At 69.5% G+C, this 43,707-nt stretch carries 47 protein-coding genes, 2 tRNA genes and 2 pseudogenes (1 of these 51 running past the window's edge); 34 read left to right on the top strand and 17 right to left on the bottom strand.

The annotated features are described in order from the left end of the window. The first annotated feature begins 56 nt into the window (after window positions 1-56). Window positions 57-590, top strand: a complete 534-nt coding sequence (locus tag AWQ68_RS24730) for a flavin reductase family protein (protein ID WP_066944166.1) — start codon at window positions 57-59, stop codon at window positions 588-590. Continuing rightward, window positions 587-1,279: an MOSC domain-containing protein gene (locus AWQ68_RS24725; RefSeq protein ID WP_066944164.1), complete on the top strand. Its 693-nt coding sequence runs from the start codon at window positions 587-589 to the stop codon at window positions 1,277-1,279. Before AWQ68_RS24730 ends, AWQ68_RS24725 begins: the two co-directional genes overlap by 4 nt. 157 nt (window positions 1,280-1,436) lie before the next feature. On the opposite strand, the gene AWQ68_RS24720 is transcribed toward AWQ68_RS24725, so the two are convergent. Beyond that, entirely contained in the window at window positions 1,437-2,105 is a 669-nt protein-coding gene (locus tag AWQ68_RS24720; RefSeq protein WP_066944162.1) for a TetR/AcrR family transcriptional regulator, read from the bottom strand. Between the two features lie 111 nt (window positions 2,106-2,216). Between AWQ68_RS24720 and AWQ68_RS24715 the strand changes: the two genes are divergently transcribed. Then, complete coding sequence (locus tag AWQ68_RS24715; protein WP_066944306.1) at window positions 2,217-2,783, top strand: NADPH-dependent FMN reductase; 567 nt, start codon at window positions 2,217-2,219, stop codon at window positions 2,781-2,783. Window positions 2,784-2,785: 2 nt separating this feature from the next. Then, the gene (locus tag AWQ68_RS24710; protein ID WP_218007011.1) at window positions 2,786-3,946 is read left to right on the top strand and encodes a serine hydrolase domain-containing protein; all 1,161 of its coding nucleotides are present in this window, start codon (window positions 2,786-2,788) and stop codon (window positions 3,944-3,946) included. 285 nt (window positions 3,947-4,231) lie between these two features. Here AWQ68_RS24710 and AWQ68_RS24705 read toward each other — a convergent pair whose 3' ends face one another. From AWQ68_RS24705 to AWQ68_RS24695, 3 genes are read right to left on the bottom strand one after another with little or no spacing between them, the layout of a single operon-like run. Then, window positions 4,232-4,528, bottom strand: coding sequence for a FeoC-like transcriptional regulator (locus tag AWQ68_RS24705; RefSeq protein ID WP_066944158.1), 297 nt, complete (start codon window positions 4,526-4,528; stop codon window positions 4,232-4,234). Next, on the bottom strand, window positions 4,525-6,660 hold the full coding sequence (gene feoB / locus AWQ68_RS24700) for a ferrous iron transport protein B (protein ID WP_066944156.1): 2,136 nt from the start codon (window positions 6,658-6,660) through the stop codon (window positions 4,525-4,527). The genes AWQ68_RS24705 and feoB overlap by 4 nt, the downstream gene beginning before the upstream one ends. Further along, a complete protein-coding gene (locus tag AWQ68_RS24695) occupies window positions 6,653-6,880 on the bottom strand; it encodes a FeoA family protein (protein WP_066944154.1) in 228 nt (75 codons plus the stop codon). The genes feoB and AWQ68_RS24695 overlap by 8 nt, the downstream gene beginning before the upstream one ends. A gap of 271 nt (window positions 6,881-7,151) precedes the next feature. Here AWQ68_RS24695 and AWQ68_RS24690 point away from each other — a divergent pair, with 271 nt between their 5' ends. Next, on the top strand, window positions 7,152-7,757 hold the full coding sequence (locus AWQ68_RS24690) for a DUF1707 SHOCT-like domain-containing protein (protein ID WP_066944304.1): 606 nt from the start codon (window positions 7,152-7,154) through the stop codon (window positions 7,755-7,757). A gap of 100 nt (window positions 7,758-7,857) precedes the next feature. Here the strand turns inward: AWQ68_RS24690 and AWQ68_RS24685 are convergent, their stop codons facing one another. Beyond that, on the bottom strand, window positions 7,858-8,532 hold the full coding sequence (locus AWQ68_RS24685; RefSeq protein WP_066944152.1) for an HAD family hydrolase: 675 nt from the start codon (window positions 8,530-8,532) through the stop codon (window positions 7,858-7,860). Between the two features lie 205 nt (window positions 8,533-8,737). Here AWQ68_RS24685 and AWQ68_RS24680 point away from each other — a divergent pair, with 205 nt between their 5' ends. Together AWQ68_RS24680 and AWQ68_RS24675 are read left to right on the top strand one after the other, a co-directional pair. Then, a complete protein-coding gene (locus AWQ68_RS24680) occupies window positions 8,738-9,682 on the top strand; it encodes an ATP-binding cassette domain-containing protein (protein WP_066944150.1) in 945 nt (314 codons plus the stop codon). Then, window positions 9,679-10,428, top strand: a complete 750-nt coding sequence (locus AWQ68_RS24675; RefSeq protein ID WP_066944148.1) for an ABC transporter permease — start codon at window positions 9,679-9,681, stop codon at window positions 10,426-10,428. The genes AWQ68_RS24680 and AWQ68_RS24675 overlap by 4 nt, the downstream gene beginning before the upstream one ends. Here the strand turns inward: AWQ68_RS24675 and AWQ68_RS24670 are convergent. Continuing rightward, window positions 10,412-13,504, bottom strand: coding sequence for an AfsR/SARP family transcriptional regulator (locus AWQ68_RS24670; protein WP_245656072.1), 3,093 nt, complete (start codon window positions 13,502-13,504; stop codon window positions 10,412-10,414). The genes AWQ68_RS24675 and AWQ68_RS24670 overlap by 17 nt on opposite strands. Further along, window positions 13,498-13,893, bottom strand: a complete 396-nt coding sequence (locus AWQ68_RS24665) for a hypothetical protein (protein WP_157545663.1) — start codon at window positions 13,891-13,893, stop codon at window positions 13,498-13,500. The genes AWQ68_RS24670 and AWQ68_RS24665 overlap by 7 nt, the downstream gene beginning before the upstream one ends. Before the next feature lie 55 nt (window positions 13,894-13,948). On the opposite strand from AWQ68_RS24665, the gene AWQ68_RS24660 reads away from it, so the two are divergent. From AWQ68_RS24660 to AWQ68_RS24650, 3 genes are read left to right on the top strand one after another with little or no spacing between them, the layout of a single operon-like run. Continuing rightward, entirely contained in the window at window positions 13,949-14,410 is a 462-nt protein-coding gene (locus tag AWQ68_RS24660; RefSeq protein WP_245656071.1) for a hypothetical protein, read from the top strand. Continuing rightward, window positions 14,404-14,637, top strand: a complete 234-nt coding sequence (locus tag AWQ68_RS24655; protein WP_066944142.1) for a helix-turn-helix transcriptional regulator — start codon at window positions 14,404-14,406, stop codon at window positions 14,635-14,637. The genes AWQ68_RS24660 and AWQ68_RS24655 overlap by 7 nt, the downstream gene beginning before the upstream one ends. Continuing rightward, window positions 14,634-15,611 (top strand): NAD(P)-dependent alcohol dehydrogenase, encoded by a 978-nt coding sequence (locus tag AWQ68_RS24650; protein ID WP_066944140.1) that lies wholly within the window; start codon window positions 14,634-14,636, stop codon window positions 15,609-15,611. The genes AWQ68_RS24655 and AWQ68_RS24650 overlap by 4 nt, the downstream gene beginning before the upstream one ends. Window positions 15,612-15,790: 179 nt before the next feature. Here AWQ68_RS24650 and AWQ68_RS24645 read toward each other — a convergent pair whose 3' ends face one another. Together AWQ68_RS24645 and AWQ68_RS24640 are read right to left on the bottom strand one after the other, a co-directional pair. After that, window positions 15,791-17,005, bottom strand: a complete 1,215-nt coding sequence (locus tag AWQ68_RS24645) for an RNA polymerase sigma factor (protein ID WP_174554140.1) — start codon at window positions 17,003-17,005, stop codon at window positions 15,791-15,793. Next, window positions 17,005-17,420 (bottom strand): annotated as a pseudogene (locus AWQ68_RS24640) (YciI family protein). Before AWQ68_RS24640 ends, AWQ68_RS24645 begins: the two are co-directional and overlap by 1 nt. 732 nt (window positions 17,421-18,152) lie before the next feature. On the opposite strand from AWQ68_RS24640, the gene AWQ68_RS24635 reads away from it, so the two are divergent. The 6 genes from AWQ68_RS24635 to AWQ68_RS24610 all read left to right on the top strand — a co-directional run bounded on the left by AWQ68_RS24635 (window position 18,153) and on the right by AWQ68_RS24610 (window position 24,568). Continuing rightward, entirely contained in the window at window positions 18,153-19,856 is a 1,704-nt protein-coding gene (locus AWQ68_RS24635) for an ABC transporter substrate-binding protein (protein ID WP_066944133.1), read from the top strand. Further along, a complete protein-coding gene (locus AWQ68_RS24630; RefSeq protein ID WP_084464362.1) occupies window positions 19,843-20,802 on the top strand; it encodes an ABC transporter permease in 960 nt (319 codons plus the stop codon). The genes AWQ68_RS24635 and AWQ68_RS24630 overlap by 14 nt, the downstream gene beginning before the upstream one ends. Beyond that, window positions 20,799-21,785: an ABC transporter permease gene (locus tag AWQ68_RS24625; protein ID WP_066944131.1), complete on the top strand. Its 987-nt coding sequence runs from the start codon at window positions 20,799-20,801 to the stop codon at window positions 21,783-21,785. Before AWQ68_RS24630 ends, AWQ68_RS24625 begins: the two co-directional genes overlap by 4 nt. Then, entirely contained in the window at window positions 21,778-22,812 is a 1,035-nt protein-coding gene (locus tag AWQ68_RS24620; RefSeq protein WP_066944129.1) for an ABC transporter ATP-binding protein, read from the top strand. The genes AWQ68_RS24625 and AWQ68_RS24620 overlap by 8 nt, the downstream gene beginning before the upstream one ends. Beyond that, window positions 22,809-23,597, top strand: a complete 789-nt coding sequence (locus AWQ68_RS24615; protein ID WP_066944127.1) for an ATP-binding cassette domain-containing protein — start codon at window positions 22,809-22,811, stop codon at window positions 23,595-23,597. The genes AWQ68_RS24620 and AWQ68_RS24615 overlap by 4 nt, the downstream gene beginning before the upstream one ends. A gap of 122 nt (window positions 23,598-23,719) precedes the next feature. Further along, the gene (locus AWQ68_RS24610; RefSeq protein WP_066944125.1) at window positions 23,720-24,568 is read left to right on the top strand and encodes an alpha/beta fold hydrolase; all 849 of its coding nucleotides are present in this window, start codon (window positions 23,720-23,722) and stop codon (window positions 24,566-24,568) included. On the opposite strand, the gene AWQ68_RS24605 is transcribed toward AWQ68_RS24610, so the two are convergent. After that, window positions 24,555-25,517, bottom strand: coding sequence for a LysR family transcriptional regulator (locus tag AWQ68_RS24605; protein WP_169808980.1), 963 nt, complete (start codon window positions 25,515-25,517; stop codon window positions 24,555-24,557). The genes AWQ68_RS24610 and AWQ68_RS24605 overlap by 14 nt on opposite strands. A 146-nt stretch (window positions 25,518-25,663) precedes the next feature. Between AWQ68_RS24605 and AWQ68_RS24600 the strand changes: the two genes are divergently transcribed. After that, window positions 25,664-25,954, top strand: coding sequence for a hypothetical protein (locus AWQ68_RS24600; protein ID WP_066944123.1), 291 nt, complete (start codon window positions 25,664-25,666; stop codon window positions 25,952-25,954). A gap of 68 nt (window positions 25,955-26,022) precedes the next feature. On the opposite strand, the gene AWQ68_RS24595 is transcribed toward AWQ68_RS24600, so the two are convergent. Further along, window positions 26,023-26,095: transfer RNA gene (locus AWQ68_RS24595), tRNA-Arg, on the bottom strand. A 195-nt stretch (window positions 26,096-26,290) separates the two neighbouring features. Here AWQ68_RS24595 and AWQ68_RS42700 point away from each other — a divergent pair. From AWQ68_RS42700 to AWQ68_RS24575, 4 genes are all read left to right on the top strand, one after another. Further along, entirely contained in the window at window positions 26,291-26,713 is a 423-nt protein-coding gene (locus AWQ68_RS42700) for a hypothetical protein (RefSeq protein WP_157545661.1), read from the top strand. Window positions 26,714-26,846: 133 nt separating this feature from the next. Then, a complete protein-coding gene (locus tag AWQ68_RS24590; protein ID WP_066944121.1) occupies window positions 26,847-27,914 on the top strand; it encodes a D-alanyl-D-alanine carboxypeptidase family protein in 1,068 nt (355 codons plus the stop codon). A gap of 1,025 nt (window positions 27,915-28,939) precedes the next feature. Beyond that, complete coding sequence (locus AWQ68_RS42695) at window positions 28,940-29,449, top strand: DUF2243 domain-containing protein (RefSeq protein WP_245656070.1); 510 nt, start codon at window positions 28,940-28,942, stop codon at window positions 29,447-29,449. Then, the gene (locus tag AWQ68_RS24575) at window positions 29,446-30,249 is read left to right on the top strand and encodes a cytochrome c oxidase assembly protein (protein ID WP_066944116.1); all 804 of its coding nucleotides are present in this window, start codon (window positions 29,446-29,448) and stop codon (window positions 30,247-30,249) included. Before AWQ68_RS42695 ends, AWQ68_RS24575 begins: the two co-directional genes overlap by 4 nt. Window positions 30,250-30,450: 201 nt before the next feature. On the opposite strand, the gene AWQ68_RS24570 is transcribed toward AWQ68_RS24575, so the two are convergent. Both AWQ68_RS24570 and AWQ68_RS24565 read right to left on the bottom strand, forming a co-directional pair. Continuing rightward, on the bottom strand, window positions 30,451-31,041 hold the full coding sequence (locus AWQ68_RS24570; RefSeq protein WP_066944114.1) for an SAF domain-containing protein: 591 nt from the start codon (window positions 31,039-31,041) through the stop codon (window positions 30,451-30,453). A 4-nt stretch (window positions 31,042-31,045) separates the two neighbouring features. Beyond that, window positions 31,046-31,852 carry an S-methyl-5'-thioadenosine phosphorylase gene (locus tag AWQ68_RS24565; RefSeq protein ID WP_066944112.1) on the bottom strand — a complete coding sequence of 269 codons (807 nt, stop codon included), beginning with the start codon at window positions 31,850-31,852 and terminating at the stop codon, window positions 31,046-31,048. 455 nt (window positions 31,853-32,307) lie between these two features. Here AWQ68_RS24565 and AWQ68_RS46000 point away from each other — a divergent pair, with 455 nt between their 5' ends. After that, window positions 32,308-32,529, top strand: a complete 222-nt coding sequence (locus AWQ68_RS46000; protein WP_306306825.1) for a hypothetical protein — start codon at window positions 32,308-32,310, stop codon at window positions 32,527-32,529. Between the two features lie 14 nt (window positions 32,530-32,543). On the opposite strand, the pseudogene AWQ68_RS45995 reads toward AWQ68_RS46000, so the two are convergent. The 3 genes and pseudogenes from AWQ68_RS45995 to AWQ68_RS24555 form a co-directional block, all read right to left on the bottom strand. Next, window positions 32,544-32,684: pseudogene (locus AWQ68_RS45995) on the bottom strand (FmdB family zinc ribbon protein); the annotation flags it as partial. A gap of 260 nt (window positions 32,685-32,944) precedes the next feature. Further along, window positions 32,945-34,453 carry a potassium/proton antiporter gene (locus AWQ68_RS24560; RefSeq protein ID WP_066944110.1) on the bottom strand — a complete coding sequence of 503 codons (1,509 nt, stop codon included), beginning with the start codon at window positions 34,451-34,453 and terminating at the stop codon, window positions 32,945-32,947. 33 nt (window positions 34,454-34,486) lie between these two features. After that, window positions 34,487-35,062 carry a 5-formyltetrahydrofolate cyclo-ligase gene (locus AWQ68_RS24555; protein WP_084464376.1) on the bottom strand — a complete coding sequence of 192 codons (576 nt, stop codon included), beginning with the start codon at window positions 35,060-35,062 and terminating at the stop codon, window positions 34,487-34,489. A 24-nt stretch (window positions 35,063-35,086) separates the two neighbouring features. On the opposite strand from AWQ68_RS24555, the gene galU reads away from it, so the two are divergent. From galU to AWQ68_RS24490, 12 genes are all read left to right on the top strand, one after another. Continuing rightward, window positions 35,087-35,992, top strand: a complete 906-nt coding sequence (galU, locus tag AWQ68_RS24550) for a UTP--glucose-1-phosphate uridylyltransferase GalU (protein WP_066944106.1) — start codon at window positions 35,087-35,089, stop codon at window positions 35,990-35,992. A gap of 4 nt (window positions 35,993-35,996) precedes the next feature. Next, entirely contained in the window at window positions 35,997-37,193 is a 1,197-nt protein-coding gene (gene glp, locus AWQ68_RS24545) for a molybdotransferase-like divisome protein Glp (RefSeq protein WP_066944104.1), read from the top strand. Between the two features lie 55 nt (window positions 37,194-37,248). Beyond that, window positions 37,249-37,731 (top strand): cyclic pyranopterin monophosphate synthase MoaC, encoded by a 483-nt coding sequence (gene moaC / locus AWQ68_RS24540; protein ID WP_066944102.1) that lies wholly within the window; start codon window positions 37,249-37,251, stop codon window positions 37,729-37,731. Further along, on the top strand, window positions 37,728-38,204 hold the full coding sequence (locus AWQ68_RS24535; protein ID WP_084464358.1) for a MogA/MoaB family molybdenum cofactor biosynthesis protein: 477 nt from the start codon (window positions 37,728-37,730) through the stop codon (window positions 38,202-38,204). The genes moaC and AWQ68_RS24535 overlap by 4 nt, the downstream gene beginning before the upstream one ends. Window positions 38,205-38,258: 54 nt before the next feature. Next, window positions 38,259-38,906 carry a GNAT family N-acetyltransferase gene (locus tag AWQ68_RS24530; protein WP_066944098.1) on the top strand — a complete coding sequence of 216 codons (648 nt, stop codon included), beginning with the start codon at window positions 38,259-38,261 and terminating at the stop codon, window positions 38,904-38,906. Between the two features lie 175 nt (window positions 38,907-39,081). Then, complete coding sequence (sepX, locus tag AWQ68_RS24525; protein WP_066944096.1) at window positions 39,082-39,876, top strand: divisome protein SepX/GlpR; 795 nt, start codon at window positions 39,082-39,084, stop codon at window positions 39,874-39,876. Between the two features lie 60 nt (window positions 39,877-39,936). Beyond that, window positions 39,937-40,013: transfer RNA gene (locus AWQ68_RS24520), tRNA-Ala, on the top strand. A 180-nt stretch (window positions 40,014-40,193) separates the two neighbouring features. Then, the gene (locus AWQ68_RS43665; RefSeq protein WP_066944094.1) at window positions 40,194-40,475 is read left to right on the top strand and encodes a hypothetical protein; all 282 of its coding nucleotides are present in this window, start codon (window positions 40,194-40,196) and stop codon (window positions 40,473-40,475) included. A gap of 201 nt (window positions 40,476-40,676) precedes the next feature. Then, window positions 40,677-40,883: a UTRA domain-containing protein gene (locus AWQ68_RS45915; protein ID WP_084464357.1), complete on the top strand. Its 207-nt coding sequence runs from the start codon at window positions 40,677-40,679 to the stop codon at window positions 40,881-40,883. Between the two features lie 25 nt (window positions 40,884-40,908). Next, window positions 40,909-41,562 carry a YdcF family protein gene (locus AWQ68_RS24505; RefSeq protein WP_066944089.1) on the top strand — a complete coding sequence of 218 codons (654 nt, stop codon included), beginning with the start codon at window positions 40,909-40,911 and terminating at the stop codon, window positions 41,560-41,562. Window positions 41,563-42,232: 670 nt separating this feature from the next. After that, window positions 42,233-42,487 (top strand): hypothetical protein, encoded by a 255-nt coding sequence (locus tag AWQ68_RS24500; RefSeq protein ID WP_157545657.1) that lies wholly within the window; start codon window positions 42,233-42,235, stop codon window positions 42,485-42,487. Window positions 42,488-43,064: 577 nt separating this feature from the next. Beyond that, window positions 43,065-43,358, top strand: a complete 294-nt coding sequence (locus AWQ68_RS24490) for a DUF7336 domain-containing protein (RefSeq protein ID WP_066944083.1) — start codon at window positions 43,065-43,067, stop codon at window positions 43,356-43,358. A 159-nt stretch (window positions 43,359-43,517) separates the two neighbouring features. Here AWQ68_RS24490 and AWQ68_RS24485 read toward each other — a convergent pair whose 3' ends face one another. Then, window positions 43,518-43,707 carry the end of a hypothetical protein gene (locus tag AWQ68_RS24485; RefSeq protein ID WP_066944081.1) on the bottom strand. The gene runs 284 nt beyond the window's last position, so the window shows 190 of its 474 coding nt (coding positions 285-474); its start codon lies beyond the right edge, outside the window; it ends in the stop codon at window positions 43,518-43,520.

Here is a 43,707-nt window from a genome sequence, read left to right as displayed (position 1 = left end):
GTCCCGGCTCGCGGGTCGGGCGGTCAGACCGCCCGACCCGCCTCGGAGGAGGAAGCATGACCCTGTCCACCACCACGTCCCCAGAGGAGCTGTTGCGCCGGGTCCTACGGCGGCACGCGTCCGGCGTCACCGTCGTCACCGTGCCGGGGCCGGCCGGCTTCACCGCGACCTCCTTCACGTCCGTCTCGCTGCGCCCCGCCCTGGTGTCCTTCTATCTGGGCCGTACCGCGTCCACCGCCGGAGCCGTACAGCGGGCCGGCCGGTTCGCGGTCCACCTCCTGGGAACGGCCGACGCCGCCCTGGCCGCCCGGTTCGCGGCGAGCGGCGCCGACCGGTTCGAGGGAGCCGCCTACGAGACGCGGGCGGACGGCCTTCCCGTCCTCAGCGCGGCCCCGGCCTGGCTCATCGCCCGGGTCGTCAGCCGCCGGCCCGTCGGCGACCACATCCTCGTCGTCGGCGAGGTGGAGGCGGGCGCGGTCCGCGAGGAGGCCGTGCCGCTGGTGCATCATGACGGAGCGTTCGCGCTGGCGTCGCGGCTGACTCCGGACGGAGCGCGGGGGACCGGCGGGCCGTACGGGAGCGAGCCGTGACGCGCGAGAGGTCCGGCGCCCGCGTCCTGGCTGTCAGCGTCGGCGCCGTCGGCGACCTGCCCTGGTACGACCGCGCGATCCGCAGCGCGATCGCCAAGAAACCGGTCGCCGGGCCGGTGCCGGTCACCGCCCTGGGGCTCGCGGGCGACGAGCAGGGGGACCGGTCCCGGCACGGAGGACCCGACAAGGCGCTCTGCGTCTTCCCCGTCGAGCACTACCGGCACTACGAGCGGCTGCTCGAGCGGCGCCTCGACCGGCCCGCGTTCGGCGAGAACCTCACCACCACCGGCCTGGACGAGGGCGGAACCCGCATCGGGGACGTGCTGCGCGTCGGCGAGGCCGTCCTGCAGGTCAGCCTGCCCCGCAACCCGTGCTACCGGCTCGGCGCGCGGTACGGCGTCAGGGAGCTACCGGTCTGGTTCGAGCGCAGCGGCCGGACCGGGTTCTACCTCCGGGTCCTGAGCGAGGGCGAGGTACAAGCGGGCGACGCGATCGAGCTCCTCGACCGGCCCCGTCCCCACGCGACGATCGCCGAGGCCAACCGTGTCATGCACCACGACAGGCACGACCACGCCGCCGTCGAGGCTCTCCTCGTCCCCGAACTGGGCGCGAGTTGGCGGCGCACGTTCGAGCGCCGGCTGGCCGGGCAGATCGACGACCTTGCCTCCCGCCGCTACGGCCCCGAGTAGTGCCAGTTCTACCGCCGCCCTCCACCTGGGGCCCGTGGTCGACTCGTCGTGGAAGCGCACGCCGAGGTCAGGAAGGTGTCGGGGAGCCCCCCGGTGGCTTTGAACGGGATCAGATGCCCGGCGGTGACGCCGCCCCAGTGGCCGCCGGCCGCACCGGTTACTCGGGGCTCCTTCGGGGTTCGCCGCCCGAACCGGTGTGCGGTCCTTTCCGGTAATACGTCAGGAACATGTCGACACCCTTGGTGATGAGGTCGTCGGTGAGGCGTGGATCGAGCCTGTCGCCGTAGGCGCTGTGCACGATATGCGGATACAGCACCAGCGCATAGAACTGGGTGATCGCCAGGTCCATGTCGGGGATGTCCAGGTCATCGCGGGCGTCGAGCGCCGCTGCCAGCGGCCCGGCGAAACGGTCGGGCCCCTGCTCGCGCCAGGCGCGGCCGAGCTCGGGGAAGCGCCGCGCCTCGGCGGTGATCAACGCGCGCAGGGCGAGCACCTCGGGCTGGACCAGCCCCTCGACCCAGTCGCGGGCGGTGGCGGTCAGGACCTCACGCAAGTCGTCGCCGGAGCGCAGGCGCTCCTGCATGGCGCGCATGGTCCGGCCGAGCGCCTGTTCGAGCGCGTCGTTCACCACCTCGGTGAACAGCTCTTCCTTGCCGGCGAAGTGGTTGTAGACGGTCACCTTCGACACTCCCGCTTCGGCGGCGATGTGGTCCATCCCAGTGCCGAAGCCCTGCTCCAGAAAGAGCTTGTGCGCCGCGCGCACGATAGCGGTCCGTTTGCGTGTCGCGCGTTCTCCCGATGGGGCGCGTCTGGTCGTCGAGGTCACCCCGCCATCCTATCTGAACTGTACAGTTGAGTTCACCTGTACTGTTCTGTACAGTTCAATTCAGTTGGCTCGGGGTCGGCCGGGCCGTACCGATTCCAAGAGAGAGTGCTGATGAACGAGCTCAAGATCCTGGGGATCTCCGGGAGCCTGCGGGCCGGTTCCTACAACACCGCCCTGCTCCGTGCCGCCCAGAAGTTCACGCTCCCCGGGGTCAGCGTGGAGATCTACGACCGGCTGCGCGACATCCCGCCGTATGACATGGACCTGGACACCCCACACGGTAGGCCGGTCGCCGCGCAGGACCTTCGCGACAAGGTCAATGCCGCCGACGGCCTGCTGATCGTGACACCGGAGTTCAACTACTCCGTCCCCGGCGTGCTCAAGAACGCCATCGACTGGGCCAGCACCGACTGGACGGGCGCCGAGGGAGCTCCCCTGCTGCGCAAGCCCGTCGCCATCGCCGGCGCCTCCCCGACCAACTTCGGTTCCGTGCGTGCCCAGCTCGCGCTGCGCCAGGTGTTCGTGTGGACCGACTCCGACGTCGTCGTCAAACCCGAGCTCATCGTCTTCCGCGCGCACGAACGCTTCGACGAGGCCGGCAATCTCACAGACGAGACGACCATCGGCCGGCTGCAGGACCTGCTGAGCGCCCTGGCCGCCAAGGCGAAGGGAGAGTGACCGTGACTGTTCACGGCACGGTCGCCGCTGGGTTCGAGGAGGTCCGGCAGGTCTTCGCGACCCTCGCCGGAGAGGAGGACGGTCTCGGCGCGCAGCTCGCCGTCCGCCACCACGGCCGTCAGGTCGTGGACCTGTGGACCGGCCCGGACATGACCGGCGACTCGCTGCTGGCCCTGTACTCCTCCGGCAAGGGTGCGGCGCACCTGGTCGTGGCGCTGCTGGTCCAGGACGGGACGCTGGATCTCGACCGGCGCGTCGCCGACTACTGGCCGGAGTTCGCCGCCGAAGGCAAGGGCGAGATCACCCTGCGGGACCTGCTCGCGCACCGAGCGGGGGTGATCGGCGTCGAAGGCGGCTTCAGTGCGGCAGAGTTGGCCGACGACAGGGTGCTCGCCCAACGGCTGGCCGGACAGCGACCCTACTGGCGGCCGGGCAGCGCCTACGGCTACCACGCCTTCGTCATCGGGGCGCTGACCGGCGAGGTGGTGCGTCGCGTCACCGGCTGGTCCACTCAAGAGCTGTACGAAGAGCGCGTGCGCGCCCCTTACGGGCTGGATTTCTATCTCGGCCTGCCCGAAGAGCAGGAACCGCGCTACCTGCCGGCGCAGCCGCTGTCGGCGGACAAGCAGGCCCTGGCCGGCCCGATCGCTCCGGACAGCCTGATGGGCATCGCCTTCAACCAGAACGCGACCTCACCCACGGACCTGGTCGAGTTCGCCAACACTCGGGCCGTCCGAGCGCTCGGCCCCACCTCGTCCGGGAGCGTGGGGAACGCGCGCGGGCTGGCCAAGCTGTACGCCGCGGCCATCGGCGAGATCGACGGGCGGCCCCCACTGCTCAACGCCGCGACCCTGGCCGAGTTCACCAAGCCGCACACGCCCGGCGTGGACGCGGTGACCGGCGAACGTGACCACTTCCTGCTCGGCTTCGAGTCCATGGGAGTCCGTTACCCGGAGCTGGGCGCCGATTCCTTCGGCCACAGCGGCGCGGTGGGCGCCCAGTCCTTCGCCGACCCGGGCAGCGGCATCGCCTACAGCTACACCCGTCGCCGCTTCACGATCGGCGGCGGTGGCGGCGCACCGGAAAACCGCCGCCTGATCGGGGTCGTCATGCGCGTGATCGGCGCCCGGAAAGTATCTGAGGATCTCGACGGTAGGCGCTGATGGGTGACCAGGATCCTGGCGAATACCCCATGATCGAGGGCCCTACGGCTCCTCTGCCCGATCGGATGGGGCTGTAGACCCTGGGGAGCGGAAAGTCCCCGCCCATCGGCGCGTTCCAGGAGCCGTCCGGCGGGGGCCTCTTCGTGTTTCGTGAGAGTCAGCCATCAAGCACCGTTGTGATCCCGAGGCTGAGGCTGGGCGACGGCCCCGGCGAGCGGAGGCCGCCGCCCAGCCTCGGAGCCAGGACGCGCCTCAGAGAGTCATTCCGTCAGCGGCCGCTGACGGTCATTTCCCGTTCTCCGGGGGCTCTGGGCTGCGGACGGTGATGGCGAGCAGCACCGGGCCGTCCCGCCGCGTGCCGCACCCCGGCTTGCCGTCGTCGCCGAGGGCGCAGCCGCCGCAGCCGCCGCTCGGACAGGCGGCCGCGATGTCGTCGGCTGAGAGGCGGCCCTTGCGGATCCAGTAGCGGACCATGGCGTCGACCTCGTCGCGGCCGATCTCCAACCGTCGGGCGATCTCGTCCAGACTCGTCCCGCCGCGGGCCGCGGTGATCTCTTCGAGGACCCTGCGCAGCGCGCTCACAGGAAGAGACTTCCCACCTGGAACACCGCCACCGCCAGCAGCCAGGCCAGCGTGAGCTGCATGCCGATGCCGAAGAGGGTCAGCCGTCCGCCGATCTCGGTGCGCTGGGCGGCGACGGTCGTCATACACGGCGTATAGGCGAGCAGGAACACCAGGAACGCCAGCACGGCGGGGATCGGATGGCCGCGCGAGGTCTGCTCGATGGTGCCCCGCAGGGCGGCCCCGAGCCCGTTCGGTTCGTGTCCGTCGGCCGGTTCGCTCATGCTGTACGTCTGGGCCATCGTGGAGACCACGGCCTCCTTGGCGACGAACCCGGTGATCAGGGCGGCGGAGGCGTGCCAGTCGCCGAACCCGGCGGGGGCGAAGGCGGGTGCGACGGCGTGCGAGGCGGCGCCGAAAACGCTGTGTTCGATCGGCGTACGGCCGAACGAGCCATGGCCTCCGAACGGGATCGACGACAGCAGCCACACGAGCGTGACCGTGGCGACGATGATCCCGCTGGCCGTCTTGAGGAAGGCCTGCAGCTTGACCCACGTCTGCGCGCCGATCACCCGTACGGCGGGCAGGCGGTACGGCGGCAGGTCGAGGACGAGCGGCTCCTCGGCCATGCCGCGGAAGAGAGTGCCGCGGAGCAGAAGACCCATCCCGATCACCAGGGCGATCGACAACACGTACATCGCGAAGACGACCGTGCCGGCGGCGCTGCCGAAGAAGGCGGTCGCCACGAGAACGTAGACCGTGAGCCGGGCGCTGCAGGTGACGAACGGGATCAGCAGGCCGGTCAGGAGGCGGTGCCGCCGGTCGGACAGGATGCGGGTGCCGGCCAGGGCGGGCACGTTGCAGCCGAAGCCGACGATCAACGGAAGGAACGCGCGACCGGGCAGGCCGATGAGCCGCATGAGCCGGTCGACGACGAACGCCGCCCTGGCCAGATAGCCGGAGTCCTCCAGCACGGACAGCAGCACGAACATGATGGCCATCAGGGGGACGAAGGAGAGCACCTGCCCGACGCCCGAGATGAGGCCGTTCATCACCAGGCCCCGGATCGCGTCGCCGGCTCCCATCGCGTCCAGCAGGCGGCCCGCCCCTGTGGCGACCGGGCCGTCGAAGAACCCCTGGAGGCCGGTCATGAGCGGCTCCGCCACGGTCGTGGTGAGTACGAACACCGCCCACATGACGCCCAGGAAGATCGGCGGCCCGAACCACCGGGAGGTCAGCACCTGGTCCGTCCGGTCCGACCAGGTGGCGCGCCCGGCGCCGTTTCGGGTCACGACGTCCGCGATCACCTCGTGCACCCATGCGTAGCGCTGCTCGGCGATCACGAGCTCCGGGTCGTCCAACTCGTCGTCCGTGCTCAAGGCGGCGCCGAGGGCGCGTGCGGCGGCGGTGGTCTCCTCCGGAACGCCGGGAACGGTCTCTCCCGCGAGCAGCGCGATCGACAGCCAGCGGGCCGGATAGCGGCCGGCGACGTCGTCGGGCACCTCGGCGGTGACCGACGCCAGCGCAGCTTCGAGGTCGGCACCCAGGACAGGTACGGCCGGCCTGCGGGGAGCGGCCAGGGCCTCCCCGATCACGCGGGCGAGTTCGTCCACACCCTCGCCTCGGCGGGGCACGAGGGGCACGACAGGCGCGTCGACAAGCTCGGCCAGCCGTCCGGCGTCGATGCGGATGCCCCGGCTCTTCGCGATGTCGACCATGGTGAGCGCGATGACGAGCGGCACGCCCGTCTCCATCACCTGGGCGAGCAGGTAGAGGTTCCGGGCGAGGTTGGCGGCGTCGACAGTGATCACGACCAGGTCGGGGCGGCCGTCCATGCCCCGGTCGACGAGCAGGTCCCTGGTCAGCGCCTCATCGGGGGAACCGGGCAGCAGGCTGTAGGTACCGGGCAGGTCGATGAGCGTGATGTCGCCGTGGGGCGAGCGCCAGGTGCCCTGCGCCACGCTGACCGTCTTGCCCGGCCAGTTGCCGACCCGCTGCCGTGCCCCGGTGAGCACGTTGAAGAGGGTCGATTTGCCCACGTTGGGATTGCCGACGAGGGCGACCCGCGGGTCGCCCGCACTGACATTGCCGGGGGTGTCGTCCTCACAGCAGGGCTTGGTCAGCAGCGCCTTGGCCAGCGGTCGCTCATTCACCGGCCGGCTCCACGACCAGTGTCGCGGCCGTGAGGGCGTCGACGGCCACCCGGCCGTCACCGAGGGCCAGGACGAGCCCGCCGTGCATGCCCCGGTTCAGCACCGACAGCACCGCACCCGGCACGAATCCGAGCTCGGCCAGTCGGCGGCGATGTCGTCGGTCACCGGTCACCTGGCACAGCCGCATCAATGCACCTTTGGCGAACTCACCCGGTTTCATGACACCTCCCCGCCTGAGGTTATCTAAGGTTAGCTTCGCCTAACAGCCGGGGCCCGGCCGAGGCAGACGAGCCCGCGCTTCCCTCCGCGGCGTGCCCGCCGATCACCCGCTTGAGGAGAGCTGCCGATCTGGTCGCCTGGACTCAAGATCACGAAAAGGGTGAAGCGGAGCCGTACAGGAGCCCAATACCTAGGCAACCGGCACTGGGAACACCTAACTTGGGCCCTTGGCGAGATCCCCGTCAGGATGAATGAGAACTATCGTGACCAGCATGGAAAATCCCCCTCAGCCCAGGGACTCCCAGATGTCGCATCTGCGCGCCTCGGACAGCAACAGGGAGCAGGTCTCCGCCCTGCTTGGTGAAGCCCTGAGCACCGGTCAGCTGAGTCACGAGGAGTACTCCGAGCGGCTGGACAGGCTTTACCAGGCCAAGACCATGGGAGAGCTCGAGATCCTCACCCACGACCTACAGATCGACCGGCACCGTCCGACCGCGAGCCCGGTGTCCTACGTGCAGGGTGCGAGCTCCGAGTCCGAGAACGTCGTCGCCATCTTCAGCGGTGCCCAGCGCAAGGGGCGCTGGCGGGTACGGCGGCGGACCAAAGCGCTGGCCATCTTCGGCGGCCTGCAGTTCGATCTGACCGACGCCGAGTTCGAGGCGAGAGAGGTCGAGATCACGGTCAACGCGATCTTCGGTGGGGCCGAGATCATCCTGCCCGAGGGGGTGCAGGTGCGCTGCAACGGCGTCGGCGTCTTCGGCGGCTTCGATGTGCACGGCAGCCCGGACGTCGACCCGTCGGCGCCAGTGGTGGTGGTGAAGGGCCTGGCGCTGTTCGGCGGCGTGAGCGGCAAGGCTCGGCGCCGACGCGAGCGTTGAGCGACGCGCCTGGAGCGCTTCAAAGACGTCAGGGCACGATCACTGAGCGGCACGTCGCACCAGCACGAAACAAGAATGATCACGCGGCCGCTGTTGTGAGTTACGGGCGACACCCCGGCCTACGCCTGCCGTGTTCGTGGAGCAGCGCGATGGCGTCGATGACGTCGGAGACCACGTGGTCGGCCGGGTGTTCCTTGCCGGACCGACCCTCGTGGTCGATCCACACAGTGCGCAGGCCGGCCGCGCGGCCTCCTTCGATGTCGGCAAGGAGGTTGTCGCCGATCATCCATCCGCCTTCGCCCGAGGCCATCCCGCACCGCTGCGCGGCGATCTCGAACAGCCCGACGTCGGGCTTGCGGACGCCCTCGACGCCCGACACGGCATAGCCGTCGACCGCTTCCGCGAGTCCGGTCCTGTGGAGCTTGCCGAGTTGGTTGTCCGCGGTGCCGTTCGTGATGATCCCCACTCGCCATCCGGCCGCCCGTAGCTCCGCGAGTCCGGTCAGCACCTCGGGGCGGCACTCGACGAGATGCGGCATCCGCCGACGGTAGGCAGCCCACAGGCTCACCGCGGGAGCGGACAGCTTGAACCGCTCTCGGACCTTGGCGAAGAACAGCTCGCGGTGTGGGAGGCCGTTGCGGTTCAGCCTGATCAGGTGCTGGACGCCTTTGCGGCCGAGCCGGTGCTGTTCGGCGAACTCCTCGGCCCACAACGCGAACGCGGCATCCAGGTCGATGAGCGTCTGATCAAGGTCGAAGAGGGCAAGACGCTGCACGACGCCACTCTAGAAGTGATCGTCAGGGCCTCGGTCATGTGTCGCCGGGCGAGGCCGGGCCGTCCGATGACGCGGTGTTGGAGATGCCGCCGATCCGGACCCGGTACGCCAGCTGAGAGTCGGGCGGACGGTTCCTCGCTCGTGTCAGCGGCCGTGTCAGCACGGCGACGGCCCGGTATCAGCGCGGCTGGCGATCGTGGATGCCATGAACGGTTCAGCGATCGCGGTCTCGGGGCTGCGAAAGGCATACAAGGACAAGGTCGTGCTCGACGGCATCGACCTGGATGTCCGGGCCGGTACGATCTTCGCCCTGCTCGGGCCCAACGGCGCCGGGAAGACCACGACGGTGAACGTGTTGACCACGTTGCTGACCCCCGACGCCGGGAAGGTGGTCGTCGCCGGGCACGACGTGGTCACGGAAACCAAGGCGGTGCGCGCGGCGATCGGGGTCACCGGGCAGTTAGCTTCGGTGGACGACCTGCTCACCGGCGAGGAGAACCTGCTGCTGATGGCGGATCTCCTGCACCTGCCCAAGGCGGAGGGCAAACGAATCGCCGACCGGTTGCTCGACCGGTTCGATCTGGGTGAAGCGGCGAGCAAACCGGCGGCGTCCTACTCCGGCGGCATGCGCCGCAAGCTGGACCTTGCCATGACGCTGGTCGGCGAGCCGCAGATCATTTTCCTGGACGAGCCCACGACGGGACTCGATCCGCGCAGCCGCCGCACCATGTGGGAGATCATCCGGGAACTGGTCGCCGGCGGTACGACCATCTTCCTCACCACCCAGTACCTCGAGGAGGCCGACGAACTCGCCGACCGCATCGCCGTACTCGATCAGGGCCGGCTGGTCGCGGAGGGCACCGCCGACGAGCTCAAGCGCCAGGTTCCCGGCAGCCATGTCCGGCTACGGTTCACCGATCGGCACGCACTCGACGTCGCGGCACAGGTCCTGCCCGCGTCCACAAGGGACGACGAAGAGCTGACCTTGCGGGTACCCGGCGACGGCGGGGTGAGGTCATTGCGCGCGCTGCTCGATCGGCTCGATCGGCATTCCATCGACGTCGAGGAATTGTCGGTGCATACACCGGACCTGGATGACGTCTTCCTCGCCCTTACTGGTCACGCGAACACGAAGGTCAACGCACGATGAACGTCATCTCAGATTCCGCGACCATGCTGCGGCGCAACTTCCGTCACACGACGCGAAATCCCCTGGCGCTGTTCAACGCCATAATCATGCCGATCGTTCTGATGTTCCTGATGGTCTACGTGCTCGGCGACGCGTTCAGCGTCGGCGTCGACTATGCCGATTACGCGACGCCAGGGTTGATCCTGACGACCATCTGCTACGGCATCAGCCCCACCGCGATCGCGGTGAATTCCGATATGACGACCGGATTCATCAACCGGCTTCGCGTCATGAGAGTGTCCCGGGCCGCGGTGCTGAACGCGCACGTGATCGGGACCATGCTACGGAGCCTGGCGGCCATCACGCTCGTCATCGGGGTCGCGTTGCTGATGGGATTCCGGCCGTCGGCGAGTTTCTCGCAGTGGCTCGGCGTGATCGGCATCGTCGTGTTGACGGTACTGGCGATCAGCTGGCTGACCGTCGCGTTCGGTCTCGCGTCGAAGTCACCGGAAAGCGCGGGGCTCGTCGGCGTCCCGCTGATGCTCCTTCCCTTCTTGAGCAGCGCGTTCGTGCCGGCCGACAAGATGGGGCCGGGTGCGCGGCAGTTCGCCGAGTACCAGCCGTTCACCTCGATCATCGAAACCCTGCGCGGGCTGCTGACCGGCTCGCCGTCGGCGGGCTCGGCCATCACGGCGATCGCCTGGTGTGTGGGGATCATGTTGATCGGCTGGGTGTGGGCGCGCGCGTCGTTCACGAAGCGAGCGTGATCTCGGCCAGCTCACGCCAGTCCCGCCGCTGCCCGTCACGGATCGCCTCGGTGAACACCGTTTCACCCAGGCGATTCCGCGTCTCCGCGGTGATCCTGGAAACGTCCGGCATCGAACGATCCGGCGTGCCGCGCACGCCGTCGCTCGCCGCGAGCAATCGCACGGCCTGCTCGTACTGTCCCTGGCGCAGGGCGAGATCCGCGATCCCGATCAGCACCTCGGCGATCAGCGGGTGATACGCCGCCTCCACCGCCGTGCGGAACGCCTCGCTCCAATGCGCACGGGCCTGGTCGAGGTCCTCGGTGAGGTAGCCGTACAGGTCCATGGCCTTGGCGCGGATGAAGTCGTTCGTTTCCACGTTGCCCGGCACCGCCAGCACCGTGGCCAGGTGCCGGCGTGCCTCATCCGGGTCGCCGCGCCAGCGCGCCAGCTGCGCCTTCGAGAGCGCCAGTTCGGCAAGCGCGTCGGGCCAGGTGATCCCGCCCGCGCACCGCTGCGCTTCGGCCATGGCGGACGTGCTGGATCGCTCGTCGCCGAGCAGCCAGTACAGCTGAGCCTGCCGTACCCGCAGGCTGACCACTTCCTCCCTCACGCCCAGCTCGGTCAGCGCCGTGCCCGCCTCTTCGTAGTGCTCACACGCGCGTGCGAACTCGCCGCACATGGCGAGCCGATCGGCCAGGAACGTCAGCGCCAACGAGATCCCCATCCGGTCACCCAGCGTGCGGAACTCGGCAAGGGCGATTTCGGCGTCGATGTCCACGCCGGTCTCGTCGCCGCCGAGCGTGAGCCGGAATCGGCCACGAGTGAGCCTGGCCTGCGCGCGCACCCATGGATCATCGTCTGCGAGGAGCGGCTCCAACGTGGGCAGGAACCCCGTCGGCTCCTGCAGCATCCGCTCCCAAAGCCCGACGAACCCGAGCATGGGGTGGCGAGACCCGCTGCGCCGGGTGACCCGGTACGCCTCGTGGATCCACTCCTGCGCCTGATACTGATCGCGGCCGACCCCGGAGGTCAGGAACACTGTCACGATGGTGTACGCCAGCGCCCGCACCTCATCGGACACCTCACCGGGCAGCGAGGCCGCCGCGGTGCTCAACTCGGTGCCCTCGGCCCTGCGCCCACTGAGGAACCAGTACCAGCCCGCGGCCCCGACCAGCCGCATCGCCTCCTGGGCCCATCCCTCGGCGATCGCCCCGCGCAGGGCCGCATTGACGTTGTCGTGCTCGGCCTCGAGCGTGGCCAGCCATTCCAGCTGCTCGGCCCGGCGCAGGTGCGGATCGGCCGTCTCGGCCAACTCGGTGAAGTAGGCGAGGTGCGCCCGGCGCACCGGCTCGGACTCCCCTGCTTCGGCGAGCCGGTGCGCCGCGTACTCCCTGATGGTGTCGAGCATCCGGTAGCGCGGTGTGCCCTCGCCGTCGGCGAGCAGCAACGACTTCTCGATCAACGCGGTAAGCAGGTCGAGCACCTGCTCGCCGGCGAACGCCTCGTCCCCGCACACCCGTTCGGCCGCTTCCAGGCTCGCCCCGCCGGAGAACACCGAGAGCCGCCGCAGTACGGCACGTTCGGCCTCGGTCAACAGATCCCAGCTCCAGTCCACGACCGCGCGCAGCGTCTTGTGCCGGGGGAGCGCCGTACGGCTGCCGCCGGTCAACAGACGAAAACGGTCATCGAGGCCGCGTGCCAGCTGATCGACGGTCATGGTGCGCAGCCGCGCCGCGGCCAGTTCGATCGCCAGCGGCATCCCGTCCAACGCCCGGCAGATCCGCGCCATGGCCGACAAGGTGTGCGCGTCGGAGCCGATGTCCTTGCGCACCAGACCCGCGCGGTCCCGCAGCAGCCGCACCGCGGGCGAGGACCCGACCTCGGAGAGGTCCGCCTCCTTGGCGGGCAGCGCGAGTGGCTCGACCGGCCAGAGCACCTCCCCGGTGATACCGAGCGGCTCCCTGCTCGTGGCCAGGATCCGCAGCCTCCGGCACTCCCCCAGAAGCCGATCAGCGAAAGCCGCGGCTTCCTCGATCACGTGCTCGCAGTTGTCCAGGATCAGCAAGATCGCGCGCTCCCGGACCGCGGCGATGAGCCGATCCATCGGTTCTCCGCCCCGAGCGTCACCGAGCAGTGCCTGGTCACGCAGGCCGATCGCGGTCAGGGCGGCCTGCCCCAGGTCACCGCCTGCCCGCACAGAGGCCAATTCGACCAGCCATGCCCCATCCGGCAGCTCGGCGAGTATCGTCCGCGCGGTCTCCGTGGCCAGCCTTGTCTTGCCGGAGCCACCCGCCCCCGTCAAGGTGACCAGTCGGTGCCTGATGGCCAGACCGGCGACCGCGGAGATGTCGTCGTCCTTGCCGACGAAACTCGTCAGCTCGGCGCGCAGGTTCGTCCTGCGGTGCTCCGCCCGCTCGCCCAGCTCGCCCCGCAGCAACGCGGTGTGCAGCGCGGAGAGCTCGGCCGATGGATCGGTTCCCAACTCCTCGGCGAGCCGCTCACGCGTCCGCTGGTACACGGTCAACGCCTCAGCCCCACGACCCGCGTCGGCGAGCGCTCGCATCAAGGCCGCCACGAACCCCTCCCGCAGCGGATACGTGGCGACCAGCTCGGTCAGCTCGGAGATCAACTCCGAGCCGCGGCCGAGGCGAATGTCCGCATCCACCCGATCCGCGAGCGCGGCGACGTAGAGTTCGTCCAGACGCGCGACCGCGGAGTCGAACGCATCGTTGTCTTGCAGTGAGATGTCCGCCATGGCCGTCCCGCGCCACAATGCCAAGGCCGAACGCAGCAGATCCGCCCGCGCCGCAGGCTCGGCGGCACGGGCCTGACCGACCAGGTGCTCGAACCGGCATACGTCCACGGCATCAGGAGCCACGACCAGCCGGTACCCGCCGGAATCCGCCTCGATCACAGCGTCCGGCAACACCCTGCGCAGCCTGGACACCAACGCCTGCAAGGCATTCACTTCGTCCGCGGGCGGCCGTCGCCCCCAGATCCAGTCCACCAGCCTCGCCCGGGTGATGATCCGGCCAGGTTCGAGGGCGAGTGCGGCCAGCAGTGCGCGCAGCCGAATCCCAGGAACCTCTACCACGACACCATCGCGGTTCCGGACCTCGAACGGTCCGAGCAATCCGACTCGCACATCAGCAATTTTGCCGAACCGTGGCGATGTACGACCAACCGCCACTGCGCGCGATAGTGCTCGGCGCGGCGGGACTCGTAGTCGGCGGGCGGGTCCTCGTCCGGGTCGCGCCACCGGTCGGCGCCGACGACCCAGATCTCCTTGCGGCGCAGCTGCTCGCGCAGGGTCTGGAAGGTGGCCACCTCGTACACCATGCACGTGACCCGCCGGCGGTCGTGGGTGTCGGTGCGGCAGACCAGGTCGGCGATGCCCTGACCGCACATGACCAGGGTGGAAAGCCAACTGCGCCAGAGAGCGATGGAGACCGGAGGCGGTGGTGGATCGGAACGACTCGACACGAAGCTCCGATGTAAAAAGTTCTATACATGAGGTAAAAGATTCGCTACCTTTGCGGTGTCAAAGATTCTGTACATCGAGGGGTCGGTCATGACACACGAGGAGAAGCGTGCCTGGATCAGGCTGGTCGTCGCCGTGCTCTCGTACGCCGCGTACGTGGGCGTCATCCTGAACCGGGCGGGGGGAGGCCCGGTGCCCGCCGTGCCGTACGCCGCCGCTCTGCTGTGGTCAGTCGGCGGGTCGATCACCGCGTCGATCGTGGCCGAGATCGGGATGGCGATCGTGAACCCGGGAGCGTCCCGCGCCAAGGACGTGCGGGACAGGGAGATCGGGCGGCTCGGCGACTACACCGGTCAGTCGTTCGTCATCATCGGCGCGGTGGCGGCGATGCTCATGGCGATGGCCGGGTGGGACCGGTTCTGGATCGCCAACGTGGTCTACCTCTGCTTCGTGCTGTCGGCGGTTCTCGGCACGACCACCAAGATCGTTCTCTATCGCAGGAGCTTTCCGCAGTGGTGAAGCCGACCCGCGTCACGAACCGCATCCGCGCGCTGCGGTTCGCGCACGACGAGATGACCCAGGCCGAACTGGCCGAGCGTATCGGCGTGACCCGGCAGACCGTCATCGCCATCGAACAGGGCCGATACTCCCCGTCGCTGGAGATGGCCTTCCGAATCGCCCGGGCGTTCGGCGTTCCGCTCGACGACGTGTTCCAGTACCCCGACCTTCCCGAGGAGACGACATGAAGGCCATCGTTCAGGACGCGTACGGCCCGGCCGACGTGCTCGAACTGCGGGACGTCGACCGGCCGTCCATCAGCGACGACGAGGTGCTCGTCGAGGTCCGTGCCGCCGGTGTGGATCCGGGCGTGTGGATCCTCATGACCGGCCGGCCGTACCTCATGCGCGTCATGGGGTTCGGGCTGCGCCGGCCCAAGGTCCCGGTGCGCGGCCGTGACGTCGCCGGGGTGGTGGCCGCCGTCGGCGCTCGGGTGACCCGGTTCCGGCCCGGGCAGGAGGTGTACGGCACCTGCGAGAGCGGCTCGTTCGCCGAGTACGCGAGCGCGCCGCAGGGACGGCTCGCGCCAAAGCCGGCCGGACTGTCGTTCGAGCAGGCCGCCGCGGTGCCGGTCTCGGGGATGACGGCCCTGCAGAGCGTCCGCGACTGCGGCCGCGTACGGCCGGGACAGCGGGTGATGGTGATCGGGGCGTCGGGAGGCGTGGGGTCGTTCGCCGTGCAGATCGCCACGGCGTCCGGCGCGAGGGTGACCGGAGTGTGCGGTGCGGCCAAGTCCGACCTGGTGCGATCTCTGGGCGCCGAGGACGTCATCGACTATGCCCGTGACGAGATCGACCGCGACGGTGCGCGCTACGACGTTGTCATCGACACCGCCGGGAACCGTCCGCTGTCCCTGCTACGGCGTGCCCTGACCCCGCGCGGGACGCTGGTGATCGTCGGGGGCGGGCACGCCAGGTATCCACTGTCCGGCGGCTTCGAGCGTCAGCTGCGCGCGCCGCTGGTCTCGATGTTCGTCGGTCAGCGGCTGCGCGGCCTGACCGCCAGGGAACGCGCCGAGGACCTCGAGGAACTGGGACGGCTCATCGAGTCCGGCGCCGTCACCCCGGTCATCGACCGCGCCTATCCCCTCGCGGAAGCATCCGACGCGATCCACCACCTCTCCGAGGGCCATCCCGCGGGCAAGGTGGTCGTCACCCTGTAAGGACTCGTCGTTAACCGCCACGGTCGGTCCCGGACGAGGTCTACGCGCCGACCGTGGGCGAGTTTCTCCCCGGGGTCGCCGCGCTCCCGCCGTCCGCATTCGGGGATTCGGTCGTCGGGGCCGATGCGATCGACGGCATCCGGGCCGCGCTTGAGTCCCGGCCGGCCGAGCTGGAGAAGTCAGCTCAGCGTGGCCGCCTTGCGCAGCAGCACTGAGCGTTCGCGCTGGTTGGCGCACAGCCGGGCCGCCAGCTCCAGCTCGGCGCGCGCCTCCGGTCGCCGTCCGAGTCGGGCCAGCAGCTCACCGCGTACGGTCGGGATCAGATGCGAACCGGGGAGCCGGTCCGAGGCGATCAGCTCCTCCACGATGGCCAGCGCTTGCGCCGGGCCCGAGGCCATGGCAACGGCGACGGCCCGGTTGAGCTCGACCACCGGCGAGGGTGCGACCCGGCCGAGTGCCTCGTAGAGCACCACGATCCGGTCCCAGTCGGTCGCCTCGACCGAGGGCGCCGACGCGTGGGTGGCGGCGATCGCGGCCTGCAGGCCGTAGGGGCCGAGGCCGCGAGTCGATGCCTTGGCCAGCGCGGCCAGCCCACGGCGGATCGCCGAGAAGTCCCACCGCCGCCGGTCCTGCTCGTCGAGCAGGACCGGCGAACCGTCCGGGCCGGTCCGGGCCGGGAAACGCGCGGCCGTCAGCTCGCACAACGCCAGCAGGCCGTGCACCTCCGGCTCGTCCGGCTGCAGCGCGGCCAGCGTGCGAGCCAGCCGGATCGCCTCGTACGCGACGTCGGGGCGCAGCAGCCGGTCGCCCGACGTGGCCGTCGACCCCTCGGTGAAGATCACGTAGATGACGCTGAGCACGCCGCCCAGCCGCTCCCGGCGCTCGGCGGCCGGCGGCAGCTCGAACGGCACCCCGGCCGCCGCGATCGTCTTCTTGCCCCGGGTGATGCGGGCCTGCACGGTCGGCACGGGTACGAGGAACGCGCGGGCGATCTCCTCGCTGGACAGGCCGCCGACCACGCGCAGGGTCAGCGCCACCCGGGCCTCGGGGGAGAGCACCGGGTGGCAGCTGACGAACATCAGCGCCAGCACGTCGTCATCGATCTTGTCGGGATCGATTTCTTCGTCAATCGCCGAGTCGACCGCCAGCAGGGCGTATCGGTCCTGGAGGGCGGTCCGGCGGCGGATCGCGTCGATCGCCCGCCGCCGGGCCGTGGCCATCAGCCAGCCGGCCGGATTCGCCGGAGAGGCGAGCGGCCACGACACCAGCGCCTCGGCCACCGCCTCCTGGGCCGCGTCCTCGGCCAGCTCGAAATCGCCGGTGAACCGGGTCAGCGCGGCGACGATCCGCGCCGACTCGATCCGCCAGACGGCCTCGATATCGGCCGTACCCATCAGATCTGGCCGTTGCTCTCGCGCCCGGCCCAGTCCTTGATGATCACTTGTCGACCTGCGGGACCTCGTCGCTCCCGGGCACCCGCCGGACCTCGATCTTGGACCCGGGGGCCGCCGGGACCCGCTTGGCCCACTCGACCGCCTCCTGTTTCGAGGCGACGTCGAGCAGGAAGAAGCCCCCGAACAGTTCCTTGGTCTCGCCGTACGGCCCGTCCGTGACCACCGGGGCCTCGCCGCTGAAGTCCACCACGACGCCCTGCCCCGGATCGTCCAGCCCTTCCGCCGCGAGGAGAACGCCGGCCTTGACCATCTCCTCGATGAACTGGCGGGTCGTGGCCATCATCTCGTCGATGTTGGCCATCATGGCCGCGTTCGACTCGTCGGTGCCCCGCGTGATCAGCAGGTACTTCGGCATCGCGTTCTCCTCGTCCGGCGGGGCCGCCTCTCGGCCCTCGCACCCACACGTCGAACGAGCGGCCCGCGGATCGACACGGCCCCGGAGAAATCTCTCGCCGCGACGCAGCCGATCCCTCCGACCCGCGTTTCCTACCGTTCCATCGGTTAGTCCGGTGCGGCGGGCCAGCTCGGCTCTTGAGAGCGTCTCGTCACTGAGCGCGTCCGGCAACTGCGGACGTCGGTCGCTCCGTGCGGTAGCTGGAGTCCCCGCGAAGGTGCGGCCGCGCGATCGCTGGGACAGTTCGTAGCGTGCCCATCGCCTGGTTCCGGTCTGCAGCACGAGTTCACGCGCTACCAGATCTTGTAGTTCGGTCGTTGCGACACGGAATCGACGCCGGTCACCGACATGGACGAGCATGCAAGCAGCATGCCGGTTGGCATGCTAGCTAGCATGTTGCGGTCGGGAGCGGAAATGCCCGCGACTGACGAGAACCTCGCGCTGGCGGCCGAAGGACTGCGTGCTCTCCCGGAGCTGGGGCCGCGGGTCTGCGCCGCGGTCTTCCCGCCACTGGGACCGCCGCACTATCGTGGACGCCCCGCGCGCAGATCTCCGCGATCTTTCAGATTTTCTGAAAGGTCCCCTGCAGAATTCCTCGATGGACGCGCGCTCTCGCCCGCCAACAGACTCCCTTCCTGAGATCCACGTAGCGGACCCGACGCGATCGGGACCGCCTCACAGGAAGCGCGATCTATGGCGAATCGATCCCGGAGAGTGGCGCCCGCAGGGCTCGCGCTCGTCCTGGCCCTCGTGATGGCGGGCTGCAACGCGAACTCGCAGTCCACCGAGCCGACGAAGGACAAGAACACGACGGCGCTCGAGTCCGCGCCCCAGGGCGGGACCCTGTACTACCTCTCGCGGCGCGCGAACGAGTCCTTCGAGACCGCCAAGGCGCAGATGGTGCCGACCACCCGGCTGCGGTGGGTGCACCGCGGGCTGACGTCGTGGCAGACGTTCCCGGACAAGGACACGGTCCTCGTGCCGGACCTCGCCACCGACACCGGTACGACGGACGACGGCGGCAAGACGTGGACCTTCACGCTGCAGGAGGGCCTGAAGTTCTCCGACGGCAGCCCGATCACCGCGCAGGACGTGAAGTACGGCATCGAGCGGTCGTTCGCGCCGATGTTTCAGGGTGGCCTCGGCTACCACAAGACGCTGCTGGTCGGCGGCACCGACTACGACGGCCCGTACGACGGCAAGGAGCTCGACTCCATCGAGGTCGTCGACGAGCACAAGATCGTCTTCCACCTGACGCGTCCGTTCGGCAACTGGCCGTGGATCGTCAGCATGCCGGCCTTCGCGCCGGTGCCGGCTGCGGCCGACACCGAGCCGGAGACGTACGGCGAGCACCCGGTCGCCAGCGGCCCGTACCAGGTGACGAGCTTCCGCAAGGGCTCGCAGGCGGTGCTGGAGCGCAACCCGAACTGGAAGGCCGACACCGACCAGGTACGGTTCGCCGGCCCGGACAAGATCGTCCTCGACATGGGCCTGAACAACGACACGATCGTGCAGCGCCTCATCGACGACAAGGGCGAGGACAAGACCGCGATCAGCAACGCGCTCATCTCGCCGTCGCAGTTCCAGCGGATCGAGTCCGACCCGTCGATCTCCAACCGCATGGCCAACAGCCCGTCGGGCTACTTCCGCTACCTCGCCATGAACGTCAAGCGCCCGGTCCTCTCCGACGTCCGCGTGCGGCAGGCGATCAACTACGCGATCAACAAGGCCGAGCTGCAGAGCGTGTACGGCGGCCCGAAGTTCGGCGGCCAGATCACCTCGACCATCATGACGCCCGGCATCCCCGGCTACACCGAGTACAACCTGTACGACGGCGGTGACATCGGCAACGTCGACAAGGCGAAGGAACTGCTCGCCGACGCCGGCGTCTCCAACCTGAAGCTCACGCTGACCTACCCGACCGACGTGAGTGCGATCGAGGAGAAGGAAGCCCAGAGCATCAAGAACTCGCTGGCGCGAGTCGGCGTCAAGGTCGATCTCAAGGGCCTCGACGGCGACACCTGGTACGAGCTCATCTCGTCCGCCGACGGCGACTACGACATGACGACGAACGGCTGGGGAGCGGACTTCCCGAGCGGCATGAGCACCATCCAGCCGCTGTTCGCGTCGAGCGAGATCGGCAACGGCGGCGGCAACGCCTCGAAGTTCTCCAACCCCAAGGTGGACGCCGCGATGGACGCCGCGATCGCGGAGCCGAACCTCGACAAGGCCGCCGAGATGTGGGCCGCGATCGACAAGCAGATCATGGAGGACGCCCCGATCGTGCCGATCCTCGTGCAGCGCACACAGGCCCTGGCCGGTTCGAAGATCCAGAACTACTTCATCCCCGCCTACCCGCCGTTCGCGAACGAGCTGGTCGTCCGTGTCGATCGCTGAGATCCAGCAGGCGGAGGGCCGGGGTACGCCGGCCCTCGGCCGCTTTCTCCGGAAGCGGTCGGTCCTCGGCCGCTTCTTCCGGAAGCGGTCCGGCGTCGCCGGCCTGGCCATGCTGGTCGTGCCACTCGTCGCGGGGCTCTGCGCCCCGCTGCTCGTGCGGATCGAGGGACAGGACCCGAGCACCTTGCACACCGACCTGCTCAACCCGGACGGCGGCCGTCCGCTGGGCGCCTTCGGCGGCGTCAGCGCCGACCACTGGCTCGGCGTCGTCCCGGTGACGGGCGTCGACCTGTTCGCCCAGATCGTCTACGGCATCCGCTCGTCGCTGTTCATCGCGTTCGGGGCGAGCATCCTGTCGATCGCCTTCGCCGCCGTCCTCGGTACGGCGACTGGGTACTTCGGCGGCTGGCTCAACGCCGTCGCGGGGCGGGTGATCGACTTCATGTTCGGTTTCCCGGGCCTGATGTTCGTCATCGCGATCATGGCGATCGTGCCGCCGGAGATGCCGCGGGGCCTGGTCCTCGTGCTGGTACTGGCCTTCTTCGGCTGGACCGTCCCGGCCCGGATCATCGGCGCCCAGGCCGGCGCCATCAACGCCCGCGCCTTCGTCGAGGCGGCGCGCGCGACCGGGGCTCCGCCCTGGCAGATCATCCGCCGCGAGATGCTGCCGCACCTCTTCGGCCTGGTCGTCGTCCTGTTCGCGATGTCACTGCCCGGCAACGTCAGCGTCGTCGCGGGACTGTCGTTCCTCGGCGTCGGCCTGCGTGGCGACGTCCCCGACCTCGGCAAGCTGCTCTCGGACTCGCTGCCGTGGATCTACAGCGGTGCGGACGTCTGGTACATGCTCTTCCCGGGCGCCGTGGTGTTCCTGATCGTATTCGGCGCCACGCTCGCCGGTGACGCGCTCCGCGACGTCCTCGACGTGCGCACGGAGGATGCTGCATGATCGCCTATATCGCCCGCCGCATGGTCACCGCGGTGTTCATGCTCCTCGCGATCGCCTTCGTGACGATAGCCCTCTTCTTCGGGGCCTCGAAGGACCCGGCCCGCGCCATGTGCGGCAAGCCGTGCCCGCCCGAGACCCGGGCCAAGGTCAGCGCCTACATGCAGACCGACCAGAGCGTGGTGTGGCAGTACACCGAGTTCGTGAAGGGCCTCTTCGTCGGCCGTACGTACGGCGAGGGCGCCCAGCAGGTGCACTGCGACGCGCCCTGCTTCGGCTACTCGTTCCCGAACCGCAGCGACGTCACGACGCTCATCGCCGAGCGGCTGCCCGTCACGTTGTCGCTCGCGTTCGGCGCGGCCGTCCTGTGCCTCGTCGTGGGCATCGGCCTCGGCGCGTTGTCGGCGATACGCAAGGGCGGGATCGTCGACCGGTTCTCGACCGGCTTCGCGATGTTCGGGCTGTCGGTGCCGACCTTCCTCGTCGGCCTGCTCGTCGTCCAGGTCTTCGGCTTCATGCTCAACGCGCTGCCGTACTCCGGCTTCGTGTCGTTCTCGGAGTCACCGACGGACTGGGCCTGGCACCTGATCGGCCCGTGGATGGTGCTGTCGTTCATCCTCGCCGCCGGCTACATCCGGGTCACCCGCACCCAGCTCCTCAACGAGCTATCGGCCGACCACCTCGTCGCGATGACCGCGCGCGGCGCGTCGACCCGGCAGGTGAACCGGCACGCCGTCCGCGGCGTGATGGTGCCGGTCGTGGCGATGTTCGCGCTCGACGTCACCGCGCTCCTGGGCGGGTCGGTGATCGCGGAGAGGGTGTTCAGCCTGCACGGGCTCGGCGACCTGCTGCTGTCCGGCGTGAACGAGTCCGACCTGAGCATCGTCGTCGGGGTGACGCTCTTCTCCGCCTTCCTCATCATCGTCGGCAACCTGATCGCCGACCTGCTGATGCCGCTTCTCGATCCGAGGATCCGCCGTGCCTGACCCCGTACTCCAGGTCGAGGACCTGTGCGTATCGTTCACCAGCGGCGGCGTCACCGCCGATGTCGTCCGGGACCTTTCCGTGAGCCTGGACGGCGGCCGCACGCTCGCCGTGGTCGGCGAGTCGGGGTCGGGCAAGACGATCACCGGCCGGGCGATCATGCGGCTGCTGCCGCGCGGGGCGAGCGCCCGGGGCCGGATCGTCGTCGCCGGCCGGGAGATGCTCTCCGCCGACGAGCGCGAGCTGCGCCGGGCCCGCGGCTCTGACGTGGCCATGGTGTTCCAGGACTCGATGTCCGCGCTCAGCCCGTACCTCGACATCGGCGCGCACATCGCCCAGGCGGTCCGCCTGCACGACCCGTCGGTCACCCGCCGCGCCGCGCGGGCCCGTGCGGTCGAGATGCTCGACCGGGTCGGCATCCCCGAGCCCGCGGACGCCGTACGCCGCTTCCCGCACGAGTTCTCCGGCGGCATGCGGCAACGCGCGGTGATCGCGATGGCCCTGGTGAACCGGCCGGCGCTCCTCATCGCCGACGAGCCGACCACCGCGCTCGACGTGACGGTGCAGGCGCAGATCCTGGCCCTGCTCCGCGAGCTCCAGCAGGAGTACGGCATGGCGATGCTCCTGATCAGCCACGACTTCGGGGTTGTGGGGAGCGCGGCGGACGACGTCCTCGTGCTGTACGCCGGCCGCCAGGCCGAGTACGGCAGCCTCCGCGACATCTTCGATCAGCCCGCCCACCCGTACACCGCCGGTCTCCGCGCGGCCACGCCGCGGCTGGACGCCCGGCTCGACACTGGAGGGGAGCGGACCCGGCTCCGCGCCATCCCCGGCGCGCCCACGTCGCTGCGCGACGCCGGGCCGGGTTGCGCCTTCGCGCCGCGCTGCGGCCTCGCGGACCAAGTCGGCGAGCGCTGTGTCGTCGAGGCACCGCTGCCCACCGTCCGCCCGACCAGCGAGGGCGGCGGCCTGCACCTTGCGGCCTGCCACCTCGATCGTCTCCCCGCACTGAAGGAGGTCGCGCGGTGAGCGAGCCGATCCTGGAGATGACCGACGTCAGCAAGCGTTACCGCGCCGCCGGTGGGTTCGGACGCGGGCGCAAGGGCTTCCTCGCCGTCGACGGCGTCTCGCTCCACGTCGAGCGGGGCGAGGCGCTCGGCCTGGTCGGTGAGTCCGGCTCGGGCAAGTCCACGCTGGCGCGGATGGCCAACGGCCTGGTGGTGCCGACGTCCGGCACCGTCCGTACGGACGGGCAGGACATCGCCCGCCTCAGTCGGCGAGGACTGCGGCGGCTGCGGCGCAACGTCGCCATGGTCTTCCAGGATCCGTTGGCGTCGCTGAACCCGCGGCAGACCGTGCGGCAGACGCTGGAGAACGTCTTCCGTGCGCACGGCGAGACGACGTCGACAGCCGAGCTGGCCGCGCTGCTGGAGTCGGTCGGCCCCGGCGCCGACTACCTGGGGCGCTACCCGCACGAGGCGTCCGGCGGGCAGCTCCAGCGCGTCGCCGTGGCGCGCGCGCTCGCCCTCAAGCCGGCCCTGATCATCGCGGACGAGCCGACCTCGGCGCTCGACGTGTCGGTGCGTGCCCAGATCCTCAACCTGCTGGCCGACCTGCAGCGCGACCAGGGGATCTCGTTCCTCCACGTCAGCCACGACCTGGCGGTGATCCGGCTCTACAGCGACCGCGTCGCCGTCATGCAGCGCGGCCGCATCGTCGAGACCGGCCCGTCCGACGAGATCTTCCGCTCCCCGCAGCACCCCTGCACGCGCGCGCTGGTCGAGGCGACACCGGAGGCGGAGCTACCGGCCTGACCTGCGGGAGCGTTGCGCGACGCCGACCAGGCGTGCAACGATCATGAACCATGACGCACCGAACGACCACCCCGTCGTGAGCCGGCCGGAGGCCGGCGCGACAGAGTACTGAATGAGGACACGTGGGAACCGACCTGTTCGTCCGAGAGTACGGGCGGGACGCAGCAGATGCGCCCGCCATCCTCATCCTTCACGGCGCCGTGGAGTCCGGCGCGTGCTACGGCGACGCCGTCGACCGCTGGGGCGGTGACTACCACATCGTGGCGCCGGACGCCCGGGGCCATGGGAAGTCGCCCAGCCGCCTGCCCGAGCACGAGGGCGTTCCGTCCACCGACGTGATGGTGCAGGACGCGATCGACATCCTCAAGGACATGCTCGACGAGACCGGGCGCAAGACTCTCATCGTCGGGCACTCCATGGGCGCGCGGATCGCCGCCTTCGTCGCCGCCGACGCCCCGCACCTCGTGGCCGGCGTCGTGCTCGAGGACCCGCCGTGGTGGGTGCCGGAGGCCGGTCCCAACCCGTGGCTCAGCGTCGAGCAGCCCCCCAAGGACCCCTTCGACTACGCCGACACGGCGTCGGTCGAGGAGCTCATCGACATGCAGCGAGAGCTCAATCCCCACTGGGCGGAGCAGGAGCTGCGCCCGCTCGCCGAGGCGATGAAGGCCGTCGACACCGACTACATGGAGCAGCGGCTCCACGAGAAGCGCCGGATCTGGACACCGACCGCGCGGCAGATCACGGTCGGCCCGGCCGGCGTACCGGCGCTGCTCATCACCGGCACCGGCGACGTCATCGTCGACAAGCACTCCCGTGAGCGCCTCACGGCCGTCGCGCCCGGCTTCGACGTCGTCGTGATCGAGGGCGCCCACCACTGCGTGCGCCGCGACAAGCCGGACGAGTACCACCGGCACGTCGACGCCTTCCTCCGCGAGAACGCGCCGTCGGCCGGAGCCGTCACTCGACGCTGAAGGTGTCGGACCGTGCGAGCGGGCCGTAGATCTCCGAGTCCGGCTCGGCGACAGCGGCCCGCATCGCCTCCAGCCCCGCGCGTACGACGGGGTGGCCCTGGTTGTCGCGCCGCGTCGTCATGATCACCTTGCGCAGCGGCGCGATGCCGCGCGTCGGAAGGATCGTCACCCAGTCGGCGTCGCGGGCGGAGAGCGCGGACTCCGGCACCAGGCAGATCCCCGCCTCGGCGGCGACCAGCGCCAGCGCGGCGCGGTAGTCGTCCGAGACGTGGGTGATCGGCGGGTGGAAGCCGAGCTCGGCGCACGCCTGCAGCACCATCGTGCGGCACGGGTTACCGGGCGAGGGCATGATCCAGCCCTCCTCGGTGAGCTGGGTGAGCCCGATGCCCTCCTCGCCGGCCAGCGGGTGCGCGTGGGGGAGGACGGCCTTGAACCGCTCGATGTAGAGCGGGAACTTCACGATGTCGGGGGAGTCGCGTACGGGGTCGGACTCGTACTCCAGGCTGACGGTCACGTCGATATCGCCGCGCATCAGCATCCGGTGGCTCATGTGCACCTCCGCGTCGACGACCGTGACGTTGACGCCCGGCGCCTGGCGGCGCAGCTCGACGATGGCGGGTGCCACCAACCAGCTGATGGCCGTGGGGAAGGCGCCGATCCGGAGCTGTCCGAGGACACCGCCCGCGTGCGCGGCCAGGTCGGCCTCGGCGATCTTCAGCCGGGAGCTGATCTCCTCGGCGTGCCCGGCGAGGATGCGCCCGGCTGGCGTGAGCGCCAGCTTGCGCCCCGTGCGTACGACGAGCGCGTGGCCGACCTCGCGCTCGAGCGCCGCGAGCTGCTGCGACACCGCGGACGGCGACAGGTGCAGCGCCGCCGCGGTCGCGGTGATCGAGTCGGACAGCACGAAGGCGCGGAGAACGAGGAGACGTCGGGGGTCGATCGTGGGCACGCGGGCTCCGTCGCGAGTCGGCCGGGCGTCAGTCGCGGTGGGGGCATCCGCGAGGCGGGACCGGGGGACCCCGATGCTAGCGGGCGCTTCCGGAGCGGGGCGCTTCGGCATGGGGTGTCCTGCCGCCCGCGAGTGCAGGTCAGCGGGTGGAAACGCCCGCGACTGAGGAGAACCTCGCGCTGGCGGCCGAAGGACTGCTTGCTCTCCCGGAGCTGGGCGGGCCGGAAGCTGTCGTCCAGCAGGCGGACGAGATGGCAGGGAAGGACGCGCTCGGGACGATCGAGGTGGTGCTGAACTCGGGCCATCCCGCCGACGTGGGCGTCCGGGAGTTGCGCACTCCGGTGGTCGAGCCGATGCGGGCCCGGACTCACTGGTTTGCGCCGCGTGCCCAGCCTGGCCCAGGATCAGGAGGGCGCCACAGCGGCCACGGCAAGTAGCTCAAGCGCTGGTCACTCTTGATCTGTCAGATTCCGACGGATCAGGCAATCTGCGAAATGTCAGGATGTGCCCCCGGCAGGATTCGAACCTGCGGCACCCGCTTTAGGAGAGCGGTGCTCTATCCCCTGAGCTACGGAGGCGAGACGTGCCCTGTAAGCCTAGCGAAAGGTTGGCACCACGCGCGCCGTTGGGGCCGATAAGTCGCCTGAGTCGAGGGTCATCGCTGCACTGATGGGCGGTAAAGCCCTGGCAAGCGCTCACGTCGGTGCTAGTTTACCCGGTTACCGTCACGCTTCGTGACGATACGGCGACGTAGACGGAATCGCGGCATCCGCTTGCTTCTCCTGGCGATGCTCGCGCCGGCGATCCTCGCCCTCGGCCTGCTCGCGGGCGAGCTGGCCGGTTATGGAGACCCCGGGCATGGGTCGCTCGCCGACGCGGCACCGCGGCAACCGCCGCCACGGGTGGTCGCCGCTCGTCCCAAGCCACCTGACCTGCTTTATCAGGCGCTCATACCGCTCTATCAGGGGGTCGTGCCGCGTCCGCTGCTCCGCCGCCCCCTGTCTCCTCCAAGGCCGGCTGTACGGCCAGAGGTGGGGGAGGGCAGGCGGTCGCCGCGAAAGGTGACGTCACGCGGCCGGAAGCGGCCGCCGGCGAGGACGGCCGAGCGGAGAGCCGGGGAGGTCTCGTGCGCACGCGAATGGCAGGACACCTGGCTGTGGGAGCTGTGCCAGGAGCGGGCGCACCAGACCGCCTGACAGGTCGACGCGCGACCCCGGGCATTCAGTTCGCTGTAGTAACGTGCGTCCCTGAGCCCGGTCATGAATTCGCAATGGAGGAGTCAGCGTGTCATCTCCTCGATCGGCGGGCCTGATCGCGGTTGTCACGGCGATGACTTCGCTCGTCGGCGGTGCCACCGGCGCCGCCGCCCACGCGAGTGGTACCGCCGATGCCAGCGGTGCCGTACGCCAAGACGCGGCCGTCGCCGCGATCAAGGAGCCGACCAACCTCACCGAGTTGCGTCGTGAAGCTCAGAAGGCGTTCCAGGGCATCGAGGACGCGAACAGGGCACTCAAAGCTCGGCAGAAGCAGTTCGACGGGTTGCAGAAACAGGTCGCCGCGAAGCTGACCCAGCTCCAGGCGGCCGATCAGGAACTGGCCAAGGTCCGCCGACCCCTGTCCGACATCGTCGAGTACATCTACCAGGACCCGGCGGCGAACAGCATGGGGAGCTTCTTCCCGGCTGGAGACGGCACGACCACCCTCCGGACACTCAGCGACGTCAATCACATAGTGGCGGAGCAGAACAACGTCGTGTCCGACGCCAGCAAGCTCCAGCAGCAGCGCGAGCAACTGGCCACGGAGGCCCAGGAACTGCGCGCGGAGAACCTGCTCCAGGAGGCTCAGCTCGACGCCGAGATCGACGCGCTGCGCAAGCGGTCGAACACCCTCGTCAAATCGCTCACGCGGGCGCTCGTCAAACTGGGCGTCAAGGTCAACGCCGACAATCGCGGTACGGGTGCCTGCGACCCGACGCGGGTCGACCTCGCCGCGCAGTACCCCAACGGCCTGCTCCCGAAGGCCTATCTCTGCCCACTTCCGCAGAAGGGCGAGGAGTTGCGCGCCGACGCGGCGATCGCCTTCGCCGACCTCAACGCCGCCTACCAGAGGCGGTTCGGCACGCCCATCTGCGTCTCCGACAGTTATCGCAGCCTCCCCGAACAGCAGGCCGTCTACTACCAGCGTCCCGGCCTGGCGGCCACGCCGGGCAAGAGCAACCATGGCCTTGGCATGGCCGTCGACCTCTGCGGTGGGGTGCAGATCTTCCGGTCTGTGCAGTTCAACTGGCTTGAGGCAAACTCGAAGCGTTTCGGCTTCATTCACCCCGATTGGTCGTATCACAGCCCCTTCGAGCCGTGGCACTGGGAGTACGACCCCAAGGTGGGCTCCCTGCTCTGATCCGTTTCGCCCCGATCGGCACTGCTCGGCCGCCGATCCCGGTCGGCCGTAGTCGCGCCCGAGCGTCGGGACGTCTCCTCGCCGAAGCCGACGAGGCGAGCCGACAGAAGGGATGGATCCGCCCCCGCCCCCGGCTGCGTTGGCCCCGCTCCCGGCCTGCGCTGCTCTGACCCGGCCTGCGTCGGTCCCGGCCTCGCCCCGCTGCCCTGACCAGGCTGAGGTCTCGGTGCGACGGCTTGCCATGACAGCGTGGGCTCGTGCGCGCCTCGCCATGACAGGGGGGTTCGTGCCGGGCCTCCCGCTAACGCCTCATGCGGTGTCTGCGGGGGTCGAGAGCGCGGCCAACGGCGTTTCCTACGCTCTGATCTGCGGTTTCCCCGCTTAGCATCGGGTCTCGTCGGGTGCCGTCCCGATCCGCAGGCGCGCCAGCCGCCGTCCTCGATCTCTCGGTCCTAAGGGGTGAAGGGGCGGGAAAGGCGGGTCGGGGTGCCAGTCCACTGACTTGGAGAACTCTGCGGAAGCCGTTTCGGCCCGCCGCCCAGTTCCGAGGAACCGGACGGTCGTGCACCGGCGACCGGCGGAGCGCGGCGGGACCGGGGCCGAGCGGGCGGGGACCGGTGGCGCGGCGAGTCGGCCGAACCGGATGGCATGGCATCCGCGCGGAAATGGGGGCTGGTGTGGACGAGGCGCTCGGCACATCAGGGACCGGGCGCATCGGATCCGCTCGGCACGTCAGGGACCGGGCGCATCGGATCCGTGTGGACTCCTCCAGACGGCGTCGGTGTGACGGCAGGAGAGGGTTGATGATGGCGACCAGAGCGGCGGGGCCGGACGGACCTGATGGACCAGGTGGGCCACGCGGACGAGGCGGGCCCGACGGACCAGGTAGGCCGACCGGACGAGGCGGACCATCCGGACCAGGCGAAGCAGGGGGAACCGGCGGACCGGGCGGACTATCCGGACCTGGCGAAGCGCGGGGGACCGGCGGACCAAGCGGATCAGGCGGAGTGGGCGGGGCGGCCGACGTGACGCCGAACATCGCCCTGCCCGGGGTGATCCTCGGCGTGGGGCTCGGCGGCTTCGTGGACGGCATCATGCTCCATCAGGTTCTGCAATGGCATCACATGCTGAGCGGCACCGACAGCGACAACATCGGGGTGCGCTACTACCCCGTGGACACCGTGCCCGGCCTGCGGATGAACACGATGTGGGACGGGTTCTTCCACGTGTTCACCTGGACGGCGGTGCTGGTGGGCCTGGCCATGCTGTACTCGCGGATGTCCCATCGCCGCAGGCGCATCTGGGCGTCGCGCGTGCTGTGGGGATGGGCGCTGGTGGGTTGGGGCCTGTTCAACCTCGTCGAGGGCATCGTGGACCACCACATCCTCGCCATCCACCACGTACGCAGCGGGCCGTACCAGATGTGGTGGGACATCGGCTTCCTCGTGCTGGGCGCGCTGTTCGTCGCCGGAGGGTGGCTGCTGCAGCGGGGCGCCCGCCGCGTCGGCGTGACCGCAGCGGCCTCCGCCTGGTGACCGGGCACGCGCACGAGGGGCACGCCGGAACGGTCGCGTGGCCGCTGATCGCGGTGATCGTGGTCGCCGTCGCCGGATATCTGCTGCTCGCCCGAGGCCGGCGGCGTGAGCCCAGAGGGTGGAACGGCGGGCGGACGGCGAGCGCCGTCACCGGTGCGATGCTGCTCGCCGTCGCGCTGCTCCCGCCGGTCGCGACCTTCGCCGAACACGATTTCCGCGGCCACATGCTGCAACATCTCCTCCTTGGGATGCTGGCGCCGACGGCCCTCGTGCTGGGCGCTCCGCTGACGCTGCTGCTGCGGTCGCTCCCCACGGCGGGCAGGCGTCGCATGGCGCGGGTGCTGCACAGCCGGGCCGCGCGGGTGCTCGCCGATCCATGGCTCGCGCTGGCGCTCAACCTGGGCGGTATGGCGGCGCTGTACTTCACCCCGCTGTACCGGCTGGTGATGGACGGCCAGGTGCCGCATCACCTCCTGCACCTCCACTTCGTGCTGGCGGGTTACCTGTTCGCCTGGGCCGTCGCGGGACCGGACCCGGCGCCCCGGCGACCGTCCGTGCGGACGAGGCTGGTGGTCCTGGGCGTGGCGATCACCACGCACGCCGCGCTGGCCCAGCTCATGTACGCCGGGCTCCTCGTCGGCGTCCGGGTGCCCGTGACGGAACTGCGTGGCGCCGCCGAGATCATGTACTACGGCGGCGACATCGCGGAGTTGCTGCTGGCCATGGCCCTGCTGGTGACCTGGCGCCCGACTCCCCGAAGGGGGAGGCGTCGGACGGCGGCGCCGGCCGCCGCCTCGTAGCCATCCCGGGGACGGCGCCCGAGTGTGTTGCCTCTGTCCGTCCCGGGATGCCGTCCGAGGATGTTGCCTCTGTCCATCCCGTGACGGCGTCCGAGGGCGGCGATCCTTGCAGCCCGTCCTATGCACCCGCGCTCCGTCGAGGCGCTCAGCTCCCGTCCCCGGTCGCGTAGGCGCCCGTACCGTTCCTCATGATCTGCGGAGCTATCGCGGGTGGACGGTCACCGAGAGCCGGCTGGCCGACTGCGCCCGGGCGAGGGCGAGCGCCTGTTCGCTCGTGGTGGCGAGCACCAGGAGCGCGCCCTCGATGGACCCGGTCACCGGTCGGGTCACGACGGCGACCTCCCTGGCGACGGTGACCGCCTGAGCGGTCTCCTGGCCGAAGGCCGCGAGGACGTCGACCACGTCGCCCGGCGAGAGCAGGGTGGCCGCGTCGGCGTCCGCGATCCGCACCGGCGTCGCGACCAGTCCGGAGCCCAGGGCCGCCAGGAAACCGCGTCCCAGCAGCCGGACGTCGGTCAGGAGCTCTCCCCGGTGCACCGGCCCGGACAGGACCCCGCCCACGACCGAGGCACGGTCACCGAACGCGCCGTCCGGAACCGCCTCGGGCGGCAGCCGTACGACGGTGACGTCGGCCGCGGACAGCCGGCCACCGGGGAGGTCGCGGGCCGCGGCGACGACGGCGACGCCGGGTGGCGGCCGCACCGAGAGCAACGCGCACGCCACGCAGATGGCGGCGAGCGACGCGGCGATGAGACGGCGATGCCGGGCGAGCCGACGGCCCAGGGCACGCATCGGATCAGGGGAGCACGATCGGGAGCGGGATGCCGTCGAGGACGCTGCCGCAGGGACAGTCGCGCTCCTCCGGCAGCGCGGCCACGACCCGTTCGATGAGCGCCCTCATCCGCTCGACGTTGGCGGCGAAGACGGCGAGGACCTCCTCGTGGGTGACGCCCTCGCCCGCCATCACGCCGGCGTCATGGTCGGTGACCAGGGAGATCGAGGTGTAGCACAGGGCGAGCTCGCGGGCGAGCACGGCCTCGGGCATCGTCGTCATGCCGATGATCGACCAGCCGGCCCCGGCGTACCACTGGGACTCGGCTCTGGTGGAGAAGCGCGGCCCCTCGATCACCACGAGCGCGCCGCCGTCGACGGCGGGCCACCCGCTCTCGCGGGCGGCGCTCACGGCGACGTCGCGTCCGTTGGGGCAGTAGGGATCGGAGAACGACACATGGACGGCGGCGCCGGCGTCGTAGTACGTCCGCTCACGGCTGATCGTCCGGTCCACGATCTGGTCGGGGACCACGAGTGTGCCCGGGCCGTATTCGGCGCGGAGCGAGCCCACGGCGCAGGGCGCGAGGACCTGGCGGACGCCGAGCGACCGAAGCGCCCACATGTTGGCGCGGTAAGGGATGCGATGAGGGGGATGCACGTGTCCGCGACCGTGCCGGGGGAGGAACGCCACGGAGCGCCCGCCGATGCGCCCCAGCGTGATCGTGTCGCTGGGCGGCCCGTACGGCGTGGCGACCTGGATCTCTTCGGCGTCGTCGAGCAGGGAGTAGAGCCCCGAACCGCCGATGACGCCGATGTCTGCGCGAGTGACCATGGGGCGACCCTAAGCGAAAGGGCGCGGGGGCGATTCGGGCCTGTGGATAACTTCGCGCACTGCCCGGCTACGCCTGGGCTCGCCGACCGGCGCATGCACCGGCACTGATGACTCCGCGCCGCTACCCGGCGGATGAGCCTGTCGCCGACTCCGGGATGTCCGGCCGAGCCTCGTGCAGATGCCTGACGCGTCGCCGACTGAAGCCTTGGCTTGTCAACGACTGCGAGCTACCCGGCAGCGGGTGAGCTCATAAACCACCAAAGCCTGGTGAGCCAGTCACCAGAGCGCGCTGCCCATCAAGCGTGATCCTGTTTGTTACCCGGCACCCGCATCAGCCCATGCCAAGCGGCGCCGGAGCGTGGTGAACAGGGCCTCGTACGAAGGACTCCGCGTGCTGCCGACGACCATGCCGGGCACTCCACGCCATCCAACATGGCGCCTCACCCCGGGGGCGCGTGCTGTCCGGCGAGGCCCGGTCGAGCCGGGCCTGGGGCCGTAGCGGACTGTCCGGAAGCTATGCCGCGGACGTGCTGCTCGACGCGGCCGGAGCGGCCGCCGAGCTGGTGGACTCGGTCTTCGCGGCGGGGGCGGACTCCGTCTTCGACGAGTCGCTGGAGGCCGAGGTGGTCGACGCCGTGGACTTCGACGAGTTGGAGGACCGGTTGTCGGTGCGGTAGAAACCGGATCCCTTGAACACGATGCCGACGGCGGAGAACACCTTGCGCAGCTTGCCGGCGCATTGCGGACAGTCGGTGAGCGGGGCGTCAGAGAACTTCTGAACTGCCTCCAGCTGCTCACCGCAAGCGGTACAGGCGTACTGGTAGGTGGGCACGCGCTCCTCCTGAAACTAGCACTCAACCGGTGCGACTGCTAATGGTACGCAGCCGAGAAGCATAAACGCTACTTAGGGCCTGTTTATTGCGTACCGGCGATCGGGGAGCCCATGTGAGCTGCCGGAATGCCTGTGCCGTACGCGGAACGGGCGGCGGCCGGAGCGTTCGCGCCCGTTCGGGTGCGTTCCGGGGGCCGCTCTTCAAGAGATGCCGTCATCACATGCCGAAATGCCGCGCGTCCACATGGTGAGATGGCACCTCAGGTGGCGCCGCGTTCGCCGTACCAGCCGGCCAGCTTGCCCTTGCGGCTCACGGCGCGCAGGCGTCGCTCGACCTCCTGCCGCTGCGCGGCCGTGGTCACCACGAGGAGCTGGTCCCCGGCCTCCAACTGCGTGGTCGGCGTCGGGACGAAGGAGCGTCCCTCGCGTACGACCATCGTCACCGCCGCGTTCGCCGGGAGCCGCAGCTCGAAGATCTCCACGCCGTGCATCTGCGAGCCGCTGGGTATCCGTACCTGCAGCAGGTCGGCCTTCAGCTCCTCCAGTGGCGCGGCCTCGACGTCGAGGTCGCGGGCCTCCCCCTCGGCGCTGATGCCGAGCACCTTGGACAGGAAGGGCAGGGTGGGTCCCTGCACCAGCGTGAAAACGACCACGATGATGAAGACCTCGTTGAACACCCCCTTGGCCCCGATCATGCCGTCGGCCCACGGAATCGTGGCCAGGACGATGGGGACCGCGCCGCGCAGCCCGGCCCAGGAGAGGAAGATCTGCTCCCTCCAGGAGATCCGGTCGATCCGGGCGAGCCGTACGAGAAGGGCGCTGACGGCGACGGAGATTGGGCGGGCGAGCAGCACGAGGACCACGCCCGCCAGCAGGCCGGGGACGACCGTCCGGGGCAGCTCCTCCGGGCTGGCGAGCATGCCCAGCATGACGAAGAGCCCGATCTGCGCCAGCCACGCGGCGCCCTCCGCGAAGCCCCTGGTGGCGGCGCGGTGCGGCAGTCGGCTGTTCCCGATGACCAGGGTCGCGAGATACACGGCGAGGAAACCGCTCGCGTGGAGCTGCACGGCCCCCGTGTATGTGAGGAACGCCACGGCCATGACGGCGATCGGATAGAGACCCGAGGCGGGGAGCGCCACCCGGCGCAGCAGGTACGCCGCCAGGGGCCCGATCGCCAGCCCGACCGCCGCGCCCGCCGCCAGCTCGTACGCCGCGTTGACCAGGATCTCCCACACGGACGGCATGGGCTCGGAGGGCAGGCTGAGCATGGTCACGACGATCACGGTCGGCGCGTCGTTGAAACCCGACTCCGCCTCCAGCACGCCCGCGAGCCGCGGGGGCAGCGGAAGCCGCCGCAGCACGGAGAAGACGGCCGCCGCGTCGGTCGAGGCGAGCACCGCGCCGAGCAGCAGCGATATCCGCCAGCTCATGTCGAGCATGTGCTGCACGGCCAGCGCGAACACGACGATGCTGACGGCGACGCCGACCGTGGCCAGGACCAGGGCCGAGGGCACCGCGCGCCGCACGTTCTGCCAGTTGGTGGTGAGGCCGCCCTCCGCGAGGATGACGGCGAGCGCGACGAGACCGAGTTGCTGGGCGAGGCCCGCGTTCTCGAAGTGGATGTGCGCGATGCCCGCCTCACCCAGCAGCAGGCCGAGGCCGAGGTAGATCAGCAGGCTGGGGAGACCGGTGCGATGGGCGATGCGGACTGAGACGATTGCCGTGATGACGACGATGGCGGACAGGAGCAGCCATACGTTCAGCCCCACCTGCCCCCCTTTCGCGCTCTCAGGGCGCCGCCGTCACATTTGTTGCGTCCCAATAATACCGGTCGGTAAAGCCCCAAACATGACTCGCTGATCATGCGATTCGGCGGGAATCCCCTCGATCAGTTCCCCCTCATGCAGCAGCGCCACGGTCGGCACGTTGGGTCCCACTCTGGCCAGCGCGCGGTCGTAGGACCCGCCGCCACGCCCGAGACGGATGCCCGTCGAGGGATCCACCGCGAGCGCGGGCACGATGACCAGCGCCGCCGTCCTGATCGCGTCCACGCCGCGTCGCGTGTCCACCGGCTCCATGATCCCGTACAGACCGGGGGCGAGGGAGTCGGGGCCGTCGTACACGGCCCAGTCGAGATCGTTGTCCGGCTGGAGCACCGGCAGCATTACGGTCGCGCCGTGTTTCCACAGGGCGAAGACGAGTCCGTGTGTCGACGGCTCGGACCCGATCGACCAGTAACAGGCGACCAGTCCGGCCATCTGGACCCAAGGTTGCTGGAGCAGGTGCTCTCTGATCGCCGCGGACGAGTCGCGCAGGGTTCTCTCATCGAGTCCTGACCGTGTGTTAAGAATCCGTCGCCGCAGGTTCATCTTGTCCATAGCCTGCTCCATTAGTGTTCCACCATGGCTGACTTTGAGAACGTTACGAAAGCCGTCGTGCCGGCGGCCGGTCTCGGCACGCGATTCCTGCCCGCGACCAAGGCGACGCCCAAGGAGATGTTGCCGATTGTCGACAAGCCGGCCATTCAGTATGTCGTCGAAGAAGCGGTTTCCGCCGGTCTGCTCGATGTTCTGATGGTGACCGGCCGCCACAAGCGGTCGATCGAGGACCACTTCGACGTCGCGTACGAGCTGGAGGACGCGCTGCGGGCCAAGGGCGACGAGGAGCGCCTCTCGCAGGTCCAGGAGCCCGTCGACCTCGCCACCATGCACTACGTCCGTCAGGGAGAGCCCAAGGGCCTCGGCCATGCCGTGCTGTGCGCCAAGCAGCACGTCGGCGACGAGCCGTTCGCCTGCCTCCTCGGCGACGACCTGATCGACCCCCGTGACCCCCTGCTCAAGCGCATGATCGAGGTACGCGCCACCTACGGCGGCAGCGTCATCGCCCTGATGGAGGTGCCGCGCGAGCAGGTCTCCCTGTACGGCTGCGCCGCCATCGAGGCCACCGACCAGGACGACGTGGTGCGCGTGACCGACCTGGTGGAGAAGCCGCCGGCCGACGAGGCCCCGTCCAACTGGGCGGTCATCGGCCGTTACGTGATCGACCCGGCCGTCTTCGAGGTGCTGGAGAACACCCCGCCGGGCCGCGGCGGCGAGATCCAGCTCACGGACGCCCTGCGCACGCTGGCCTCCCGCGGCACCGACGAGGGCGGGCCCGTCCACGGTGTGCTGTTCCGCGGCCGCCGTTACGACACGGGCAACAAGCTCGACTATCTGCGGACCGTCGTCCAGTTCGCGGCCGACCGCGACGACCTCGCGCCGGAGTTCATCCCGTGGCTGCGTGAGTTCCTCGACCAGGCGGGATCCTAGAGGTATGAAATCCGTCGATCGGCACCTCGCCGACATCCTCGCGACCGTGCGGCCGCTGGCCCCGCTCGAGATCGATCTCGAACGCGCGCACGGCACCGTGCTCGCCGAGGACGTCGCTTCGCCCGTGGCGCTTCCCCCCTTCGACAACTCGGCCATGGACGGCTACGCCGTATGCGCCGGGGACCTGGCCGACGTGCCGGCCGTGCTCCCGGTGATCGAGGACGTGGCGGCGGGGGACAGCGAACTGCGCGCGATGGGGCCGGGCATGGCCACGCGCATCATGACCGGCGCGCCCGTGCCCGCGGGTGCCGACGCCGTCGTCCCCGTCGAGTGGACCGACGGCGGCACGGCCCGCGTCACCGTCCACCGGGCGGTGTCCGCGGGCAACGCCATCCGGCGCTCCGGAGAGGACGTGCGCGCGGGTGACATCGTGCTGCGCGAGGGCTCCGTGATCGGGCCGGCGCAGCTCGGCATCCTCGCCGGCGTCGGCCGTCGCCGTGTCCTCGTACGGCCCCGCCCCCGCGTCGTGGTGATGTCCACCGGAGCCGAGCTGGCCCAGCCGGGGACGCCGCTCGGCCGCGGCCAGATCTGGGAGTCCAACAGCTTCATGCTGGCGGCCGCCGTACAGGAGGCCGGGGGAGAGGTCTTCCGGGCCGGGGCGGTCACCGACGACCCGAAGCGGTTCCTCGAGTCACTCGAGGCCCAGCTCGTCCGGGCCGACGCGGTGATCACCAGCGGCGGCGTCTCCATGGGCGCGTACGAGCCGGTCAAGGAGGCCCTGGCCCCGCTGGGCAAGGTCGTCTTCGAGAAGGTCGCCATGCAGCCCGGGATGCCGCAGGGCTTCGGCGTGGTCGGCGACGACGAGGTGCCGATCTTCACACTGCCCGGCAACCCGGTCTCGGCGTTCGTGTCGTTCATGCTCTTCGTCGAGCCGGCCCTGCGCAAGATGCGCGGCCTGCCCGAGGGGCCTCCCGTGACGGTACGGGCCACCACGACGGCGTACCTGCGCTCGCCCGCGGGGAGACGCTCCTACCTGCGGGCCGTGTTGACGCAGGACATCCCGGGCAGCACGGTGGCCCCGGTCGTCGGGCAGGGATCGCACCAGCTCGCCGCGCTGGCCTCCGCCAACGCCCTCGTCGTCGTGCCGGAGGACGTGACCGAACTCCCCGAGGGAGCCGAAGTGGACGTGATCCCGCTGTGAGCGAGCGCGGCCTGATCCGCGTACGCGACGCCGTACCACCGGGCGAGGAGGAGAGATGAGCGAGCCGACGCACGACCTGACGCACATCGACGAGACCGGCGCCGCCCGCATGGTGGACGTCTCCGCCAAGGACGTCACGATCCGTACGGCGACCGCCACCGGGCGCGTCCTGCTCGCCGCGCCCGCTGTGGCCGCGCTGCGTGCCGGCGACGTTCCCAAGGGCGACGCGCTCGGCGTGGCCAGGATCGCCGGGATCATGGGCGCCAAGCGCACCCCCGACCTCATCCCACTCTGCCACCCGATCGCCGTCCAGGGGGTCGAGGTCGTGCTCGACGTCGTCGACAGCGGTGTGGAGATCATCGCCAAGGTCAAGACGGCCGACCGCACCGGCGTCGAGATGGAGGCGCTGACCGCCGTCACCGTCGCGGCGCTCGCCCTGATCGACATGGTCAAGGCGGTCGATCCCGCCGCCGTCATCACCGGCGTGCGCGTCGAGGAGAAGACCGGCGGCAAGACCGGCGTCTGGACGCGCCCGTGAAAGCACTCGTGATCACCGTCTCGAACCGCGCCTCCGCCGGGATCTACGAGGACACCTCGGGGCCGCTCCTGGCGAGGCTGCTCGCCGAGGCGGGCTGCGCCACCGTGGACGGCCCGACCGTGGTCCCCGACGGGGAGCCGGTCGAGGCGGCGCTCCGCAAGGGGCTCGCCGACGACTACGACGTCATCGTGACGACCGGCGGCACCGGCCTCACGCCTCTCGATCTCACACCCGAGATGACGCGCCGCGTCCTCGACCGCGAGATCCCCGGCATCGCCGAGGCCGTACGGCAGGCCAACCGCGAGAAGGTGCCCGCCTCGGTCCTGTCCCGCGGCCTCGCCGGCCAGGCGGGGTCCACCCTGGTCGTCAACCTGCCCGGCTCCTCGGGCGGCGTACGCGACGGGATGGCGGTGCTCGCCCCGATCCTGGCCCACGCCGTGGACCAGATCCGGGGCGGCGACCACCGCAGGTGACCGGTTCCGACACCGACGTGGCGCCCCGGCCGCCTTCCGGGAGATGATTGACCCGTGGATCGACTTCGCGGCTGGCCGGCGGCCCTGACCGAGGGGCCCGTCGGGCTGCGCCCCCTGCGGCTGCGTGATGTCCGGGCCTGGCGGGAGACGCGGCTGCGCAATGCCGACTGGCTGCGCCCGTGGGAGCCGAGCAACCCCGAGACGCCGCTCTTCCGGACCGGCCTCGGGCCGTACGTGTCGATGGTGGGCACGCTGCGGCGCGAGGCGCGGCAGGGGCTCGCGCTGCCCTGGGTGGTCACCTACCAGGGGCAGTTCGCCGGGCAGCTCACCGTGGGCGCCATCGTCTGGGGCTCCGCCCGCTCCGCCCAGGTCGGCTACTGGGTGGACGGCGCGCTCGCCGGGCGCGGCATCATCCCGACCGCGCTGGCCATGGCCGTCGACCACTGCTTCTTCACGACCGGGTTGCACCGTCTCGAAGCCAACATCCGTCCCGAGAACCACGCCAGCCGCAGGGTGGTCGAGAAGCTCGGCTTCCGGGAGGAGGGCGTCCGCAAGCGCCAGCTCCACATCGACGGCGCGTGGCGGGACCACATTTGCTACGCGCTGACGGTCGAGGACGTCCCGCGCGGGCTCCTCGTACAGTGGCGGCGCGCCCGCGAGGCCGCCGCGTCCAGGCGCACGGAGACCACCCCGGGACAGTGAGCGTTTCCGGTGATCACTCACCGGGATCGAATTACATGAAGAGCTTTGACGATCTCGCGACACACCGCATCGAATGCTCGTCAATCAGTGACACGCAGTCTTACGGTGCGTGACGTGAGCACATCTCCGACGCCCAGAGTCCGCAGGTGTGCTCGGCATCTCTGGAGGTGGTCGCATGGGTAGCGTCCTCCTCTACCTCGCCATTGTCGTCATGTGGCTGGGCGTCCTGCTGCCGATGTGGCTGCGCAGGGACAAGCACGCCATCGACGACCTGTACGAGGACGAGCCCGCCGAGCCCGCGGCCGACGCGGACACGGTCATCGAGAGTCCGCGGCCGGAGTCCGCCCAGGAGGCCGACGCGGGCTCCGCTCCGCTCACCATCCCGCTGCCCGCCCCTGTCGTGGAGGCGGCCCGGCAGGGCGCCCGACCCGCTTCGGGAGCCCCCTCGAATGGCAGCGCAGGGGCATCGGGTGACGACGCTTCCCGGGAGGCGTCCGCTGAGGACGAGGCGGCCCGTGACGCCGAAGGCAAGGCGGAGCGCTCGGATGAGGCTCCGGCCGCCGACGGCGCGGCCCGGCCCCAGGAGGACCGCGCGGCGCGCGCACGCCGCGCCGCCGTGCGGCGTCGCGCGCTCATCATCGCCCGCCGCCGCAGGCGGCTGCTCTGGAGCGTCCTGCTCGTCATCGCCTCCACCGTCACCGCCGCCGTCAGGGTGATGCCGTGGTGGGCCGTGGCGCCCTCAGGCGTCCTCTTCGTTGCGTATCTCGCCGTGCTGCGCGTCGCCGTACGCGTGGACGCGGAGCGGCGCGAGCTGGCCGCCAAGGCGCGCGCGGAGCGGCTCGCGAAGCAGCGCGAGCGCCGGCGCGCCATGGAGGCCATGGCCCGCGAGGCAGAGGTGATCATGCTGGAGGCGCGCAAGCGGGTCCAGGTCTTCGACCAGTACTCCGACAGGCGGGCGGTCGGCGACTGATGGGGATCGACGGGGTTGGCGCGAACGACTCCGAATGTTTGCTAATCTAGTCGAGGCATTGGGGCTATAGCGCAGTCCGGTAGCGCACTTCGTTCGCATCGAAGGGGTCTGGGGTTCAAATCCCCATAGCTCCACCAGGCCAGAGGCCGGTTCCGCTCAGCGGGACCGGCCTCTTTGATCTTCTGGGTGACTAACTGAGCGACTACGGCTGGAAGAGACCGTCCATCGCTTCGGCACCTTCTACGAGGACCGGCCGAAGCTGCTTCCGATAGACGGTCTCGGTCACCCTCGTGTTGCTGTGACCAACCAGACGAGAGATGTTCTCGATCGGCACCCCGCTGTCGGAGAGCAGCGAGACGAAACTGTGTCGCATCTCCCGGGGGGGTCCACTCCTTCTCGTTCAGCCCTGCCTTCTTGAGAACCTTGCGGAAGGCGCGACGGACGTTGTGGGCATCCAGCTCGGTACCGACCGCAGAGGCGAAGACAAGGTCGTGATCTTTCCAGCGAGGGCCGGCAGCCTTCCGGGCGACGATCTGACGCTCACGGTGGCGAATGAGCGCATCGACACAGCGTTTCGGCAGGGCCAGCGTTCGACGTGACTTCTCCGTCTTCGTGTCACCGCCCGCCCGGACCGACCGCCACACCATGATGGATGCCGGTACCGGCGGCACAGCGTCAGGATAGGCGTGCAAGGGCGTTCCTTCCGCCGACTTGAGCACGGCTTCGGCCTGATCGAGCATCAGCGACTTGGACGGCCGGCCGGACGTGGCGGCGGGTTCGCGGTTCTAACCCTTCAAGGGATGGAGCCCGATGTGATCACAGAGACGCTCTGCGCTCGCATGCCGAAGCCCGAAGAGGTCGAGCAGCTCCAGTTGCCCTCAGGTGAGCCCGTCATGGTGCTCACGCGTACGACTAGCACGCGTGAGGGGCGGGTAGTCGAGTTCGCACGAGGGGTTCATGCAGCCTCTCGTTTCGCATGGTCCTATACCTTCAAGATCCCGGACTGAGGGTGATCGCTTCCGGGAGAGACTCATGACAGCCCATATCCCCGACGTCCTCCGAGCGGACGTGGAAACCCTCTGGGACTACCACGACATGCACCACGAACGCCGGACATGTGACGTTGGGATCGGGCTCGGCAGTCACGATCTCGGAGTCGCTACCTTCACAGCCGAACTCTTCCATTCGGCGGCGTTTCCCCTCGTGGTGTTTACCGGCGCGAACGCTCCTACCACCATCGAGCGGTTTCCCCGAGGGGAAGCGGTCCACTATCGAGAGCATGCCGTTCGACTTGGTGTTCCTCCCGAGGCGATTCGGATAGAACCGCGGGCCACGAACACCGGCGAGAACATCACGTTCACCCGCGAGCTGCTGGCCGATGAGGGCATACGACCGTCTTCAGTAATGCTGATCTCGCGTCCTTACCAACAGCGCCGCGCTTACGCGACGTGCCGCAAGTTGTGGCCTGAGGTGAATGTAGTCTGCGCTTCGCGCCCGCTTCCTCTTGACGAGTATGTCGAAGACATCGGTGACGCAGACCGGGTAATCAACATGATCGTTGGCGACATTCAGCGGATTGCCGAGTACCCGAAGCAGGGCTTTGCCATCCCTCAGGAGATGCCCGCAGAAGTTGAGTTCGCCTTCAAGAGGCTGGTTGAGGCCGGATACACGAGCAAGCTGATCTAGGTTCGGGCTGCCCCGTTACAACTTTCCCTACGTCTTCAAGCCGCCTTCGGCGGGAACCGGTGAGCACCGAACAGAGGGACACCCGCCCGAGGGCAGCCAGGGGAAGAGCACCGGGAAGCACAACGCAGCCAAGGAAGCCAGCCACGGCCCCGCATGACGCGGAGAGCGTACGCATACGAGCATGAGCCGGCTGGGCCGCGCGCCTCGCCACGGCGGGCGTGCGGCTCTTCGGCCGGTCCCGCCTCGCGGTCGCGCTGCCCGCCGGCAAGCACAGTACGACGGTCGGCGAACTGACGGCATGGTTTATGCCGATGAGAGTCTTTTCCAAGAGGAGCAGCGAAGACCTTGGGGCGCTGCCCCAAACCCCGGGGCGCTCAGGCTCCGAGAGGTGGCCCGCGGAACGTGCTGGCCGTAGATGGCGGGACTGGAAGTCTTGATCGCTCGCCCGCCATCGACCCAGGCAGAGCCCAGCAGACCGACTCCTCCTGGTCAAGCCCAGCCGTGCGGGTAGGGCAACCAGTTCAGGAGGAAGGTCACCGGGAACAGGTACACGCGAGGCTGGGCTTGACCCTCAGTCGCCGGCCTGCTGCCGCTTCGCGGTGGGACGATGGCAGACGAGAGATCAGGACAGGGAAGTGTGCGGGTTTTGCCGCAGCCCTACGATCAGTTCATGCGTGCCGCGTATAACGAAGCGTTGATGATGATCGGGTACGTGTTGGGCGTGGTCATCACGCCCGTCGTCGGAGATTGGGCAAGTGATTGGGTCGGCGGAAAGTTACTCAACGAGACCATGCTCATGTGCGCTCTGTTGTTCCAGGTCGCGTTCCTCTTCGGCCTTGCCCGGCTCCTCTTTCGAGGGTCGCGCTGGCTCGTCCGCACCTCTGCACGGTGTTGGCAGACGTGGAAAGCGCAGGAACTCTCGTGATCAGGCCATGAGGGCCTGCGACCAGCGCGTGACCGAACTAGGGAGTGCGTCACATGAGGGCCGTTCGTCAGAAGTGGAGCCCGAAGGCCCGGAAGATGCTTCTGGGCTGGACCTGCTTTGTGGCGGCGAAGTGCGTGTGGGACCTACTAGGGGACTACATCATCCAAGGTCGCCAACAGATCACCTCGGCCCATGTCACCGCCTCCGTGTTTTGGTCGGGGGTCATCTGGCTCCTGGGCGTGTTAGCCGCTCGCTTGGTGGTCTTGCTGGCCAATAGAGACGCCCGCAAGATCGGAGGCGGGGAGGACATTTAGGCCAGAACCTCAGACTCCGATGACAGGGCGATCGGCCGCCCTGGGGGCACTTTGGGGCACACGGCGTCGGAAAGTACTGGCAAGCGATGACAACGGATGGAAGCGTTTTCGCAGGTCGCTCCAGATGCAGGGCGAGAGCATGCAGGTAGGGAGCGTGCGGAAATTGAACCGGGCTTACAGGCCGACTCCAGGTAGGCCAGGGCTACGTCGTCGGCGGGGCCGCGTGCAGGGCCGAAGCGCTACACCTGGGCTAACCTGCGTTCGTGAAGGTCTACCTCCTGTGGCACATACATCACTTCAATACAGATGAAGACGGTAACGTCCAGCATTTTGAGGAGGACGGCCGACCGATCACCTACCTAGACGACGAAGACGACTTCAAGATCCTGGGTGTCTATTCCAGCGAAGGCCTTGCGCGAGCGCGAATCGAGCGAGCGCGGACCCTCCCGGGTTTCAAGGATGAGCCCGACTGCTTCGACGTGGCCGAATATGACGTGGATAAGGATTTGTGGACGTCTGGTTATGTGACGATCTCCACCGAGCATGATCAGTCTTAAAAGCCGGACACCGAGCTGCGTCTGTACAGCAACCCGTACAGCAACGTCGACTTACACGAGCACACTCCGCCAGCCCGCACCTGCCGACCCAACAGGGCGGCGAGCCATCCACGAGGGGCCTGCCCTTTTCTTGTAATCATGTGGCCACGGTAAGTCGGGTTATGGTGCGGGGATTGCACCAACCCTGAGCTCCACCTGTTCTTCCTCTCGCCACTCCACGCGGTCTCGAGGCGGAGGGAGTTCGACCCCGGCGATCCCTGCCGGGGCGGAGAACTGGCGACGGAGTTGCTCAACGAGCCGCGTAGCCTGCGCGAGCCTTTCCAGCTTATCGTCCGGGGCTTCGACACTG

The organism is Microtetraspora fusca, assembly GCF_001570365.1.
GTDB lineage: Bacteria > Actinomycetota > Actinomycetes > Streptosporangiales > Streptosporangiaceae > Microtetraspora > Microtetraspora fusca.
The sequence above is the reverse complement of the archived record's forward strand: the minus strand, read 5'-3'. Positions and strand labels throughout refer to the sequence as shown.

What these genes read in the sequence shown, in the direction of transcription:
- AWQ68_RS24730 (WP_066944166.1), top strand. Translation starts at nt 57, where the DNA reads ATGACCCTGTCCACCACCACGTCCCCAGAGGAGCTGTTGCGCCGGGTC.
- AWQ68_RS24715 (WP_066944306.1), top strand. Translation starts at nt 2,217, where the DNA reads ATGAACGAGCTCAAGATCCTGGGGATCTCCGGGAGCCTGCGGGCCGGT.
- AWQ68_RS24695 (WP_066944154.1), bottom strand. Translation starts at nt 6,880, where the DNA reads ATGAAACCGGGTGAGTTCGCCAAAGGTGCATTGATGCGGCTGTGCCAG.
- AWQ68_RS24690 (WP_066944304.1), top strand. Translation starts at nt 7,152, where the DNA reads ATGGAAAATCCCCCTCAGCCCAGGGACTCCCAGATGTCGCATCTGCGC.
- AWQ68_RS24680 (WP_066944150.1), top strand. Translation starts at nt 8,738, where the DNA reads ATGAACGGTTCAGCGATCGCGGTCTCGGGGCTGCGAAAGGCATACAAG.
- AWQ68_RS24675 (WP_066944148.1), top strand. Translation starts at nt 9,679, where the DNA reads ATGAACGTCATCTCAGATTCCGCGACCATGCTGCGGCGCAACTTCCGT.
- AWQ68_RS24650 (WP_066944140.1), top strand. Translation starts at nt 14,634, where the DNA reads ATGAAGGCCATCGTTCAGGACGCGTACGGCCCGGCCGACGTGCTCGAA.
- AWQ68_RS24645 (WP_174554140.1), bottom strand. Translation starts at nt 17,005, where the DNA reads ATGGGTACGGCCGATATCGAGGCCGTCTGGCGGATCGAGTCGGCGCGG.
- AWQ68_RS24635 (WP_066944133.1), top strand. Translation starts at nt 18,153, where the DNA reads ATGGCGAATCGATCCCGGAGAGTGGCGCCCGCAGGGCTCGCGCTCGTC.
- AWQ68_RS24625 (WP_066944131.1), top strand. Translation starts at nt 20,799, where the DNA reads ATGATCGCCTATATCGCCCGCCGCATGGTCACCGCGGTGTTCATGCTC.
- AWQ68_RS24590 (WP_066944121.1), top strand. Translation starts at nt 26,847, where the DNA reads ATGACTTCGCTCGTCGGCGGTGCCACCGGCGCCGCCGCCCACGCGAGT.
- AWQ68_RS24570 (WP_066944114.1), bottom strand. Translation starts at nt 31,041, where the DNA reads ATGCGTGCCCTGGGCCGTCGGCTCGCCCGGCATCGCCGTCTCATCGCC.
- AWQ68_RS24565 (WP_066944112.1), bottom strand. Translation starts at nt 31,852, where the DNA reads ATGGTCACTCGCGCAGACATCGGCGTCATCGGCGGTTCGGGGCTCTAC.
- AWQ68_RS24555 (WP_084464376.1), bottom strand. Translation starts at nt 35,062, where the DNA reads ATGGACAAGATGAACCTGCGGCGACGGATTCTTAACACACGGTCAGGA.
- galU (WP_066944106.1), top strand. Translation starts at nt 35,087, where the DNA reads ATGGCTGACTTTGAGAACGTTACGAAAGCCGTCGTGCCGGCGGCCGGT.
- glp (WP_066944104.1), top strand. Translation starts at nt 35,997, where the DNA reads ATGAAATCCGTCGATCGGCACCTCGCCGACATCCTCGCGACCGTGCGG.
- moaC (WP_066944102.1), top strand. Translation starts at nt 37,249, where the DNA reads ATGAGCGAGCCGACGCACGACCTGACGCACATCGACGAGACCGGCGCC.
- sepX (WP_066944096.1), top strand. Translation starts at nt 39,082, where the DNA reads ATGGGTAGCGTCCTCCTCTACCTCGCCATTGTCGTCATGTGGCTGGGC.
- AWQ68_RS43665 (WP_066944094.1), top strand. Translation starts at nt 40,194, where the DNA reads ATGTTCTCGATCGGCACCCCGCTGTCGGAGAGCAGCGAGACGAAACTG.
- AWQ68_RS45915 (WP_084464357.1), top strand. Translation starts at nt 40,677, where the DNA reads ATGGAGCCCGATGTGATCACAGAGACGCTCTGCGCTCGCATGCCGAAG.
- AWQ68_RS24505 (WP_066944089.1), top strand. Translation starts at nt 40,909, where the DNA reads ATGACAGCCCATATCCCCGACGTCCTCCGAGCGGACGTGGAAACCCTC.
- AWQ68_RS24500 (WP_157545657.1), top strand. Translation starts at nt 42,233, where the DNA reads ATGCGTGCCGCGTATAACGAAGCGTTGATGATGATCGGGTACGTGTTG.